Annotated in this window: 48 protein-coding genes, 1 tRNA gene and 4 pseudogenes (2 of these 53 cut by a window edge); 28 read left to right on the top strand and 25 right to left on the bottom strand. The window is 45.7% G+C overall.

Annotated features, from left to right (window positions below; translation table 11 throughout):
* Positions 1–366, top strand: the 3' portion of a protein-coding gene (gene hutH, locus EJO50_RS17020; RefSeq protein WP_125976170.1) for a histidine ammonia-lyase. It extends 1,170 nt beyond the left edge of the window; the window shows 366 of its 1,536 coding nt (coding positions 1,171–1,536); its start codon lies beyond the left edge, outside the window; its stop codon occupies positions 364–366.
* A 78-nt stretch (positions 367–444) separates the two neighbouring features.
* On the opposite strand, the gene EJO50_RS17015 is transcribed toward hutH, so the two are convergent.
* Both EJO50_RS17015 and EJO50_RS17010 read right to left on the bottom strand, forming a co-directional pair.
* Positions 445–1,044, bottom strand: a complete 600-nt coding sequence (locus EJO50_RS17015; RefSeq protein ID WP_125976168.1) for an OmpA family protein — start codon at positions 1,042–1,044, stop codon at positions 445–447.
* Positions 1,045–1,047: 3 nt separating this feature from the next.
* On the bottom strand, positions 1,048–1,485 hold the full coding sequence (locus EJO50_RS17010) for a FecR family protein (protein ID WP_125976166.1): 438 nt from the start codon (positions 1,483–1,485) through the stop codon (positions 1,048–1,050).
* A 265-nt stretch (positions 1,486–1,750) separates the two neighbouring features.
* Between EJO50_RS17010 and EJO50_RS17005 the strand changes: the two genes are divergently transcribed.
* The 4 genes from EJO50_RS17005 (at position 1,751) to EJO50_RS16990 (ending at position 7,595) form a co-directional block, all read left to right on the top strand.
* Positions 1,751–3,889, top strand: coding sequence for a CHASE2 domain-containing protein (locus EJO50_RS17005; protein ID WP_125976164.1), 2,139 nt, complete (start codon positions 1,751–1,753; stop codon positions 3,887–3,889).
* 8 nt (positions 3,890–3,897) lie between these two features.
* Positions 3,898–5,325: a hypothetical protein gene (locus EJO50_RS17000; RefSeq protein WP_125976162.1), complete on the top strand. Its 1,428-nt coding sequence runs from the start codon at positions 3,898–3,900 to the stop codon at positions 5,323–5,325.
* A 377-nt stretch (positions 5,326–5,702) separates the two neighbouring features.
* Positions 5,703–6,458: a metalloprotease LoiP gene (gene loiP, locus EJO50_RS16995; protein WP_125976159.1), complete on the top strand. Its 756-nt coding sequence runs from the start codon at positions 5,703–5,705 to the stop codon at positions 6,456–6,458.
* Between the two features lie 288 nt (positions 6,459–6,746).
* Positions 6,747–7,595, top strand: a complete 849-nt coding sequence (locus EJO50_RS16990) for a DUF4349 domain-containing protein (protein WP_125976157.1) — start codon at positions 6,747–6,749, stop codon at positions 7,593–7,595.
* A 214-nt stretch (positions 7,596–7,809) separates the two neighbouring features.
* On the opposite strand, the gene EJO50_RS16985 is transcribed toward EJO50_RS16990, so the two are convergent.
* Complete coding sequence (locus tag EJO50_RS16985; RefSeq protein WP_125976155.1) at positions 7,810–8,280, bottom strand: Lrp/AsnC family transcriptional regulator; 471 nt, start codon at positions 8,278–8,280, stop codon at positions 7,810–7,812.
* Between the two features lie 153 nt (positions 8,281–8,433).
* Here EJO50_RS16985 and glmS point away from each other — a divergent pair, with 153 nt between their 5' ends.
* The 5 genes and pseudogenes from glmS to EJO50_RS16965 form a co-directional block, all read left to right on the top strand.
* The gene (glmS, locus tag EJO50_RS16980; RefSeq protein WP_125976153.1) at positions 8,434–10,251 is read left to right on the top strand and encodes a glutamine--fructose-6-phosphate transaminase (isomerizing); all 1,818 of its coding nucleotides are present in this window, start codon (positions 8,434–8,436) and stop codon (positions 10,249–10,251) included.
* Positions 10,252–10,679: 428 nt separating this feature from the next.
* Positions 10,680–11,450 carry a hypothetical protein gene (locus tag EJO50_RS16975; RefSeq protein ID WP_206434417.1) on the top strand — a complete coding sequence of 257 codons (771 nt, stop codon included), beginning with the start codon at positions 10,680–10,682 and terminating at the stop codon, positions 11,448–11,450.
* Positions 11,451–11,558: 108 nt separating this feature from the next.
* Entirely contained in the window at positions 11,559–11,732 is a 174-nt protein-coding gene (locus tag EJO50_RS17220; protein WP_164521549.1) for a hypothetical protein, read from the top strand.
* Between the two features lie 115 nt (positions 11,733–11,847).
* Positions 11,848–13,401, top strand: a pseudogene (locus EJO50_RS16970) (IS3 family transposase).
* 81 nt (positions 13,402–13,482) lie between these two features.
* Positions 13,483–13,851: pseudogene (locus EJO50_RS16965) on the top strand (integrase core domain-containing protein); the annotation flags it as partial.
* Between the two features lie 224 nt (positions 13,852–14,075).
* Here EJO50_RS16965 and EJO50_RS16960 read toward each other — a convergent pair.
* From EJO50_RS16960 to EJO50_RS16940, 5 genes and pseudogenes are all read right to left on the bottom strand, one after another.
* Positions 14,076–15,500, bottom strand: coding sequence for a hypothetical protein (locus EJO50_RS16960; protein ID WP_125976151.1), 1,425 nt, complete (start codon positions 15,498–15,500; stop codon positions 14,076–14,078).
* Positions 15,501–15,516: 16 nt separating this feature from the next.
* Positions 15,517–20,517 (bottom strand): AAA domain-containing protein, encoded by a 5,001-nt coding sequence (locus EJO50_RS16955; RefSeq protein WP_125976149.1) that lies wholly within the window; start codon positions 20,515–20,517, stop codon positions 15,517–15,519.
* 305 nt (positions 20,518–20,822) lie between these two features.
* On the bottom strand, positions 20,823–22,256 hold the full coding sequence (locus tag EJO50_RS16950; RefSeq protein ID WP_125976147.1) for a TniQ family protein: 1,434 nt from the start codon (positions 22,254–22,256) through the stop codon (positions 20,823–20,825).
* 174 nt (positions 22,257–22,430) lie between these two features.
* Positions 22,431–23,517, bottom strand: a pseudogene (locus tag EJO50_RS16945) (IS3 family transposase).
* A gap of 310 nt (positions 23,518–23,827) precedes the next feature.
* Positions 23,828–24,925, bottom strand: coding sequence for a type I restriction endonuclease (locus EJO50_RS16940; RefSeq protein ID WP_125976145.1), 1,098 nt, complete (start codon positions 24,923–24,925; stop codon positions 23,828–23,830).
* 664 nt (positions 24,926–25,589) lie between these two features.
* Here EJO50_RS16940 and EJO50_RS16935 point away from each other — a divergent pair.
* Positions 25,590–25,871 carry a hypothetical protein gene (locus EJO50_RS16935; RefSeq protein ID WP_125976143.1) on the top strand — a complete coding sequence of 94 codons (282 nt, stop codon included), beginning with the start codon at positions 25,590–25,592 and terminating at the stop codon, positions 25,869–25,871.
* Between the two features lie 28 nt (positions 25,872–25,899).
* A complete protein-coding gene (locus EJO50_RS17215) occupies positions 25,900–26,076 on the top strand; it encodes a hypothetical protein (protein ID WP_164521548.1) in 177 nt (58 codons plus the stop codon).
* Positions 26,077–26,195: 119 nt separating this feature from the next.
* Here the strand turns inward: EJO50_RS17215 and EJO50_RS16930 are convergent, their stop codons facing one another.
* On the bottom strand, positions 26,196–26,387 hold the full coding sequence (locus EJO50_RS16930) for a hypothetical protein (RefSeq protein ID WP_125976141.1): 192 nt from the start codon (positions 26,385–26,387) through the stop codon (positions 26,196–26,198).
* 325 nt (positions 26,388–26,712) lie between these two features.
* Between EJO50_RS16930 and EJO50_RS16925 the strand changes: the two genes are divergently transcribed.
* From EJO50_RS16925 to EJO50_RS16900, 6 genes are all read left to right on the top strand, one after another.
* Positions 26,713–27,114 (top strand): disulfide bond formation protein B, encoded by a 402-nt coding sequence (locus EJO50_RS16925; protein ID WP_125976599.1) that lies wholly within the window; start codon positions 26,713–26,715, stop codon positions 27,112–27,114.
* Positions 27,111–27,755, top strand: a complete 645-nt coding sequence (locus EJO50_RS16920; RefSeq protein ID WP_125976139.1) for a DsbA family protein — start codon at positions 27,111–27,113, stop codon at positions 27,753–27,755. The genes EJO50_RS16925 and EJO50_RS16920 overlap by 4 nt, the downstream gene beginning before the upstream one ends.
* A 234-nt stretch (positions 27,756–27,989) precedes the next feature.
* Entirely contained in the window at positions 27,990–28,517 is a 528-nt protein-coding gene (locus tag EJO50_RS16915; protein ID WP_125976137.1) for a hypothetical protein, read from the top strand.
* Positions 28,518–28,703: 186 nt separating this feature from the next.
* Positions 28,704–29,618 carry a TraB/GumN family protein gene (locus EJO50_RS16910; RefSeq protein WP_125976135.1) on the top strand — a complete coding sequence of 305 codons (915 nt, stop codon included), beginning with the start codon at positions 28,704–28,706 and terminating at the stop codon, positions 29,616–29,618.
* Positions 29,619–29,848: 230 nt separating this feature from the next.
* Positions 29,849–30,886: an NADP(H)-dependent aldo-keto reductase gene (locus tag EJO50_RS16905; RefSeq protein ID WP_125976133.1), complete on the top strand. Its 1,038-nt coding sequence runs from the start codon at positions 29,849–29,851 to the stop codon at positions 30,884–30,886.
* A 204-nt stretch (positions 30,887–31,090) separates the two neighbouring features.
* Positions 31,091–32,218 carry a methyl-accepting chemotaxis protein gene (locus EJO50_RS16900; protein WP_125976131.1) on the top strand — a complete coding sequence of 376 codons (1,128 nt, stop codon included), beginning with the start codon at positions 31,091–31,093 and terminating at the stop codon, positions 32,216–32,218.
* Positions 32,219–32,292: 74 nt separating this feature from the next.
* Here the strand turns inward: EJO50_RS16900 and EJO50_RS16895 are convergent, their stop codons facing one another.
* Both EJO50_RS16895 and EJO50_RS16890 read right to left on the bottom strand, forming a co-directional pair.
* Positions 32,293–32,898: a peroxiredoxin gene (locus tag EJO50_RS16895; protein WP_125976129.1), complete on the bottom strand. Its 606-nt coding sequence runs from the start codon at positions 32,896–32,898 to the stop codon at positions 32,293–32,295.
* Between the two features lie 179 nt (positions 32,899–33,077).
* Positions 33,078–35,105 (bottom strand): methyl-accepting chemotaxis protein, encoded by a 2,028-nt coding sequence (locus EJO50_RS16890; RefSeq protein ID WP_125976127.1) that lies wholly within the window; start codon positions 35,103–35,105, stop codon positions 33,078–33,080.
* Between the two features lie 393 nt (positions 35,106–35,498).
* Between EJO50_RS16890 and EJO50_RS16885 the strand changes: the two genes are divergently transcribed.
* Positions 35,499–36,182: a class I SAM-dependent methyltransferase gene (locus EJO50_RS16885; protein ID WP_125976125.1), complete on the top strand. Its 684-nt coding sequence runs from the start codon at positions 35,499–35,501 to the stop codon at positions 36,180–36,182.
* Here the strand turns inward: EJO50_RS16885 and EJO50_RS16880 are convergent.
* Positions 36,147–36,770 carry a 3'-5' exonuclease gene (locus EJO50_RS16880; RefSeq protein WP_125976123.1) on the bottom strand — a complete coding sequence of 208 codons (624 nt, stop codon included), beginning with the start codon at positions 36,768–36,770 and terminating at the stop codon, positions 36,147–36,149. The genes EJO50_RS16885 and EJO50_RS16880 overlap by 36 nt on opposite strands.
* On the bottom strand, positions 36,767–38,560 hold the full coding sequence (locus EJO50_RS16875; protein WP_125976121.1) for a DUF294 nucleotidyltransferase-like domain-containing protein: 1,794 nt from the start codon (positions 38,558–38,560) through the stop codon (positions 36,767–36,769). Before EJO50_RS16875 ends, EJO50_RS16880 begins: the two co-directional genes overlap by 4 nt.
* 383 nt (positions 38,561–38,943) lie before the next feature.
* On the opposite strand from EJO50_RS16875, the gene EJO50_RS17825 reads away from it, so the two are divergent.
* The 5 genes and pseudogenes from EJO50_RS17825 to EJO50_RS17805 all read left to right on the top strand — a co-directional run bounded on the left by EJO50_RS17825 (position 38,944) and on the right by EJO50_RS17805 (position 40,030).
* Positions 38,944–39,210, top strand: coding sequence for a transposase (locus tag EJO50_RS17825; RefSeq protein ID WP_164521483.1), 267 nt, complete (start codon positions 38,944–38,946; stop codon positions 39,208–39,210).
* 32 nt (positions 39,211–39,242) lie between these two features.
* Positions 39,243–39,611 (top strand): hypothetical protein, encoded by a 369-nt coding sequence (locus EJO50_RS17820; RefSeq protein ID WP_373280521.1) that lies wholly within the window; start codon positions 39,243–39,245, stop codon positions 39,609–39,611.
* A 10-nt stretch (positions 39,612–39,621) separates the two neighbouring features.
* Positions 39,622–39,783, top strand: a pseudogene (locus EJO50_RS17815) (DDE-type integrase/transposase/recombinase); the annotation flags it as partial.
* A gap of 26 nt (positions 39,784–39,809) precedes the next feature.
* Positions 39,810–39,896 carry an integrase core domain-containing protein gene (locus EJO50_RS17810; RefSeq protein WP_373280537.1) on the top strand — a complete coding sequence of 29 codons (87 nt, stop codon included), beginning with the start codon at positions 39,810–39,812 and terminating at the stop codon, positions 39,894–39,896.
* Between the two features lie 20 nt (positions 39,897–39,916).
* On the top strand, positions 39,917–40,030 hold the full coding sequence (locus EJO50_RS17805; protein WP_373280536.1) for an integrase core domain-containing protein: 114 nt from the start codon (positions 39,917–39,919) through the stop codon (positions 40,028–40,030).
* Between the two features lie 312 nt (positions 40,031–40,342).
* Here the strand turns inward: EJO50_RS17805 and EJO50_RS17800 are convergent, their stop codons facing one another.
* Together EJO50_RS17800 and relB are read right to left on the bottom strand one after the other, a co-directional pair.
* A complete protein-coding gene (locus tag EJO50_RS17800) occupies positions 40,343–40,486 on the bottom strand; it encodes a type II toxin-antitoxin system RelE family toxin (RefSeq protein ID WP_206434543.1) in 144 nt (47 codons plus the stop codon).
* A 111-nt stretch (positions 40,487–40,597) separates the two neighbouring features.
* Entirely contained in the window at positions 40,598–40,822 is a 225-nt protein-coding gene (gene relB / locus EJO50_RS16860) for a type II toxin-antitoxin system RelB family antitoxin (RefSeq protein WP_125976119.1), read from the bottom strand.
* Between the two features lie 175 nt (positions 40,823–40,997).
* Here relB and EJO50_RS16855 point away from each other — a divergent pair, with 175 nt between their 5' ends.
* The gene (locus EJO50_RS16855) at positions 40,998–41,390 is read left to right on the top strand and encodes a phage portal family protein (RefSeq protein ID WP_206434416.1); all 393 of its coding nucleotides are present in this window, start codon (positions 40,998–41,000) and stop codon (positions 41,388–41,390) included.
* Between the two features lie 338 nt (positions 41,391–41,728).
* On the opposite strand, the gene EJO50_RS16850 is transcribed toward EJO50_RS16855, so the two are convergent.
* From EJO50_RS16850 to EJO50_RS16835, 4 genes are all read right to left on the bottom strand, one after another.
* The gene (locus EJO50_RS16850; protein WP_125976117.1) at positions 41,729–42,283 is read right to left on the bottom strand and encodes a hypothetical protein; all 555 of its coding nucleotides are present in this window, start codon (positions 42,281–42,283) and stop codon (positions 41,729–41,731) included.
* Positions 42,284–42,932: 649 nt separating this feature from the next.
* Positions 42,933–43,472 carry a hypothetical protein gene (locus EJO50_RS16845; protein WP_125976115.1) on the bottom strand — a complete coding sequence of 180 codons (540 nt, stop codon included), beginning with the start codon at positions 43,470–43,472 and terminating at the stop codon, positions 42,933–42,935.
* Between the two features lie 14 nt (positions 43,473–43,486).
* Entirely contained in the window at positions 43,487–44,179 is a 693-nt protein-coding gene (locus tag EJO50_RS16840) for a hypothetical protein (RefSeq protein WP_125976113.1), read from the bottom strand.
* A gap of 64 nt (positions 44,180–44,243) precedes the next feature.
* Entirely contained in the window at positions 44,244–47,015 is a 2,772-nt protein-coding gene (locus EJO50_RS16835; RefSeq protein WP_373280520.1) for a type VI secretion system Vgr family protein, read from the bottom strand.
* Positions 47,016–47,488: 473 nt separating this feature from the next.
* Here EJO50_RS16835 and EJO50_RS16830 point away from each other — a divergent pair, with 473 nt between their 5' ends.
* On the top strand, positions 47,489–47,827 hold the full coding sequence (locus EJO50_RS16830; RefSeq protein ID WP_206434542.1) for an ATP-binding protein: 339 nt from the start codon (positions 47,489–47,491) through the stop codon (positions 47,825–47,827).
* Positions 47,828–47,980: 153 nt separating this feature from the next.
* Here EJO50_RS16830 and EJO50_RS16825 read toward each other — a convergent pair.
* From EJO50_RS16825 to EJO50_RS16810, 4 genes are all read right to left on the bottom strand, one after another.
* Positions 47,981–48,073: transfer RNA gene (locus tag EJO50_RS16825), tRNA-Ser, on the bottom strand.
* Between the two features lie 409 nt (positions 48,074–48,482).
* A complete protein-coding gene (locus tag EJO50_RS16820) occupies positions 48,483–49,091 on the bottom strand; it encodes a hypothetical protein (protein WP_125976111.1) in 609 nt (202 codons plus the stop codon).
* Between the two features lie 129 nt (positions 49,092–49,220).
* On the bottom strand, positions 49,221–49,517 hold the full coding sequence (locus EJO50_RS16815; RefSeq protein WP_164521547.1) for a type II secretion system F family protein: 297 nt from the start codon (positions 49,515–49,517) through the stop codon (positions 49,221–49,223).
* Between the two features lie 175 nt (positions 49,518–49,692).
* Positions 49,693–51,384: a DUF262 domain-containing protein gene (locus EJO50_RS16810; protein ID WP_125976107.1), complete on the bottom strand. Its 1,692-nt coding sequence runs from the start codon at positions 51,382–51,384 to the stop codon at positions 49,693–49,695.
* 203 nt (positions 51,385–51,587) lie between these two features.
* On the opposite strand from EJO50_RS16810, the gene recC reads away from it, so the two are divergent.
* Positions 51,588–54,908 (top strand): exodeoxyribonuclease V subunit gamma, encoded by a 3,321-nt coding sequence (recC, locus tag EJO50_RS16805; RefSeq protein ID WP_125976105.1) that lies wholly within the window; start codon positions 51,588–51,590, stop codon positions 54,906–54,908.
* Positions 54,909–55,249: 341 nt separating this feature from the next.
* Here the strand turns inward: recC and EJO50_RS16800 are convergent, their stop codons facing one another.
* Entirely contained in the window at positions 55,250–55,786 is a 537-nt protein-coding gene (locus EJO50_RS16800) for a TIGR00645 family protein (protein ID WP_125976103.1), read from the bottom strand.
* Between the two features lie 203 nt (positions 55,787–55,989).
* The gene (locus EJO50_RS16795; RefSeq protein ID WP_125976595.1) at positions 55,990–56,721 is read right to left on the bottom strand and encodes a pseudouridine synthase; all 732 of its coding nucleotides are present in this window, start codon (positions 56,719–56,721) and stop codon (positions 55,990–55,992) included.
* Positions 56,722–57,044: 323 nt separating this feature from the next.
* On the opposite strand from EJO50_RS16795, the gene EJO50_RS16790 reads away from it, so the two are divergent.
* Positions 57,045–57,671 carry the 5' portion of an HD-GYP domain-containing protein gene (locus tag EJO50_RS16790; protein WP_125976100.1) on the top strand. Its footprint extends 480 nt past the window's final position, so only the first 627 of its 1,107 coding nucleotides appear in the window; its start codon is at positions 57,045–57,047; its stop codon lies off the right edge, out of view.

The raw sequence follows: 57,671 nt of genomic DNA, 5'->3' as shown, positions 1-57,671 counted from the left end.
GCTGCGCTGGCTTCTGAAAACAAATCGCTGGCTCATCCCGCATCAGTAGACAGCCTGCCGACATCCGCCAATCAGGAAGACCATGTTTCCATGGCCACTTTTGCGGCGCGCCGCCTGAAAGACATGAGCGAGAACACCGCAGGCATTCTGGCAGTAGAATTACTGGCCGCTTGCCAGGGGACTGATTTCAGAGCTCCTCACAAAGCGTCTAATAAGCTTGAAGCCGCCAAAGCACTGCTGCGCGCCGAGGTGACTTTTTACGATAAAGACCGCTACTTTGCGCCCGATATCGAAAAAGCCGCCGCCCTGATCAGCAGTGCGGCTTACAACACATTCAGCCTGCCGGGTTTATTGCCTTCGGTTTAAACCTCAAAAAAAGAGCCCGCTTTTATTTAAAGCGGGCTCTTTTTTCTCTGGTATTTCAAAATTCGATACCCAGCAATATCAACGGATCGAAACCTCAACCCGCCTGTTTTTCAGCTCCAGAGTTTCATCTGGCGTCATCACTAATAAATTACGCTTGCCACGTGATTCCACCGTCAGAGCTTGATATTGAAGCCCTTTTTGCTTTAACCACTTAGCCACCAGAGTCGCTCGTACCAGAGCAAGCTCCTCATTGATAACCACACTACCCAGAGCATCGGTATGCCCTATCACCAGGACATCGGCAGCAGGCCGTTTTTTAGCTTCAGCAATGATTTTTGGCAACAATATTTCAGATTCACTAGTAAGCGTAGTGTCAATCTTGAAATATAACAGGTAATGCTTGGGAGTTTTAGGCCGGGCCGCTATTGCATCACTAAAATCTTCCTTAATCTGTTTCATATCAACAGGTACCGGCGCTTCTGATCCGTCAAGCGCAGCGCCATAGCCGGCAACATTAATCAGCCGCTGCCCCTGTTTACCCTTGATATACACCGAGCCGGTATGGCCGTCCGGATTTTTAAGCAGTACAATGTAGGAGTTCGAGGCGCAGCCCTGCAGCAAAAACAGTGCAAGCAATATAATTGAGCCTAAAAGCCGCTTATGCCTGTTAACATGCATGCATTACTCCTCAACCTTTACAACAAACTGGGTACCACGCACACCGATAATGCCAGCAGGTGTTTTAATCGAAACTGCATCCGGCTGCATTTTAGCGATCGCTCCTGATACATAGTTCATTGTTCCCCTGGCCAGCATACTGACCAGACTCAGCTTACCCTGGGCTGGCACATACAGGAATTCATCTACGGTCAGCTGAGTGTCAGGACCAAAAGACATCATGGTTTCGTCTTTAAAAGTAAGCCCCATGCTGCTTTTTGCGCCGGTTTTTAATACACTACCCTGCATAATAGCGGTGCCAACTTCTGCTTTGACCACAAGACCACCTGTTGTAACCGAAGCGTCACCACTCACATTTTTAACGTAAGCCACAGGCGATGCGGCAGCGCATAAAGCAGAGGATAATAATAATCCACCAACGAAAGTGAATTTAAGCATCATTGATTCCTCCTTCTTTGATAAAAAAGCATTAAATACCATCAGCTTAATACGCGTCTATAAGCATTAAACCCCTCACCCCAACCCAGCAGACCACTACAACCGCCTAATGCGAATCGCCCCACACAGCCATGATCTAATTTCTACAAATAAAATTCAGCATAGCGACAGATAGGCAATTATCCAAATTACCAAGACACTATGGCTTTTATTATGTCAATCTACTAAAAATCAACAGTCCAGCGTAAGAAAAACGCATCAGACCATTATGAATAATCAATCACTCCTGCGCCTCAGTGTTCTTCTTCCGCTCGCCGCAGCTTTGATTGGCTTAGTCCTGCTTTTGGTTGACCCGGCACTGCTGCAATCACTGCGCAATAATATGTTTGATCAGTACCAGCGCTGGTCGCCGCGGGCTAATACTGATCATTCGGTGCGAATTATTGATATTGACGATGAAAGCCTTACCCGCTTGGGACAATGGCCATGGCCACGTAAACAGATGGCCGAGATAGTAGATAAATTACATGCGGCAGAAGCAGCAGCTATTGGCTTTGACGTGGTTTTCGCGGAGGCAGACCGCACCACACCACGCGCAATGCTTAACCTCTGGACGCTCGACAACGCTTTACGCAACGAGCTTGAAGCACTTCCCGATTATGATCAGCTGTTTGTACAAAGCATCCAAAAAGCCCCGGTGGTGCTTGGCTTTGCCGTACAGCGCGAATCACCTGATGGCGAAATACACCCGTCTACCCGGCCCTTTCGCTATGTCTATGCCGGCCCACCGCCTGATCGCTGGCTGCATAGCTTTCAAAGCGCCATTTTGGCACGGGCAGAATTCGAAAACGCAGCCAGCGGTAATGGTGCGCTTAATTTTGTGCCTGATAGTGACGGAGTAATTCGCCGCATTCCACTTCTGCTCCGTGTTGCCGGGGAGTCTGTCCCCTCTCTGGATGCAGAAGTCCTTCGCGTGACCCAGGGAGAGAAAAACTATATTTTAAAAACACGGGAAAATGGCCAGGGAATCAGTGAGATACGGATAGGGCGCTATCGAATACCGACAACCGAAAATGGCGAAGTCTGGATGCACTACGCCCCCCACAGCCCCGAGCGCTACTTACCCGCCTGGAAACTCCTGGCGGGGCAGATTCCCAAAGAACAGCTACAAGGCAAGATGATCCTAGTCGGCAGCTCGGCTCAGGGGCTGATGGATCTGCGTTTCAGCCCACTTGGCCGCATCCTGCCCGGCGTAGAAGCACATGCACAGCTTCTGGAGCAAATAAGCTCCGGCCATATTTTACAACGCCCGGCCTGGGCCAAACTAGCCGAAATCATGGCTACCCTGGCAGGCTGCCTGCTCATCGGCTTTATTGCGGTACGCACCTGGGCACTGTATGCGGCAGGCACCACCATTGCCCTGCTCCTGTTATTACAACTGGGAGGATGGTACGCGTTTTCCACATACACACTATTGATCAATACAGTTACGCCATCCCTGATGTTTGCCGCCACATTTATGAGCGGCAGCCTGCTGCATCACTGGATGAGCGAGCGGGAGCAGCGCTGGATCAAGCAGGCATTTTCACGCTATGTATCACCCAACCGGGTTAGCCACCTGATCGCACATCCTGATTCGATGGCCCTGGGTGGACGGCGGCAGGAATGCAGCTTTATTTTTACCGATCTGGCCGATTTCACCTCACTGATGGAAAGCATTGATCCTGCCCGTGCCGTGATCTTACTTAATGACTATCTGGATCAAATGATCGCTATTGCGTTTAAACACGAAGGCACACTGGACCGGATTGTAGGTGACGCTGTGGCTATTATGTTTTCTGCTCCCGTACCGCAAGCCGATCACCGCGCCCGTGCATTGAGCTGCGCCCTAGAAATGGATGAGTTTGCCAGCAATTACTCCAAAGAACTCAATGCCAAGGGCCTGCGTTTTGGTCTGACCCGCATTGGCATTCATTCGGGCGAGGTGATTGTGGGCAATTTTGGTGGCTCAACTATTTTCGACTACCGTGCGCTGGGCGACCCAGTCAACACTGCGGCGCGCTTAGAAAGCGTAAACAAGCGTCTGGGCACACATATCTGCCTGTCCGAAGCAACTTTATCAGGCTGCCCAAACGCTCAGACCCGCCCCATCGGGCATTTAATGCTTAAAGGAAAAAGCCTGCCATTACAGGTTTTTGAACCACTCACCCCGTCACGCCTGGCTAACTATGCCGAGCTTGAATCCTATTGCAATGCTTATCAGGCCATGTCACAACAATCGCCCGATGCAATCCTGCTGTTTAACGAGCTGGCTCTGAAGCACCCCAATGATCCCCTGGTCCAGCTCCATCAGCAGCGACTAAGCAGGGGAGAGCAAGGTAATTTAATTGTGATGACAGAAAAATAAAGGTCAAGATGAGTACTGCCAAAATCAACCGATTTATTCAAATTTTTAATGATGCTTTTACCCAGCTCGCCGCAGATATTCCTATGCCGCATATTGAACGGCTAGCGATTTTAGTCCACCGTGCAATGGAAAACAGAACACGTAAATATCACACGTCCATGCACCTATTTAAGCTATGCGAGAGCCTGGATGCCAGAGCACAGCTTGCTGCCCTGTTTCATGATCTGGTTTATTACCAGCTCGATGGCAGCTTCCCTCAGCAGACGCATTCCCTGCTCGGCAAAGTATGCCACCATGAAAATGGCGGATTTATCCTGCAGGAAATGAGTAATGATCCGCTCGCCACAATGTGTGCAGAAATTTTTAACTTCGAGCCCTATCAAGCCCTGCCTCTTTATGGCGGAATGAATGAGTTTTTAAGCGCCATCGTTGCAGTCAGATTATTAAAACCCTATCTGCCCATGAGCGATTTGATCGCCATTGCGGCCTGCATTGAAGCCACCATTCCTTTTCGGGATACAGAGAACAAGGATTACTGTCAGCTGGCAGAAAAAGTAAAACAGCAATATCAGAAACGCCTTGAAATGCAGGATGAAGCCGCAACGGATCAGTATGTAGCCAGAGTTATGCAGGACGCAATCAGCCTGAGCAATATGGATATAAGCAGCTTTGCAGAGCCAAACCCGAGTACGTTCTTATCTTCTACCTGGCTACTGATCGAAGAAGCCAACACACCATTGAATGAAGTTGGGGTGTATACCTTGCAAGACTACCGGATGGCTTTGCTCAGAATGGAAAAATTTCTGCACGGACTAAAAGCCACCGTTGTTTTTCACCAATACGATAATAATCCTGACGCCAAAGAGTATCAGCGCCTGACCGGGGCCGCACAAAATAATATTCTGTTTTCACGTGATTTTCTAGCCGCCAAGCTCACATCCATTGCCGTAATTGAAGCCATAGCGGTGGAAACAGGCGGTGATTGCCCGGTGTCGATGTTCCTGGGTGACATTCACAGCAACAATGGCAACAGACCAGTGCGCGCCGAGGATTTCCTGCCTGTGGCACCCGGTGCCGCCGATATCAGGCCGGAGCTGCTACAGGTTTTTGAACAGGGCCGTTCGGAAAAATCGGATTTGGATCTCAATGCCTCCCCCCTCACCGCCTTTCTTTACCGCAGCTTAGGCCATGAGGGCACATTACAGGCATGGAGACAGGCTCAGCGCTTTTTTTCCGGCGAGCTGTCCGCACTTGGTTTTCTCAAAAGCATTGACTCCAAGCTGATCACCGCCATGGTAAAAGCATGCATGCATATCGCTATTTCACGCCAAGAAGACCTGCAGTATCTACACAACGCTCTATCCTCATCTGCCCCCCTGGCTGCTACTATTGCACTGCAAGATATCAGCTCACAAAACAGCATAAAAACGGCCTGAAGTATCAACTCACATAAACTGGATTATTTGTAAGCAAAACCCTAATGCTCTTAATTTATTTACAAAAACACGCTTACAGGTATAAAAGAAGACATTAAACTATGCCGTCGGGATGCAATACAACACCTGACAAACCATTTTCTTTCGCCTTACAACGCCATATCTGCAGCGCAGTGTGCGTATACAGAAACCCAATACCCCGTACCATTGGTCACACTATGCGGTTATATGCAAGGCCGTACCTTAGCAAATCTCTGATCAAACCATTATCTCCGAACACGGGACCAACACCGGGCTTACGCACACGCAGAATAAGAGAATATCCAATAGATCAGAGCATTAGCTAATCAATCAAATTTAAACAAAGGAAGTATTGTATGAAATTACGCTCTATCGCCCTCACCAGCCTTTTTACCTGTTTATTAGCACCAGCTGCCTTTGCATTTGATCTTGGGGGCCTGCTCAAAGCGGGCGAGCAAGCATTTCAAGCCGCTACACTGTCGGATGCAGATGTCAAATCACTGGCCAATCAGGCCTGTGTACAAAGCGATTCGGAATCAAAAATTGCTCCCGCTAAAAATAAATACAACAAACGGATGGATGCCATTGCAAAAAGACTGGGTAGCGAAATCAATGGCCAGCCTGTTAACTACAAAGTGTATCTGACCAGCGAAGTCAATGCATGGGCCATGGCAAACGGCTGTATCCGCGTATACAGCGGCCTGATGGATCTGATGACAGACGATGAAGTTATCAGCGTATTAGGCCACGAAATGGGCCACGTAGCGCTGGGGCACTCCAAAAAAGCCATGCAAACTGCCTACGCTGTTGCTGCTGCCCGCACCGCAGCAGGCTCGTCTGGCAATGCTACCGTGGCCCAGCTCAATGGCTCTGATTTAGGTGCATTTACCGAAAGCCTGATCAATGCCCAATTCTCGCAATCGCAAGAATCGGATGCGGATAATTTCTCTTTTGATGTGCTAACTCAGAAAAAATTGAACCGTGAAGCATTAGCTAGTGCTTTTCAGAAACTGGAAAAACTGGGGGGCGGCGAGCACAGTATGCTGAGCTCGCACCCGGCATCTGCTGATCGTGCTAAAAACATTCAAAACCGTATTAGTAGCGGCAAATAAAAAGTGAAATAGTGAGGGCGTTTGTATTTTTTCAGGTGCAAACGCCCCTCACCTCAGGCTTTTCCCCACAAAAAAACCATTGCCCGCTGTTACTGATAAGTTGAAAATAAACCGACTGCTGTTTTATTTTCTGCCTGGCCAATATCTCTGGCGGCGCACTGCGAATCAGCCAGCCGAAGAACCCGCAAAAACTCATTGGGAAACTAAGCCTTGCAGATCAAACCACTATTCATATGCCTTGCGATTATCCTGCTCTGTGCTTGCGGAAAAAGAGAAGAAACAGGCGAAATGCCTGCAGCAAGCAGCAGCGCCGAGTCAGGTGCAGATTCTGCCCCGGCCAGCAAGCAGCTCAGCTCCAGTGCCAACACCTATAACGATGGCATCCGCCAGTTTATTCGCACTGCCGATGCCAAGTTTCAAGTAAAAGATGTATATAAATCTGCACTGACCATCGAAGATATCACCGCCCAGCTCGGTGGCTTTGTTGAAAAAAACACAATTAAATCAGAAATAGCCCAAATTCATTTCGAGCCCGCTGGCGACAATACAAAACTAAAACTTACTGAATACACGGTAAATGGCATATTAATTATTCGGGTACCCAGCGAAAAAACCCAGGATTTTCTACGCCAGATTGCCGGGCAAATTATTTTTTTAAATGAGCGCACATTTACCGCCCAAGATGCACAACTTGAATTACTTAAACAGAAACTAGATATTCGCCGCAGTCAGGAAACGCAAAGCCAAATGGGCAAAGCGGCCAAGGGTAGCGGCAATGCAGAAGAAAAAGCCATTGCAATTGATGCACAAGACAGCAGCAAACAAGCCAGAGACAACGCAATTATTCTGGAAAAAGAATTCGCCGATCAGGTGGCATTTAGCAGAATTACCCTGTCTCTGGATCAGGCCTCCCAGGTAAGTCAAACCGAAGTCAGCGATACAGAAGCAATATTCAAGCAAGCCCGCCCAAATTTTTTCTACCGCCTGGAAAAAGCAATTCAATCAGGCTGGTATTGGGGGCTGGACACCAGCATCGAGCTGATGAAAATCTGGCCTTTATGGCTAGTGATTGCAGCGCTTGTTTTATTGGTGCGCAGATTTAGAAAAACTAAAAAAACATCTGAAATAAATGAGTAAACACAGTTGTTTATTCTCAAAAAAAACTTAAATCAGCAAACACAGAAGATCGGCAAGCACAGAAGATCGGCAAGCACAGAAGATCGGCAAGCACGCAGAGAACATGGAGAAGGCCTGAAATAGCTTGGTTTTTCTCTGCGTTCCCCGTGTACGTAGTCTTTTTAACGCTATATCTGCAGATCTTTTTGCCTTTAAACGGAGTTATGCCGCTCCCTCACAAAGCCAGATACGTTTCAAACTTGCTTCTGAACATCGAAAAAAAGCTTCTTACATTACGGATATTGGCTTGGGTGGCAAACAGGCGGTGAGCCAGCTGGTGGTAGGCGTTCATATCTGCCACCTGAATAATCAGCACAAAATCCGGCCCCGGCGAGACGCGATAGCACTGCTGCACAGTTTTTTCTGCTGCGGCAAGCTGCTCAAACTCCTGCATCTTTTCTGATGTTTGTACATCCAGCGTAATTTCAACGATGGCCGTTAAGCCAGCGCCGACTTTTTCTGGCGCCAAAATCGCCACCTGCTTGGCAATCACCCCCGTATCTATTAAGCGCTTTACGCGGCGCAGGCAAGTGGGCGGCGAAGCATGTACCCTGGCAGCCAAATCCTGGTTACTTAATGAAGCATCTTGCTGTAATTGCTGCAAGATGCGCTTATCCAGCTCATCTAATACTGTTAGCATCGTCATAAAAATTCACAATATAACCAAAAATGAAATAAAAATTCATAAAAACGAATAAATACAAGTTTATTTCATAATACATTAAATTTTGAAAGATATATTCATAACAAACCCTTTAGCATGGTGATATTCCAATTTATCTTATCTCCCGAGGTTGCTATGTGCGGTATTGTCGGTGCAGTTGCCCAGCGTAATATCATCCCTATTTTGCTGGAAGGGCTTAAGCGGCTTGAATACCGTGGCTACGATTCCTGCGGAGTCGCCTTGCATGTGGATGGCAAGCTACAGCGCTCGCGCAGTACCTCCCGCGTGACCGAGCTGCAAGCGCAAATCGATCAGACCGGCTTAGCTGGCTTTACCGGCATTGCCCACACCCGCTGGGCTACCCACGGCGTGCCTTCATCGGCCAACGCTCACCCGCATTTCTCGCGCGAGCGGATTGCGCTGGTGCACAACGGCATTATCGAAAACCACGAAGAACTACGCGCCGAGCTAAGCGCCGCTGGCTATGCATTTGAAAGCCAGACCGATACCGAAGTGATTGCCCATCTGATCGATCATCTTTACCAGGGCGATTTATTTGAGGCGGTTCAGCAAGCGGTAAAACGCCTGAGCGGCGCTTTTGCTATCGCCGTATTCTGCCGCAACGAGCCGCACCGCGTGGTGGGCGCACGTTTAGGCTCACCCTTGATTGTGGGCGTGGGCAAAGGCGAAAACTTTATTGCCTCTGATGCCATGGCTTTAGCGGGCACCACGGACCAGATTATTTACCTGGAAGAAGGCGATGTGGTTGATCTGCAACTGCAAAAATGCTGGATTGTAGACAGCCAGGGTACATCGGTACAGCGCGAAATCCGCACCGTACACGCCCACAGCGGCGCAGCCGAGCTGGGCCCTTATCGCCATTACATGCAAAAAGAGATTTTCGAGCAGCCACGCGCCATTGCTGACACTTTAGAAAGCGTCAGCAATATCATGCCCGAGCTGTTTGGCGACAAAGCTTACGGCATATTTAAAGATATTGATTCAGTGCTGATACTGGCCTGCGGCACCAGCTACTACGCCGGGCTCACCGCCAAATACTGGATTGAATCCATCGCCAAAATTACGGTGAATGTAGAAATCGCCAGCGAATACCGCTACCGCGACAGCGTACCCAATCCCAAAAGCCTGGTTGTCACCATCAGCCAGAGTGGCGAAACCGCCGATACCCTGGCCGCGCTGAAACATGCCCGTGACCTTGGTATGCTCCATACGCTAACCGTATGCAATGTGGCCACCAGCGCTATGGTGCGTGAATGCGAGCTGGCCTATATCACCCATGCCGGGGTAGAAGTGGGCGTGGCCTCCACCAAAGCCTTTACCACCCAACTGGCAGCGCTGTTCCTGCTGGCACTCTCTTTAGCGCAAACCAAAGGCCGCCTCAATGACGAGCAGGAAGCAGAGCACATCAAAGCCCTGCGCCACCTGCCCGTTGCTATCAGCGCTGTGCTGGCGCTGGAGCCACAAATCATTGCCTGGGCCGAGCGGTTTGCCGCCAAAGAAAACGCTCTCTTCCTGGGCCGTGGCCTGCACTACCCGATCGCCATGGAAGGCGCATTAAAACTAAAAGAAATCTCCTATATCCATGCCGAAGCCTACCCCGCTGGCGAGCTAAAACACGGCCCGCTGGCTTTAGTCACCCAAGAAATGCCCGTCGTCACCGTGGCCCCTAACGACACCCTGATCGAAAAACTAAAATCCAATATGCAGGAAGTACGCGCCCGTGGCGGCGAACTGTACGTGTTTGCCGACGCCGATTCGCGCATTACCGCCAGCGAAGGTATCCACGTCATCCGCCTGCCAGAGCACTACGGCCTGCTCTCCCCCATCCTGCACACCATCCCCTTACAACTACTCGCCTACCACACAGCACTGGCACGGGGAACGGATGTAGATAAGCCTAGGAATTTGGCTAAGAGCGTTACGGTGGAGTGAGGGGGGATGGTTAGTTAATTTTTTTGATTGATTGATCTGATAGATCTAAACAAGAAGGCCGCTATGCAATTTGCTAGCGGCCTTCCTATAAATAGCACGTTTGCTTGGGCAGGTTTTATCTGCCTAACACATTTCTCGATATACAAAGTTGGGCAGATAGAGTATCTATCTCAAGCTTTAGGTACAACAATCGCCAATTAACTTAGTGATCAATGTAAGATTCAATATCATATTTACTTTTTGCTGATATCATGTTTGAGATTATTTAGCCAAAGTTAGGCTATGCAAATAAATAGGAAACCTTCGCTAAATAGCGATATTTTTTATCAATTTCACTATTTCCACATCTTTAAGGTATTTTTTCTGAGCGTGGCGTTTTTATGCTCCACAAAACAGTGGATTTTCTACTATTTTAGGGAGTCTACATCTTGTTAACTTCAATGAAGCAATTAGTAGCATTTATGAAAATAAAACAAATTTCGGTAGATAAACTATCGAACACAATGAGAATGTATGGTGAAACAAATTTCCACTTTGAGCGCCTTAAGTTAATTGATATAGAAGAAGCAACAAACAACTTAGATCGTGCTTTTGAAGCAAAGCTCGAAGCATTTCATAGTCTTTATGATTTAACCAAGCCCGACTTCAATTACTTCGATCATGCTGATACCGCATTGTTAATCCTAATTAGGAATGCAATTCACCATCGAGATCATGATTTATTCATTAGCTGGAATAAAGAAATGCTGATTAATGGTGGTCTTGAAAAGAAAAACGGCGCAGAGTTTTTACTGGTAAGTAACAGAGTGTGTAATAGACCGCCAGTAATGGAGTATTACTATAAACTAGAGGATATTTTATATAGAATTGATGAATCCCGAAGATCTCCATTTATAGAAAACAGAATGAAGCCTAACCAAAGAAAGGCTTTGCTTGAAAAATTAACGGTGCAACTTAAATTTAATGACATGATCAATTATTCGAAATATAAAAAATATCCAGAAAATCAGATTTATATCAACTTAATACCGATTTTTACGTCTGCAGTAGTAAAAGTTTTCACGGAATTAAAGTCAAAAGGTTTAGAGTTTACTGGCGATGATGCAAAGGCTTATGAAGAAGCTTTTACAAATGAGTTGAACGTAGATTATTCAGTTATAGATTACAAACCTTTGAGATTTTGGCTTGAAGCCCTGTAGGGCAATGGGATGGGCTCCTCCCTCCTAATACGTCATCGATGTGCCTGGCTGGAAGTGTCAACCAACAGTCGCACAACAAAAAGGAGTCCATCATGAAAATGATGCTCATTGGCATTGATCTTACCAAACACCCCTGTAGAGCAGGTTAGCTTTATCAACCCGCGCGAAACAATGCCGCCAGCCACAAACCACCCCTCGATTACCGCCCAGCTTGCCCTGCCTGAAATGCGGGTTACGCCTGCGGCTAAGCCGCCCTACGCTGGTAAATATTCTTTTTACTAAGCTTGGGTATATCTTTTTATCGACGAGCGAATGTGGCGGGTGCCCCCTGTGTCAGGATAGTTGAGATACTCCCTTTTCAGGGATTCCAACTTATCCAGGGGGCTGGTTACTGATCATGTCGCGGATTCCCAAGGCTCGTAAAGATGCCATTTTAAGCAAAATGCTTGCTCCTTACCCGGTCAGCATCCGGCAGTTGGCACTGCAAGAAAACCTCTCCGAAGCCACGTTGTACAATTGGCGAAATCAACTTCGCCAGGAAGGCAGCCCCGTGCCAGAACACCATCGCAGCAGTGAAAACTGGTCTGCTCAAACCCGCTTTGCCGCAGTCGTTGAAACCATTGCCATGTCAGAAATCGAGCTGAGTGAATATTGTCGTGCCAAGGGTTTATTCCCGGAGCAAGTTAAGCAGTGGCGCGATCTCTCCATTCAGGCGCAGGGCCTGGCTGAAATCAGCATGCCGGAACAGGCGCAGGAAAACAAAGCGCTGCGTAAGCAAAACAAACAGCTGGAGCGGGAAATTCTGCGTAAAGATAAGGCACTGGCGGAGGCGGCAGCGTTGCTGATTCTGCAAAAAAAGGTGCGCGCCCTTTGGGGCAAACCCGAGGAAGATTAACCTCACTGGAGCAACGAGAGCGGCTTACCGCGTGGATCAAACAGGCGTGCCATGCCGGTGCGAGCTTATATCGTGCCTGCGAAACCATCGGTATTTCGGTGTATCGCTGGCAAGCGGCGGGTAAGGTGACTGCGGATCAGCGACCCTTGGTTAAACGGAATGATCCGGTGAATAAACTCAGCGAAACGGAGCGCCAGGCGATTTTATCGGTGTGTAACAGCCCGCGTTTTAACAGCGTTCCACCCAGCCAGATCGTACCGATTCTGAGCGACGAAGGCCGCTATTTGGCTTCTGAATCAACGATGTACCGCGTACTGCGGCAAGCCAATCAGCTTCAGCACCGTGGCCGTGCCGCCAAGGTGGTGCGCAAAGCCAAACCGACCAGCTTCACCGCCACCGGCCCGAATCAAGTCTGGATGTGGGATATCACCTGGTTACCGGGACCGATAAAAGGCGAGTATTACAAGCTGTATATGATCGAAGACCTGTTCAGCCGCTATCCGGTGGGCTGGGAAGTGCACGCAGAAGAAACAGGAGAACAGGCCGCTGAAGCTGCTGCAACGCAGCGTGCTGGCCCAGCGCTGCAGTATGAACCCGCTGGTTTTACATTCAGACAATGGTGCGCCAATGAAAAGCTATACCCTGAAAGCCAAGCTGGAGACGCTGGGGATCGCCTCGTCCTTCAGCCGCCCCCGCGTCAGCAATGACAACCCCTATGCGGAATCATTGTTTCGCACGCTGAAATACTGGCCCGCCTGGCCGCATAAAGGCTTTGCCAGTCAGGATGAAGCAAGGCAATGGGTGAGGCGCTTTGTGGATTGGTACAGCCATACGCACCGGCACAGCGGCATTCAATTCGTCACGCCATCACAGCGGCATCAAGGGCAGGACAAAGCGCTGTTAGAAAAGCGCCATGCGGTTTACCAAACCGCCCGCTTGGCGCGGCCGGAACGGTGGCGCAATACGACCCGGAACTGGAGCTGGCAAAACGAAGTGCAACTGAACCCGGACCGGGCCATTGAGCCTAAAACAAGCGAGGAATTACAGGCAGCTTAAATCGTAAAAACATCTCAACTACTTTGACAATTGCCGTTACATGCCTGACCTCTACTTTTAAGTGAGCTTAAAAACGGGGGGATTACCCAAGCCCTTTGGGCGCGGCAACCAGAGCGTGAGGCGTTGATTCATCACAGCGACCGAGGTTCGCAATATGTTTCGATTCGCTATACCGAGCGATTGACTGAGGCTGGCATCGAGCCATCCGTTGGCACGACTGGTGATAGTTACGACAATGCATTAGCAGAGACGATTAACGGGCTCTACAAAACAGAAGTGATTCACCGTTTGGGACCTTGGAAAAGTCTAGAATCTGTGGAGCTAGCGACATTGGAATGGGTTTCGTGGTTCAATCAGCATCGTTTGCTGGGGTCGATTGGCCATATTCCACCTGCGGAAGCAGAAGCAAACTATTATCGTAATCAAAGCGAGCAGGCCGTGTTGGCTTGACTCAAACCAAACAGCCTCCGCGAAACCCGGTGTGATTCACCTTTACGTTAGTATCTGCAATGCATTTGTAAAAAGACATTGATGCCTCGAATATGAAAGTCTGTATATGGCCGACTACCGTCAGCTGACAGCTCATTGTTGACGCACAATGGAGCTGACGCAAAAGTAAGTTGTTTAATGTTGTTGCGCCTTAATCGGATTATGTTGGTTTATATATGTGTAAATCATAATTTGCCAAAACTGCCTAAGCTCTTTCTTTTATCTTCATCATAAAACTCAGACAAATATCCATTTAACGAATGTGCAACTGAACCAATAACGCCTTTATCCGTAGATATAAAGCCAATAGGCACAGGTACACGATAACTATCAGGTAAGCTCAAGTAATAAGTGACAGCCACAAGCCTATCTTCAAGCAACACAACCTCTACATCACCGTTTAGGTAACCCTCCACATATCCATGCAGGTTATTTTTAATATCCGCTAAATTATGTAGCCAATCATTCTTTTCTCTAGGGGTATATTCGCCTGATAGAGGTACCATGACTTTAAAATCGTACACTATTTTAGATCTCTTACCGCTTGTCTTACTTCCAGTCACAAGCTCAGTAAGACAAGAATTGATACGATCACTTTTACCCCAGAACGGGTTACTTGGGACTAACCACTTCATATCCACCACACCATCTTGGTGCTGTGCGATAATAGCTTTCTTCTCTTTTTCAAATAATTCATAAAATTTTGGCCAATTTTCAGGACTATATAAACCTCCAACAAATGGAATATACCTTCCTTTATTGGCATCCTCTCCGGCTTTTAACTGAATAAATTCATCAACTTTAAAAGCACTGGCACTGAATAGCTTTTGTGTATTCCTGTCTTTTAATGTTTCTATGGCACCTAGAATCTCTATATGGTTATTTCTTCTAGATTGAGCATTAATCTCAGATGCGATCAACTCCAAAGCTTCAGAAGATTCCTTAAGGCCCTCGATATCATTTGTGTCAACCGCTTTACCATCGACATCCATTTCAAATGCTAATTTGATGCGATAGGGCTCACTTCCAATTTGATTTAGCGACTCCACTTTATAAATATTTGGCTTACCACCTTCTTTATCTTTTACATGATCCATGTAGCCATCTTCAATTAGGTCTTGGAAGTGCCTTTGAAAGGCCTTAGAGACCAGTCGATCTCTGTTAGCCACTTTGCTACTGGCCACATCTAGTTTAAAACCCTGAGTCCATAATCTTCCTAGACGTTTATTTTGCGTAGAAACACAGGTTAAGGACGTTAATTCAAAGCCTAGCGTTGCGCCGGTAGAGCGCAACTCACTTACATTTAAAGTACTCCCTAACGTTTCAAAGTATCCTTCGCTTTTTTCAGTCAGGAAAACTTGATCGCGATCGTTGTACTTAAGCTCTTCTCTCTTTATTAAATCAGAGATTGCTTCTTTGGTTTCTCGCTCATTTAATCCAAAATAGCGAGCAATATGATTTGGCGAGATAGCCCCTAGCTGTGCTAGTCTAAGGATATACTCCCTTATAAAGGGCAGCCCCTGTTTGGTGGCATACGAAAACTTAATATTGTAACGATAGCTTGGCAATATAAAGTCAATTTCATTAAAGGTGATTTTCAGGTTGCTCATTTTACTTTTTCACCTCTTAGAAATTTTCCGCATTAATCAAACTGTAATTGCTTGGTTCTTTTAACCTTCTCTGCTCAATATAGTCAAATACTTTACCCAGCGGCAAATCTTGGTTTTTACCTTTCCACATTTCACTATTGCCCACTATTACCAGCCTATCCATCGCCCGTGAAAGACCTACATTAATACGATTTGGCGACCGTAAAAAACCTGGACTTTGGTGAGTGTCACTACGAGTGATCGATAAAATAACAATTCTATTCTCTTTACCTTGATAGCTATCAACAGTATCAATACGTATCAATGATTTAAACTGCTCACTCCAGGTCTGCTCTGCCACTTTCCGACGCAAACGTTTCTTTTGCTCGGCATACATACAAATAATACCAATTGGCAATTCGCCTTTATCTTTATTCATTTGTAAAGCTAAAGACTCAACTTGATCATCTTTCTGAGCAATTCCAGATAATAGCTTAATAATCACATTAACTTCCGTGGTATTGGCAATGCTGCTGCCTTTACCATCTTTATCATGATTAGCTCTTTTACCAAATGCAGCTGTATCTAACCAGGTTGTATAAGCTTTTATGCCATTAGGCAGAGACTGGTAAACATCTGGTATTTCCCTAAATCCTGTTACAAGTTCACCTTGATAAAAGCAATCAGATACCATGTTACCGATGGGCTCAACCATTCGATACTGGGTAAGTAATTTAGCACCGGCCAATTTGCCATAATGTGATTTAAAAGCTCTTTCAAAATCGGATTGTACTAATTCGTCTAGATCGACTTCATCTGAATATACGCCCAGTTTTTTTGCCAAGGCCTTTTTATGAGGTATGGTATATAACGGCGGTAGTTGGTGATGATCACCGACCAATAATATTCGCTTACCAGCTTGCATGGCGATGGCTAACTCACTAGAGATGGAACGGGCAGCTTCATCAATAATAACCCAGTCATATTGATTTTCTGCAATACCAATGTGGCGCTGGCCAATCCCCACACAAGTGCCCGTTACTAACTGCCTAGAACGTGCAAAGAACTCATCATAGTTAACACGCCCGCTCTCTAATACCTCAAGCATATCTCTTGAAATTTTACAAAGTACTTTTGCACGCATACTTTCTTTAGGTTGTATGGCATAAGCAGCCTCTAAAGCCGCCCATAATGTCGATGACATCCCAGCCAAATTATCCGCTTTAAGCTGAATTTCAAATTGATTCTGTATTCTATCCTTAAGATTTGAGAACAGTTCTTTAAATTGTTTTTTCAATCCTTCAATATCATCTTCATGAGTACCTTCTTTTTCAATAGACTTTTGAAACCCGATAAGCGTATCTATTTGCCTAATGATTAGCAGCTCTAACTCACACGCCTCACTCAAAAATGCCTTATCAAGACCTAACGACTGGCTTAAAGAAGAAACACGCTCTTTAGATTCGGCGACAAATAGAGCCCGACGCTCATCCACCAAAGCCTGCGAATAAACATCTTTTAACCCATCAGATACAGAACTTTCTTTATTGCTAAACCTCACAACGTCTAACGGGGTGTTTAATCGCAAGCAGTGTTTACGAATTCGTCCTGCTGCCGTATTAACAGCCTCATGTGATTGGCTCACTAACAGAATTCTTTCAGCCCCTTGTTTTTCAATTAAATAATGAACAAAAGCTGCAATAAATTCTGTTTTACCCGTGCCAGGAGGGCCTTGTAACAAAGATACCGGGCCAGTTCTAAGCAACTGCCGAAATGCCAACCTTTGTTGCTCATTTAAGCTTATCAAATTGCCTTTATCATCTTCACGGTCATAGCGTTTAAAGTCACTGTCTGTCACCGTAATTTCATATGAAATAGGGTCTCTATCAGAAGTGGGCTCAAAGTAATCAACCAAGTCAGGTATGGTTGACTCACTGGCCAGAATTTTTTCTAACGCACCTTTTCGTTTTTCATAAGACGCTTTATCTTGCTTGGTTCTGAAGAATAGCTCTTCCGACTCTTTAAGGTGCTTTGCAGAACTTCTTATTTTATGCAAACGTACTTCAGTTAGATCTGATTTTTTAAGGTTAACAACCCCCAATACCTTTTCATCGTCCCCCTTGCGTTGAACCGCTTCAATCACATCATTCCTATTAAATTTAGATAATGGGTCATGTTCAGATTCATGATTTAAGATAACTTCATCATCATGGTCAGGGACGGCTTCAGCCTCAGTAGCCAGCTCGATATATGGATATGATTCCGTTTCTGTTTTTAAAATGTTACGCCATAAATCACGGGTTGATATATCGACAGGCTTAATAATTGGATCATTCGTTGATGCTGTTTCAGACTCTGGGCTAGCTTCTACCTGAGAATTTTCTGCTACAAGTGATTCAAAAAGAGAAATGGCACGTCTAAACTCAGCTCGTTGACGTAAATCTCTGTTTAGGGCGTCAATATTTGGAGAATAATCACAATGAATTCTTAATCCATAAGGTAACTCTAATTTACTATTTTCCCTATATTTCGGACTAACATCTGCTCTAGAGGTGGGCTTCAACCCAAACTTTAATTCTTTCTCATATTTGTCATAAAAGAACCGAACACTACCGCCAATGCCATAAATGTCCACAATCAGATTATCGGTTTTTTGATTGCTTGATTGAATATCAACATACAACGAACCATTTTCTGGAAATATTTCTAATGTAGTAAAGATCTCATCATTTTTAGGCCTAAGGGTTACATTAATAAATTCAATATCCGAATCACTACCATTTAAGGCATCTTTAAAGCGCTCTAAGCTCTTAAATCCGTATTCAACATCATTCAGCTCAACCTGAATTACATCGCTTATATCCTGCATATCTGCGCTTGGCTTGCCCCACTCTAGGCCAAGCAACTCAGCACTCATTCGCATCACTGCAAAATTATCTCTTTCATATGCGGTACAGCCGTCAATATTGTCTGGGCTATAAGTGTGGTTTTTAACTTCACTCCCATCAAGGCAGAAATCGGGAATATCAATCAATGTAACGGTTTCAGATTCCACATTAACAATCACATTGTCAGGGTGAAGATCACCATGAGGGATATGCAATGTGTGCAGATGCTCAACCGCCTGAATCAATTTATGAACCAGAGGTAAGTTTTTCTCATCTGGTTCAATATCGCCCCAAGCAGGGCCTTCAATGTAGTCAGATACAATGAATAACTCAGAGCTCTTGGTGGCGAGGCCAAATTCGAAAATAGTCGGTAAATAAGGTGGCGCAATAGATTTAAGTTTTGCTACACGCTGTAAGAAGTGTAATAAGTCATAACCTAAACGAGCGCTGCAGTCTGTTACAGAAACATTCAGCCAAGCTTTAACCAAATTACCGTTAGAAAGATAAACTTCCTTCTCATCTGTTTCTTTTAAAAACTCACCATCATCTTCTGGGTATTGACGAGAAAGTTTGATAGATCGCTTGTAAGCATCAAACTCTGCCTCATCAAAATCCAAATTTATCTCTGTTTTGGGTTCGGCTTGCTTAAAAGCATCAAACATCTCTACAGCGTTATTGTAACCTTGACTCAACCCCTTCTTAATAACATTGGAATACCAATGGTTCTCGCTTTTAACCTCGTTATTAAAAACCGCTAAACCTTTAGGAGATATTTGCTTAGCATTGATAACATGCCATGCCATGACAGCCAGTGAATATACGTCTATTTGATAAGGGGTTGTCTTGTCATTGACCTGCATGCCATAGGGGGTACTGCCAGATACTGACAAAAGGTTCCTGAAATCCCCAACCGTACCTTGTGGCTGGTGATAGGCTGATATAAAGCTGGATATGGCCACATCTTTACTGGGTGACAGCCAAATACTGTGATTTCCTAAATCACGGTGGGCGACCTTGGTTTCATGCAAGCTAGCAAACTTACTAATAAGTAAAGTGACTAGCTTAATGCGATCCGCTTCAGCAAAACCGCCCACGAACTTACCGACAAACTCATTAAAACGAACATGGTTAGGTTTAAGTTCATATAGTTCTGAATACTGAGTTGATACTTGTTCTTTTTGGATAGCTACCAGTGAGTTCAAACAGTGATTATATAGATCAAGGTTATTGTTTTTTATATAGCTTAGAACTTCTCGCTCACGGGATATAATCTCATGCTGCCCATCTTGCGTTTTAGCCTTACTGCCTGCAACCTTGTTAAAATTCCACAAGCGCAAAAGCGCTGTATCTTTACTGGTGGTTTCAGATACGGCTTCGAATTCCTGATAAATTTCATCAGGATGAGTAAAAATTAATTCTTTAGATGTGTAGCCATTAACGCTTACTTGCTTAGGAGGCACGGTATTTCTATCAAACAGCTCATCAAAAATATGAAAGTCTTGATTCAAAACCTTGGAGTCCGGGTGCGGTTTAAATAGCTTATTAAAGGCATTTTCATTTTTAAGTTTTAAGAAGTCACTAAGCGACATTGTATGCTCAGCTTGATCTTCTTTTAAGCTACTAAAATCAGCATTACCAGTCATCAACACTAAAAAGTGAATAAAAGGTTTACGCCCCCCATTAATAAACTTTCCTTTGAACTTATCAAGCTTTCGATCAAGAAGGTATTTCTTATTCCGCGTCACTTCAACAGGGGATTTCCCCATGTCTTTATTGCCTAAAAACCACTTATTACCCTGGCAAGTTACCTTGGCGTGATTCCAGTCTTTAAGTTCAACAATAATCACATTGCAGTGAGTGACAATCACTAAATCAAATTCACCTTCTTTACCATTTTCAACCAAACGAAAGCCAGCATATCCCTTCCAAGGGAACATGCTATCTTTTACTGGTACTTTGTTTGGTGTGTTAGGTTTCAAACCACTTAACTGATCAGCAAGCGATTCACCTTTCATAGGTTTCTTTGATTCTAACTTTGCAGGTTGCACAGAGTCTTTTTTGACAGTCTTTTCTTCAAAGTGCTTTTCAATTTCTTCAATGGCTTCTACTTCGTGGGATAGAAGGCCGCCTTCCCATAGCTCAATTTTCATACACTTCTACTTTAATTTATTCTTTAATTTTCCATCTCGCTTTGTTAGCGAGACCCAAGGGGCTTAATTTGCTTTCTGCATACCCACTACGGGAACTATAAGAATGCACTTGTGTTTTAGAATCCAACGAATCACTACATCTCACCTAGCAACTAACGTGAAATATACACCTATTCAGGTGTATATTTAGTGGCGTGGTTCTAAAACAGCCGTTTTTGGGTAAGACAGTGAGTATTGCTTTAAGAAAAGAATGGTTCACACAGTTTTGTCAGTATTACCTAAATCAAACTAGGCTCCCCATATTTTTAATCCTTCAAGGGACGCTTTACACGCACCCATCTTAAATCAGCGGTTTCAGCTTCGCGAACAAATTCCATTAACTCCTGACGTGCTTTTTCGCAAAAATAGCGAGAAGATGGAATACCGACTTGGCGCATATGATTAATAACCGTTGTAATGTTAAGGTCTAGCGATTTGGCCATTTTTGAAAAATCCCCCTGATTAGCAAGAAATGCCACTTTCATTTCAGGTCGTATAGGCATAAGTAGTGATTTTGGTATTTCAGATAAACCTCGGCTGTCCTTTTCAAGCGCAAGCTCTTCTTTGGAGGGGTGTTTAGGTTTAACAAAAATATCAGCATCACGGACAATCTCAAAAATAACATGCCGTTCAGCTTCATTTAGCAATACTGCGGATGGAACACCAGCTTTCTTCATATGACGTGTCACCGTCGACATATCCTTTTCCAAAAATTTAGACATTGCGCTGAAGTTACCCTCGCACTGCAAGTATGCATTTTGCATGTCTGATCGCATTATTACTTTCTTAGGGAAAGACACTTTATGCTGATCAAGTGGCAATTCAAAAAACTTAGAAACAGCATAGTCTGCATCATCGTGGCACAAAGCCAACGTCAGGGCATGCGCCAACCCTGTGCAAACTTGACTGCCAATAACCCCATCCAAAGCAGAAAAAAGCACCCTTTCCTGTTTTTTGGCCAACTCAGGCCAATGTGTGGATAGCCAAAGACTTGGTAACTCTTGCTGCATCCGATCACTTATTCTTGTTGCACTACCGCGCAGCACAACCTTCAAACCCATTTGACGTGCTGAGGCGCTATGAAAAGCAGAAGCTACGTAGCGACACTGTCGTTGTTGATTGAGGAAACGGCTTGAAATTTTGGTATATCGCGAAATAACGGGATGACACTGAAGTTCAGCAAGTTCTTTTGAAACTGTTTCAGCAATTGCACTCCATCGCTGAGGGGGCTCGTCAAATGCATTTTGTTTGTGAATATACCTCAACGCGGTTCTGTGAATTGAACAGGTATCAACTCCTGGCAACTGATGAAATCTACGCCAATAGGAGAACCCTAGATCACGCTTATCACTTTTTACGCACTCATCGCAAAAATATGCGGCATCACGCTCATGCTTTAAAGCCGCACGTTGGCGACTTTTTGCAACTGACTCAAATTTTCGCGGCTCTTCTCGCTCAAAAGTTGTGACCCAATAGAAAGGTAGCATCGTATGCTTCTGCAAATACGCCTCGGATTCCATTCCTAGATGCGTCGTAATTAAGCGATCAACAGATGGAGGTTCCCAATCTTTTGCTCCACTTCGAAAACATTCATCCAATTCACGAATAAGCTGTAACGAAGAATTATAGCCATTAACTCGGCCCAATCGACCGAAGTGCCCACCCACAAATTCATCGGGTAGTGGTTGTACAAAAAACATGAAATTTACCGATACTGAAAAATTTAGAACGAAAGGATTAAAATGCGCGATTAACTGAAATCAGGGCGAAATCGTGGACATCACGACGCTCCCAGACCGAGGCTATAGCAACCTACATTAATTGTTGATTGCCACGGTAATCCCCCCGTTTTTAAGCTCACTTAAAAGTAGAGGCTAGGCATGTAATGCCAGTTTTTGTTTCGGGGTGATGCCGCCCAATCCCATATGCGGACGTTCGTTATTGTAAGTCCAAAGCCATTGCGTTGCAGTTTCTTGCACTTCGGCAAGGCTTTCAAAATCATCACAGGCCAGCCATTCATAACGTACAGTGCGATTATAGCGCTCAATATATGCATTTTGCTGTGGATTGCCAGGCTGAATATAAGCCAATTCAATCGATTGTTGCTCTGCCCAATTCTTTAGCAGATGGCTAATATATTCAGGGCCATTATCGGACCTGATTCGCTTAGGCTTGCCGCGCTATTCGATGATTTGATTCAAGCTGCGTATTACACGCTCTGCCGGCAAAGAGAAATCAACTTCAATGCCTAATCCTTCTCGATTAAAATCATCAATCACATTGAATAAGCGAATACTACGTCCATCGGCTAATTGATCATGCATAAAATCCATCGACCACGTTTCATTTTTTGCTGCCGGCACTGCTAATGGCGCTGGCGTTTCGCGTTCTAAGCGCTTTTTAGGTTTAATCCGCAGATTTAATTCTAAATCGCAGTAAATTCTGTAGACCCGTTTATGATTCCAGTGTTTTTTCTTGACGTTGCGCAAATGCAAAAAGCAGAGGCCAAAGCCCCAGTTACGATGCGTTTCCGTGAGCTGGACCAATGAATCAGCAATTTGAGCCTTTTCGGCATCCAACTTACGAATATAGCGATAGCAAGTTGTGCTAATCGCAAAACTAGCGCAAGCCGCACGAATGGACACGGATTTGGTTTCAACGGCCCAGTGAGCCATCTCGCGACGCTGAGATGTTTCAGAGGATTTCTGACATGGCTTCCTTAATGATATCCGCCTGCATCTGGGCTTCGATATACATCTTTTTAAGGCGCTTGTTTTCGTCCTCCAGCTCCTTCATTCTCGTCATCATGGAAACGTCCATGCCACCAAACTTAGCGCGCCACTTATAGAAAGAGGCCGAACTCATGCCGTGCTCGCGGCACAGATCGGGGACGGTCGAACCGGCTTCGGCTTGCTTTAAAATCGCCATAATCTGGCTATCAGAATAACGTGCTGCTTTCATGTAGAAGCTCCTCAAAGACTGCGAGAAAATTCTACTTAAAAATGAGCAGGTTTTGTGGGGGGATTACCATTAATAAAATAAATTTTTATAATTACATATATATTTTATTTTTTTAGACTAGCACCCTAATTAACTAATATCAGATACACAGTACATGATATTAAAATTGAAGACCCAAGTTTAGTAGGAGTTTTCAACTTATGACGCTATAAACTAGTTATGCAAAAAAACCATAAAACTACAGCCTTTAACATATGTAGCTAAAATTTATAGTATTCGAGCAATACAGCTATCAACCATTGAAATTTTTTTATTCTTTAATTACTTCACCAGTATAGATCATAAGCGTAGCTTTCAATTTATCAGAATAATTAAACAGATCATCTATAGAATTCAAAGCGAGTACTTCTTCCTCTTTTTTCTCATTAAAAAAGCCGACTCTAAGGTTCTGAAGATTATTAAATCGCAAACGACAAATAGGTTTTCTGTTATTGTCATCTAACAAAATGGCACAATAACTTTGAGCATCTCTCATTACAACTCTTTTAGACTGAACAAACTCTCTAAGCATTGCACGTACAGCATAAAAACCCTCAATTTCTTCAGGTGTTGTTATAATTAGTGGTTGTTCCTGTGGCTCCTTAATACCTTCAACTTTATTTCCTACCTGAGAAACAAGCGGGGCTAAAATATCAGGAGTCATCGCGACCTTTAGCCTTTCATTTATTTTTTCTCCAATCAACTGTTCAAAAGCCCGCTTTGTAATTTCCGTAAATTGATCCTTGGCTGCAGGAGTAAATCTTTTACTACCCAAACAGTCCACAGACAGAAGTCTAACAAAATCTTCTGGCGGACTAGAAATCCATTCGGAAAGTTTATGCTGAATTGCCCGAGTGTACTTTAAATCATTTGCTGTACTAAGAATAGTGTCTACATCAAATGTAGATTTTGCAAATTTTTTAAGTTCATCTATATCTCGTTCTTTAAAATCAAGAATATTAAACTCAAGGAATGGCTTTTCATCCATTTTATTAGATTGCTCTAAATCAGTAAAAAATTTGTATAATAAACCATTAGTTAAAACACCAAATCTTGCTTCTGTAACATGAAAATAACGAAAAAGTTGCGATGCATGACCAATATTAAGATCAGCACCCGATTTTTTACATTCAAAAATTAATATAGGCTTGCCCTCTTTTAAAATAGCATAATCAACCTTCTCTCCTTTTTTAGTTCCAACATCAGCAACAAGCTCAGGGGTTACTTCAAATGGATCAAATGGGTTATAACCTAAAATTTGAATAAATGGCATTACCATTGCATTTTTAGTTGCCTCTTCCGTCTGGATCATATCTTTTGTAGTATTGATACGAGTTGAAAGCAAGCGAAGCTGATCAATAAAATCCATAATTAACATCCTGTTTTTGAATAAAATTTCTAAATTTTAATTAAAATTCAAACTTTACAAGTACTCAAATAAATGCATTAAGCCATAAAATATTAGGCGCATTTAAAAAACTTAATATTTTTCAATCAATACAGCTATTTTACTAAAAAGTGCTTGCAACTTTTTATAGTTATTTTATTTTTAAATGTGTAAGTTTTTCCAAGAAACTTACATATTACCACCCAATAAATAACTTAATTAAACACCAACCTCAAATAAAATACGTTTTTATTTATTAATAAAGAAAAATCTTATTTAATACCAATATTTTATTTTAAATAATTATTCATTGGATTGTTACAGATATTGATTATTAGCATAAATACCTATAATATACACTCATACAGAATCCTATTTTTTGTATAATCGAATATATTACTATATTTTTCCATTTATTCTAGATCACATGGCGATCTATGTATTTGATAGTACACACACCCAAACAAACTCGGTAAGACAGATTTTGTCTACAAACTTGTGCTAAGAGATGCTACCAAGCACAAAATCAATCACCAACAAGCTTACTATACCTTAATATTTAGTTACGCCTGTCCCCAAGTAAGCCTACACTGGCAAATATTGTTTTTTACTAAGTTTGTTATGTATTTTTTATCAACAAGCAAATATGATGGCGATGACAAGCAAAACCATCGACCACAACACTCTTGCAAGGCTAATTGAAGCTGGAGCGGTACATAGAGCAAGCATCATCGAGCAGAAAGGCGACTGGGGCTCAGTAATTCAATACAACATGACCGAAAGAACTTTGGCGGCCAGGCGTGGCTCGGTGCGAATTTTCAAAAAACTTGAAACACTGGTTGGCTATCTCAAGGATATGGGGCCTGCCAAGTTTCAGATAGCCGCAACCCTATACGAGCCAGAAACACCTAAAAACAATCGAGGTTGAGCCTTCACTCAGTGATTCTGCGGTGCGAATGCAACAAGCCCACAAAGCCACCGCTCATGTCCAGAGGTTTAAGGCGCAAGTAGAGCTGGCCTCTGGTAAAACCGGCGCCCCAAATACACAAAGGGCATCCAATGAAGAAGCCACCGCCAGTTGGAGCAAGAAGCTTGGCACGCTGGCCGTACAGCTTAAAGAGAACGTACCTTGATCATCATTTGGCTTTCGCAAGCAATTAAAAACCGAGACACGCAGCAGGGAATATGGGAATTCATGATTCCTAGCATACCTTTTATTTTGATTTATCAGGTTTTACCCAAAGCCAAACCGTTAGAAACTCTCCGTATTTTGCATGGGCAGAACAACAGCTGAAATAAGCCATAGGAAACAGAAAAAACAGAAGGCTAACCACGTAACCATATTTGCCCTTCTTTTTTCCTCTAATAACGCCAGTCCTGCCTGATCAAGCATTGGCCAGCTTGCTAGTAAGAGCCGCTTTAAATAATAATCAAGCCAGCTCATGGAAATATCATTTTCAAACGGTAAGCACTAAGGATCGTGCATAGGTGTCAATATGTTGTAATTAAATGGATTAGCCCATGTAATCCAGCCTAGCTGCAAATTGATCAAAAAAGCGAGCTCAAATCAAACCAGCCACATCGCAAAGCTATCAGCCAAGCATGCATATCGATCAACAAATCTCATTAATTAAAAATCTACCTCTAAATTACCTTGAACCCTCAGCCAGCATTCTGGTCTACTTCCTTTTTAAGATGCTGCATGCAAGAGGTAAGTTTTGTCTTATCGCCCCTCCTCCTCCGCTTTCACAAGTGATGCGGCCTGCTGGATGCTTATTTTTACGGCCTGGCTGATCGCGGCCAGTGGCACACTTGGTGCCTTGTTTTTTAGTGACATAATGGGTATCGCTCCCTGCACCCTGTGCTGGTATCAGCGGATTTTTATGTTTCCACTGGCGATCTTCCTGCCACTGGCACTTTTTCCGCTCGACACTAAAGTAGTGCGCTACGCCTTGCCTTTGGCACTAATCGGGCTGGGATTTGCGGTTTTCCACTGGTTTTTGCAGCTGGGCCTGATTTCACCCTCCGCCAGCCCCTGCGCCCAGGGCTCATCGTGCTCGGAAGTCGAAGCCGAATGGTTTGGCTTTCTGACTATTCCACTTATGTCAGTCTGTGCCTTTGCACTCATCAGTATTTCTTTATTCGCAACCTCTATTCAGGGTAAAAAATGAAACAGAAAATCATCTTTATTGGCGCAGCACTGGTTTTACTCATGCTATTCATTATTGGAACTCTGGTATTTAAAGATAAGCAGCAATTGGCCACTCAGGCACATGTTCAGGTTAATCAGGATGCATTAATGCGTATGCATTCGCCTATTATTGGCGCACAAAACGCAAAAGTGACTATTGTGGAGTTTCTTGATCCCGCTTGCGAAGCCTGTGCAGCGTTTTATCCATTTGTAAAAGAGCTGATGGCCAAAAACCCGGAGCAAATCCGCCTCGTCATTCGCTATGCTCCATTGCATCAGGGTGCCGAGCAGGTAATTGCAGTATTGGAAGCCGCACGTAAACAGGGAAAATACTGGCCAGCACTTGAAACAGTGTTAGCCTCGCAAGATAAATGGACAAAAAATCATCAGGCCGATGCTAATCTCGTCCTGCCATTACTTGCCCCCCTTGGGCTGGATATGACGCAATTGCAGGCAGATATGCAATCAAGCAGTATTCAGATGCTGATTCAGCAGGAAATTGCTGACGCACAAGCGCTGGGCGTAACAAAAACACCCAGCTATTTTGTAAATGGCAAAGCGCTGCAAAGCTTTGGCTATCAGCAATTAAGTGATCTGGTTAATGAAGCGTTAAATCATTAAATTAAATATATTGCAGCATTAAAAATGCCCACTACCCAGGGGCTGTTAACATTTGATTCATGACCGCGCTGGGGTTTTCCTGCTCAGCGCAGTCGTGAATCAAGCATCAACAAAGCAAGGTGGCTTCATTCTGTCGCTTATTTAGGCCCACAACGGCCACCTGCCCCCCTCCTTCTAAAAACTGTAATACCCCACTGATACTCTCGTGCCCATATGACATTGGGAACGTTATCCATGATAATTTCAAGTGAGCTGCTTGATCGCATTTATATCAAAACAAACCAGGGGCAAAAAGAAATTGCAAAGCGCAGTGGCAGCTTATCCGCAAGACAGCGTCGCCTGCTGATCCTAATTGATGGCACAAAATCCAGCAGTGAATTAGCCGGACTACTGGCAGAATTTGAGCTTTCTGCCAAGCTGGATAAACTAGCCAGCCTTGGCCTTATTCAATTAAAAAACCAGGCTCTACCCGAAAAAATCAATACCAACATAAAACAAGCTCCAGCAGCTCCGCAATCAAGCCGAGCGCTCAATATCGATCCCCTTTTACTTGAGCAAGCAAAAAAACTAATGGCAGAAAGCGCCCAATGCTGCTTGGGTATTATGGCCAGATCATTAATTGAAGAAATAAAACAATGTAATACAAATAATTGCAAATTAACCATTGCCCGCTGGAATATGGCCTTGCGCCAATCCAATAAAGCACGCAGCCATGCCGATCAATATATGGATGCAGTAAAAACATTAATTGGGATTGGTTAACTTACAAAAAATAAACATAACTAAAATGCAGAAAACAGGCAATGCAAAGGTAAGCAATCCTTCCAAACCAATAGCTAGTTGTCATTTTTAGTTAAAGAAATCAAATAACTCCACGCTTAGCTAAAGCATCCGCCCCTGCTTGGCTTTATACTGGCGATCCAAACATAAAAATTGCTGGAGACTTGGATGCTTGCTCGATTTCGCCCTCTGATTATTGCCATCACCATCGCTTCAACCCTGCTTGCCCCCCTCTCCCACGCTGCCGTCAGCAAAGCGGTTTCAGCCAGCAATCAAGTAGAAACAAACAATAGCCTGCTGTGGAAAATCGAAAAAAAGGGCATGCCTGCTTCCTGGCTATACGGCACAGCCCATGTGGGAGACCCGCGCGTGACCCAGCTTAGCCCTAAAACCGAAGCGGCTTTTGCTAATGCAAAAAAAGTAATCACCGAAATTCGTCTCGATTTCGGCATGATGATGGAAATGGGCAAGCGCATGCTGACCCCGGAGCCATCACTGGCACAAATGATTGATGAAGATCATTACCAGAAACTTTTGCCAGCTTTAGAAGCACGCGGCTATCCGGAAGTCGCTACCGCAAAGCTCAAACCCTGGGCCGCCGCCATGCTGGTAATGACGCCGGTACGCCAGCCAGGGCAGATACCGCTTGATCTCTTATTTGCCAAAATGGCCATTGAAGGGCAAAAAGATTATTCCGGCCTGGAAACGCTGGATGAGCAGCTGAGTATTTTTGAAACGATTCCACAAAACAGGCAAATCGAGCTGCTTTATGCCGTACTGGATCAACAAGCCGAATTTGAAAAAAGCTACCAGAATATTCTGGATTTATACCTCAAACAAGATATCAGCGGCCTTGCCGAATATGCGGCGCAAGACGATTTTAAAATGGCCGATCAAGCCTGGCTCAGCCAGTGGCGCAATCAATTACTGGAAGCACGTAATCCACGCATGGCCGAACGCCTTAGCGACAAGCTAAAAGAAGGCAATGCCTTTATTGCCGTAGGCGCCCTGCATCTGCCCGGTAAAACCGGCCTGATCCAGAGCCTGCGCGAGCAAGGCTACCGCGTCAGCCCTGTGAAATAATCAGTTTTTAAGCACACATCTGAGCATATTGAGTTATCACAGGGCGAGTGAAACCCGCCATTTTGTAGCATGCCTACAAAATGGCGGGTTTCATCCCATATACGCCAATAAAATTGTTTTCATTGACAAACAATCCCTTAAGGTGTGCTCGAAGCCTGATGTGCAACGGCATTTAGTTACACACCAAGCGTAGCGCGCAGTGCCACAAATATTCAAAACAGAGACTCCCTATGAAATACCATCTTCTGCCCAAAACCGATTTAAATATCTCTACCCTCTGCCTTGGCACAATGACTTTTGGCGAACAAAACAGCGAAGCCGATGCACATGCACAGCTGGATTACGCAATCGGATCGGGTATCAACTTTATTGATACCGCTGAAATGTATCCGGTGCCGGGCAGCGCGACGACTCAGGGCTTAACCGAAAACTATGTAGGCAGCTGGCTAGCAAAGCAAAGCCGCGACAAAATTATTCTGGCCAGCAAGATTTCCGGCCCCAACCGGGGGATGGACTGGATACGTGGCGGGCCACAATTAAATCGAGAACAAATCCACGCAGCTTGCAATGAAAGCTTAAAGCGCCTGCAAACCGACTATATCGATCTTTACCAATTACACTGGCCTGCCCGCCATGTGCCAATGTTTGGGCAAAGCTATTACGACCCAAATCAGGAGCCAGTGCATACGCCCGGCTTTGCCGAGCAGCTTTCGGCACTCAATGAACTTGTTCAAGCCGGTAAAGTGCGCCATATCGGGCTATCCAATGAAACCCCCTGGGGCGTAATGGAAGCCTGCCACGTGGCAAAAACCCAATCGCTGCCACGTATTGCCACTATTCAGAATGTATTTAACTTAATTAATCGCCAGTTTGAAAACGGCCTGGTAGAAACCTGCCATCGCGAGGATGTGGGCCTGTTGGCTTATAGCCCACTGGCATTCGGGTTACTTTCTGGAAAATATTTGGATAACCCGCAAGCATCGGGCCGGATGACTCGCTTTAGCAATTTTGGCGCACGCTATTTAAAACCAGCGGTACCAGATGCCATAAAAGCCTATGTAAAACTTGCCCGCGATCATGGTTTATCACCTGCACAGATGGCGCTGGCTTGGGTGAGTAGCCGCTGGTATGTAGCCAGCAATATTATTGGTGCCACCACCATGGCCCAGCTCAAAGAAAACATTGCCAGCCTAACTATAGTGATTACGCCGGAATTAGACGCAGCGATTGAAGCAATTCATAAACAAAGCCCTAATCCAGCCAATTAAATACAACACTAATATAGTTAATTGCCATAGCCTCACCAATCGGGCCGATTGCCCCGCCTTTTGCAACAGGCCCGATTTAAAAAATAAACCGGCAATATATAAATCGCTGGACATATTTAGCTTTTATTAATTGATTTTAATCGAAACCACTCTATAAAGATAAGGGGCAACTGCTTTTAATCGGCGATTTCAGGGGATCATCTTATGTTCGGCTTTACTCAGAAAACAGAAACAAAAAATACAACAGATTCCCAACTTGATACGATGAAAGCAATTCTTGATCATGTAGATAATATGGTCCTGCTCTGTGATACCAGCCATGAAAACAATGTGTTTTATGTGAATCAAACCGCTAAAAATACTTTTGAAAAATACCGCCAGGAAATGATGCACGCTTTACGCGGAGCAGATCCGTCTGCAGCACAAGGGGGCTCTATCCATCGCTTTCACCAGAATCCGGAACGCATTCGCCGCATTTTGCAACAACTGGGCAGCGGTGCCAAAAATGCCACCCATGTTGCTGATATTCCCCTGGGCAGCATCACTTTGCGCACCAAGGCTTATCCCATCTGGGACACAGCTGACCCAAGTAAAGTTAAATGCTATCTGGCCTGCTGGGAAGATATCACCAGCAAAATAGAACACGAAGAATTACAGAATAAAGTAGCTAGCCAAGCCAATGAGCTGCATGAGCAGGTGTCCTATATTGCCTCCACCATGGAAGAAGTCAGTACCAGCATCGATGAAGTTGCGCATACCACCGCCGAGGCCAGCAACCGGGGTAATAGCGCTTTTGAAAGTGCCAAAGAAGGTCAAACTGTTGTAGAAGGGGCCGTTCGCGGCATGAGAGATGTAGCCGAGTTAGTTCATACCACGGCGGGAGTGATCAGCCAGCTCAATACTCAATCCGATAAAATTGGCGTCATTGTGGGCGTTATTAAAGATATTGCTGATCAAACCAACTTGCTGGCGCTCAATGCCGCCATTGAGGCCGCACGCGCGGGCGATACCGGCAGAGGCTTTGCTGTGGTCGCCGATGAAGTGCGTAAATTATCAGAGCGCACCGCCAAAGCGACAGCCGAGATTAGCGAGCTGATCCGCTCTATTCAGGTAGAGATCGAACACGCAGTCGGCACAATGAATTCGGGAGAAAAAGATGTCAGCGCTGGTGAAGAAAAAGCAATCAGTGCAGAAAAAGCCCTGGTCCGCATCGTTCAGGATGTAGGTGCGATGCGTAATTTAATCAGTGAAATTTCCAATGCTTCAGAGCAGCAAGCCAGCTCGGTCAGGGATGTAGCACAGCGCCTGGAAATCATGACCACAAAGCCGTAATCAATCACAAAAAAGCCCCCGCTGACCGAACTTCGCGTGGGCTTTTATCGTTTTAAATCAAAGCATTAAAACAATTACAGATCTTTAGCGTTTTTAGCCAGATAATCTGCAACACCGGCAGCATCTGCCTTCATGCCTGATTTGCCCTTGTTCCAGCCAGCCGGGCAAACTTCACCGTGCTCTTCAGTAAATTGCAGTGCGTCTACAACGCGCAGCATTTCGCTGATATCACGCCCCAGCGGCAGGTTATTAACCACCTGATGCTGAACAACACCGGATTTGTCGATCAGAAAAGAGCCGCGTAATGCAACGCCAGCACCAGCGAGCTCTACATCAAAAGCCTGGCAAATTTCATGCTTGATATCCGCCACCAGGGTATAACCAACCTGGCCAATACCGCCTTTTTCTACCGGAGTATTACGCCATGCAGCGTGAGTAAACTGGCTGTCGATCGACACACCGATAACTTCCACATTGCGGGCTTTGAACTCTGCAAGACGGTGATCAAATGCGATCAGCTCGGATGGGCAAACAAAAGTGAAATCGAGTGGATAGAAGAACACCACGGCGTACTTACCAGCGGTTGCTGCCTTAAAGTTGTAGCTATCTACGATCTCGCCATTACCGAGAACGGCTGCTGCGGTGAAATCTGGTGCGCTTTTACCAACGAGTACGGCCATGCTGATGCTCCTAATATTTTATAAAAATAAACCCCGCTGCATTCTAGAGCAAAAAATCAGAATCTGTCCAATCAACAAAGTGCATCTTCAGCATAACTTTTCTCAATGAAGTATTTATGATACATGCACCTGCAGCCTATTTATGCTCTTTTTATAAAGCGAGCGATGAACAGGGGTACTCAAACTTTAAACCGGTCTACCACTTTTTGTAAATCAGAAGAAAGATCACTTAAGTTTCTGGCGGCATCACGCACCTGTTGCAAGGCCTGGTTATTATCATGAACCATGGTATTGATCTGCTCGATATTGAGCGAGATCTCCCCGGTTGCTTTAGATTGCTGAGCTGTTGTTTTAGCGATGTAATGCACACTTTCGGACATTTTATTTGTGCCCGCCGTAATTTCCGCAATTTGATTAGCCGCTTCTCTGGATAACTGAACACCTTCTGTCACCTGCTGTAAAGCCAGCTCCATACCCTGTGCTGCCTGCATGGTTTCATCCTGAATCAGTGTGATCATTTTGCCGATATCCAAAGTGGCATTGCTAGTGTTCTCAGCAAGCTTTCTGACTTCATCAGCCACTACCGCAAAGCCTCGCCCCTGCTCGCCCGCTCTGGCCGCTTCAATGGCTGCATTTAAAGCAAGCAGATTGGTCTGATCTGCCACGCCGCGAATCACATTTATCACATTTGAAATCTCTGTGGAGCGAGCTCTTAAACCGTTCATTAGCACAGACTGCGCTTTCACTACCGCTTCAATTTTTGCGATTTCCCCGGATGTTGCCCGCACACCCAGCTCGGCTTCCCGTGCATTTTTTTCTGCTTCACCACTCATGTTTTCTGCCACATGAGCGTTTTCCGCAATCGAGCTAATTCCCACCGAAACAGCTTCAATGGCACTCGCCGTTTGCTCCGCAGCCTTTGCCTGGGTTGACGAGCCCTTGGCTACAGTATCGGTATGCACCGCAAGCTGGGCAATTTGAGCATTGAGCTCTTTTACCTGCAGCTTAACCATCTCTATCATTTTGGCTAAAGACGCTACAAATAAATTAAATGCCTGCGAAGTACGGCCTATTTCATCACCACTACTTACCTCCAGACGAGAGCTTAAATCAGCATCTCCTTCCGACAATTGCATCATGGCCAGATTTAATCGCAAAATCGGCCGGGTCAAATAACTCAATGTGGCTGATAAAATAATCGATAATATAAATAAACCCAGCCCGCCAATTAAAAGAGACATACGCAGCAATCGGTCAGAGCGTGCATAGAATTCTGCCACGGGCACATTAATCACCAAACTCCAGACGGTACCGGTTTTTCCCATTTGAACCGGCATAAGAAAACGGATAAATCCACCATTTTCGATATGCAAAGATTTACCATTCTGTATTTCAGCCAGGACACTTGCAGGTATGACATGGCTATCCACAGGCTTGGCCAAAAGCTCAGAATCAGGATGACTGCCATAAATACCGGCAGCACTAACCAGACTGATAAATCCACTTTCAAATACTTTGACATGGCTCAGTGTGGATTGCAGATCACCCATAGGAATATCACTGCCCGCCACCCCCAAAAACTGGCCCTGATGCTGAATAGGCAAGGCAAACGACATCATTAAGACTTTGGTATCACTATCAACATAAGGCTCAATTACCGATTGTTTACCGGACGCTTTAGGTGCCGTGTAATAAGCCCCGCCATAATAAGACTCTTCCCATTTACTGATTTCGGCCTCATCCATCCCCGGATCATAGGCATACTCGATCAACTCTACTTTATCGCCCTTACGCAAAGCCCATGGCGCATAGGCTCCTGAGGGATAGGCCGTTTTATCCTTGGTAAATTCAGCATCTTTACCATCAAATTTACCGTGCTCATAAATCAGCCATAAATCATAAATATCATCATTGTCTTTTAATGCTTGCAACAACAGGCTATTAATCTGGTTACGTTGCAATACGCCATGCTGCTTGCTGTTTTCCAGATCACTCACGAGGGTGTATAGCGGCCCCAGCGGTTTTTCCAGTACATTTTTTGCAAATTGCGCATAGTATTTCGCCATATTTTCTGCACTGACAAATGCTTCGGCGCTCATTTCCTGGCGCGTATTCCAGGCCAGCACAGACAACATCAATCCTAAAATGACAAGCAAAGAGCCCAGCACCGTTAGCATTATTTTTGCTCGAAAACCAAGCTTTTTCATGAATGTCACCTTTAATAAAAAAGGAAGAATTGATGTGTAAGGATAGCCCTATTTAAACCTGCCTGTGTAAGTATTTCCATATAAAGCGGGTTAAAAAGTGAAGAAAAAAACACAAAAAACCTCTTCCCAAACAAGCCTTTCTTCTCATATAACAACTAGCCAAAAAAAACAATGAATACAATATGATACGGACAATGCAAACATATCCAGCCACCGCATCTTGTCCCTAATACCCTTTTAGCAAGAAAACGCCCCTCTTCATAAAATGAGTGTTAGCATCAATGCCCTTCTAACTTCTGCCCCGCCGAATTCTAATCTTTCTTGCAAAGCCCTTCTAAGGAAGCGTTGCGTCGGTTCGAAAAGTATCCTACGCCGCATCTACACAAGGCTTTCATGCCCCATACTCCGCTTGGCTACCAGATCAAAACTCAGGAGGTCGCCGTTGCTGGCGGTCTGGATTTAAACATCCGCTCGCTGCTCGATATTCAACAATACTTTGATCCCCTGGGCGAAGCAGAAAATGCCGGTATCTCGCCCGCTTGCTGGCCGCTGTTCGGGCAAATATGGCCATCGGCACAAAAGCTGGCTGATTTAATGCAGGTTTATGTTTTAGGCGAACGGCGAATTTTAGAAATTGGCTGCGGGCTGGCACTGGCAAGCATGGTCGTGCACCGAAGAAATGGCAATATCACCGCCAGTGATTGTCACCCCCTGACCGAAACCTTTCTTAAAGCAAACTTGCAGCTCAATACCCTGCCCGGGCTGAAATACAGTACCGGCAACTGGGAGCGAACCAATACCGGGCTGGGCCAGTTTGATCTAATCATCGGCAGCGATGTGCTGTATGAGCGTAACCAACCCGTCGCACTCTCTGCTTTTATCAGCCGCCATTCCGCCGCCCATGCCGAAGTGCTGATTATTGATCCCAACCGGGGTAATCGAAGCGCCTTTAACCGGCAGATGGCAGGGCATGGATTTAGCCTACGTGAAACACTGATCAACACGCCCCTGCATGACGGCCGTGCTTATAAAGGCAGGCTATTAAGGTATGAGAGAGGGCTGGCAGCGCAGCTTTAAAAACACCATCGCAGCCAGAAGTGCATCGTTCAGCGGATCATGCCGGGGCAAATCCGGCAGATTCAGTGTTTGCAGAATATGGCTCAGACTTAAATCCACATCGGGGCGATGTGCTGTCACCATTTGATCATAAAACAGCGCCGAAACCTCAATCGCTGCATTGGGCAAAGCCACGCCCAGCAACGGTTTTAGCAGGCGGTTAAGCACCGCCAGGTCAAACTCCAAGTAATAGCCCACCAAAGGCCGTGGCCCGATAAAGTGCAGCAGCTCGGCCAGCGCTGTCTCTATTGCCATACCATTTTGCACATCCTGCGCACGCAGGCCATGTACTGCAATACTGGCCGGATCGATCTGCCCTGCGGGTTTCACCAGTAATTTAAGATGCTCTGAAACAATAATCCGCGCGCCTTTAATTCTGATCGCGGCAATGCTTAAGATCTCCGCCTGCTTTGGGTCGAGGCAGCTCATTTCACAATCAAGGCTTACATATTCATCAGTGCAAGGCTCATCCCATAGGTATGCAAACTGAGGATTTGCCAAAGCCAGGCTGCGCGATCTGCGCCAGCGATGCCAATAACTCCAGCTCACAACATACCCAGCTTAAAATGGTGGCTGATCAGCTGGCGAAATTGCCTGACGACCAAGAGTGTGTCTTTCAGTAGCTCACGCTCCAGCGTGGTTAAAGCAGCCGGATCAATCAGATGATCAACCGGCTTATCCATCGCCTGATTCACTAGCCCGGCTTTAAGTTGCAAGCCTTGTAAAAACGCAAGAGATTCAGCCAGATCAAGGCCAAAGCCCTCGCTTAGATGCCCCATCTCACTTAAGCGCTGGATACGCTGATAACTATTGCAATCGTCCACTCCATATTCCAGCCCAAGGCTGCGCAGGCCATGTACCACAGGAAAAATGCCACCTTTTTTGATATCGAGCGCGTGCTTATCCGGCCCGGAAGTCGCAATCAGCCTGGAAAACAGATTAATTGGCGGGGCAAATTGCTCCACCGGAAGCGCAAAACGGGATAAAAACGCGGCGTTATCGCCTAAATCCTGCTGCAAATAATGGCGCAGACCCTCAAACAAAGCCACCTGCCCGCAAACAGGTCGTGCATCCAGCCAGATCGCCATTTGCATGACGTTTTCACTGCTGGCACTGCTGCTCCAGATATTCATCTGCCGCTTATAGCCCGTCACACTTTGCCGCCATTGTGGATTAGAAACCATGACCAGACCGGGGCAGGGCGGATAGCCAAAGGTAATGAGCTGTTGATTAAATTGCTCACAGACGCGCTCTAAATCCGGGTGCTGATAGCCGTCTTCAATAATCAGCGCATTATCCTGATCGGTATTTAATATCTGCTCGCCACGCCCTTCCGAGCCTAAAACCAGCAGACACACATGCTGCAACATCTCCGGCGGGGCCAGTAGCGTAAACAACCTGCTGAATAAACGCTGACGAATCTCACCCACCAGCTCGGCCAGCAGAGTAATTTTCATGCCATTACTATGCAGTGTACGTATTAATTGCTGGGTGCTTTTGACCGCCGCCATAAGCTCATCAGGACAATTGGCACGGCCAATTTGCGCGGTAATGCCACGGGGATTATTTGTGTTATTAAAAAAGGCCGACATCAGCTCGACCTGCTCCAGCACGCCGCAAACCTCGTCACCCTCCAGCACAATCAGCCTTTGCACCGAATGACGCATCATCAGCAACATGGCATGGTGTAAATCGTCATCACATTTTACACAAATAAGCGGGCGCTTTAGATGGCGGTAAATCGCCTCACAATTTGCATCCAGCCCATCTACCACCACATTGCGTAAATCACTCTGAGTAAAAATCCCCATGCCCGAAGTTTCCCGTACCAGCACCGCACGGCTGTGCGCGCGTTTCATAAGCCGCGCCGCATCCATCACTGTGGCGCTTTCTGCCAGCCAGCAAGGCATATGCAATACCGCATCACCCACCCTTGGCTGCAGCTCTTGCACCGGGCGGCCCAGCGCTGCCAGTTTACGCGCCACATCAGCATAAAAAAATGCCGCAAACTGGCTATTACCATCGCTCACTTTCATCACGACATCACGGCGGATATACCAAAGCAGCGTGTCTTCATGCGCATGCAAAGTGCAGCAAGCCTTACCATTGAGTAGCGATTTACTATCGAGCACATCAAAACAGCCATAAAAACTAGCCTCGCCCGCCTCCCTGACCAGCCCTTTCATCACCACCAGTAAGGCATCCACCACCTCGCCCTCCTGCTGAATCACGGATCCCGCAGAGTAATAAGCCACATCCAGAGCGGCAGTGATGCGATCACACTCGGCCGTATTCAGGCTATTAAACGGCGCACGATTAAAATCAAAAGATGTCGTCATAAGTCCCCCAATCACTCGTTTTAGGTTTAATAGCGGGGTAAGGCAGGCAGATCAGCCTGTTTATTGATGAGAATCTGATATTACACAGTAAAACCCGGATCTTAAACCACAGAGAGCACGGAGCTTCACAAAGAAAAACCCATTTTAATTCAGTGAGTAGCCACATATACAAAGCATTTGGCAATTGCTGGCGGCGGGCGGCGGGCGGCGGGCGGCGGGCGGCGGCCAAATAGCATCGGCGAAAAAAAACCTTTATCAACAAGGGCTGTTTTTTCTGAAGCTTTCGAGCGGTATATTTAAGCACGCTCAAAACGGTAATCCCCCCGCCAAATAATCGTCGTTTTAAGTAGAATTTTCTCGTAATGAATTTGAGGAAGTTTTACATGAAATCATCCCGTTTTACCGATAGCCAAATCATTACCATCCTTAAGCAAGCCGAAGGCGGCAGTCCTGTCGCTGAGCTCTGTCGCGAACATAGCTTTAGCTCGGCTACTTTTTATAAATGGCGCGCGAAATTTGGAGGCATGGACGCCTCCATGATGGCGCGCCTTAAAGAGCTGGAAGACGAAAATCGTCGCCTCAAAAAAATGTATGCCGAAGAGCGCCTGAAGGCTGAAATCGTCCGGGAAGCGCTCGAAAAAAAGTGGTAACGCCATCTCGACGGCGCGAGATGGCACGGCGAGTGGTTAAAGAACAACGCGCAATCATAAAGGTGGCCTGCTTGGCGTTTGGCATCAGCCAAACTTGTTATCGCTATGTCAGCCAACAATCGAGCGTCAACCGGCAGATCGCCGATCAGTTGATTACGTTGACACAAAATCAGCGAAACTGGGGTTTTGGTTTGTGCTATTTGTATTTGCGGAATGTGAAAGGCCATCGCTGGAATCACAAGCGTGTATATCGGATTTACCGACAATTGGCGCTCAATCTGCGAATCAAACCGCATAAGCGCTTGATTCGCGCCAAGCCTGAGCCACTGGCCCCGTACCGGAGCATATCAACGAATGCTGGTCGATGGATTTTATGCATGACCAGCTGGCGGATGGCGTAGCTACCGTTTATTGAACGTCATTGACGACTTTAATCATGAGGGTTTGGCAATGGAAATTGATCTGTCCTTACCTGCAGAGCGTGTGGTCCGTGTGTTAGAGCAAATCATTGAATGGCAAGGTAAACCGAAAGCCATTCGTAGCGATAATAGCCCAGAGTACATCAGCGAACCTTACTCAATTGGGCGGCCAGGCGAGATATTCGGCTGGAGCACATCCAACCGGGTAACCCCCAACAGAATGCGTACGTTGAACGCTACAACCGTACTGTGGATATGACTGGCTAAATCAATACTTATTTGATTCAATCGCCGAAGTACAAGAGTTTGGCACGAGTTGGCTGTGGACTTACAATAATAAAAGACCGAATATGGCCTTGGGTGGCATTACGCTGAAACAAAAACTGGCACTTGCTGCTTAGCTCTACTTTTAACCCCGATTAAAAATGGGGGGATTACCACTTCAAAATGGCTACTTTATGTGGTGTGCTTAGTGTTGGTATTTTTGCTTGGGTTTACTATTGGTATAGATTACCTTCCTTCACGAAAACAATTAGAAAACTGTGCGGGGATATTTTCGCCAGTTGAGCCAATCGAGTTTAATCGCCCACCTAACTAGCCTTCACTTCTAATTCCAAAGCTGTGGTATGGCCGGAGAATTGAGCTATGCAGCGGCGTAAGTTACATGCATAAAAAAAACCCTTTATTTTAAAGGGGCTTGGTTTGATCTAAAGCTATTTGTACGCTTCTCGTCGATTACCTATTTTCACAACGAGGATGCGTAAGGCCCCATCTTCTATGCTGCTGATAAGTCGGTAATCACCCACACGGTACTTCCAGAACTCCCCTAATTGAGAGCCTTTAAGTGCTTCTCCAATACTGCGAGGATTGTCTAGTGTCGCTCTACTCGTTCAAATAGAAACTTTAGAATTCGACGTGCAATTTGTTGATCTAGTTTGCCAAGTTCCCGCACGGCAGCGGGGGCAAACTCAACCTTCCAAGCCATAGTTCATCATGACTTCTTCAAGGGGAATGGTTTTAGTCCGTCCTTCTTGAATATCTTTTAAGCGTTGTTCGGCTAGGTATAGATCTTCTAGATCATCCAAGTGCTGAAGAATTGCTTCTTTTGCATAAAAAGTTTTAGTTCTGCCTGTCGACTTGGCCAAGACGTCTAAGCGGTTTTCAATTTCAGCCGGTAAGCGAATTGCTAACATGGGCGGTCTCCTTAAAATACTGCTATACATGTATAGCATGCGCTTAAACTTCATTCAAGTATAAAACTTACCCTTCCACCTCACTTGCTTTTACTTCCAACTCCAAAGCCGTGGTGTAGCCACTATCGGTCAGGCTATGCGTGACGCGGCTAGCCATGCCGGTTTTATTCTGTACATGACGGACGCAGCCCAAAATGAAAGCTATATCGATGATTTGCGCACCGCACTACAAGGCAGTAAAGGCCCGGGCAATTTTAAAAATCTGATGGTGTACGCGCCTGGTGGCAAGAAAGACGGCATGCAGATCTTGCCCATCTCAGAAGTGGCGGCGAAGGATGACTTCTGGAATATCAAGAACGTAACCCGTGACGATCAGCTGAGCGCCCACCGTGTACCGGCGCAACTGATGGGGATTATTCCAAACAATACTGGCGGTTTAGGTGATGTAGAGAAGGCTGCCACGGTGTTTGCTTATAACGAGATTGAGCCCTTGCAGGAGCGCATGAAAGAGTTAAATGACTGGCTGGGGGTGGAGGTGATTCGCTTCAATCCTTACGTGTTGTCGTAAACAAACCCAAGTAAGAAGCAAGCCCGCAAGTGCGGGCTTTTTTACGCCTGGATTTTGAGGAAAATCTGCCACCAGCCCCCGGCGCGCGCCCTCGTGACCCCGCCACGCCCGGGCACTTAACCCATTACTTTTTATGCACTTGCATGATGAAGGCTCAAGCCCCGCCAAATATGGCCTTGAATAGTAAAAAATGCTTCTATAAAAGCTTGCACTATTTGCGGATTTCTTGCCGATTGTTGCACATAAAATAATCACCTCAAGATTGCCCCTATTTACCGCTATTTTTACGGTTTCACCTGAAAGTTACCCCCTGTTTTTGTGTTGTTTCAGACTCCTACTTAATACTGTTTCGCTAGTTCTGTTAGTTGGTGCTTGATCAAGGCTGATTTATTTTCAATTTCTCGAGCGGCGGCGTGAGCTTTGTCCAAGCCTGATATATTAGATGCTACGTTTTCCCCTAGTGCCGTTAAGCGAAGCACGTTCTTAAAGCTTCCCCAAAATATGTTCATCTGGCCGTAGATATGTTCGACATCTTTGCCTATTGATGTTTCATATAGGTCAGCGATGAGGCGCAATTCATCAACTTCTTGGCACACATTCAAGTATCGTTGGTCGTATTCAAGGTCTTTCATCTTTGCGCGCCAAATAATGTCGAGATTTGTAATGGAAAACTCTCGGCCAATAACGCTTAACTGTCGATGAGCCGTTGCGAGCCGGTCAAGTGCGAGCACCCTTTCGCTTTTGATTTCTTCACGTGCATGTCTTTCTGTTTCAAGGGAGTACTGAAACTGTTGATTTCTCCGTTGAGTACGCGACAGAGCAAACGAAGTCAGTGCGACACCAAATAATACTGATGAAGCGGTAATAATCTGGGTGAGGATGGATGTTTCCATGGATGTATTAGCTGCCTTATTTAATTATTTATTCTGCGGGGTTTTTGCAGGGCTGGGTGATTATCTGCTACGCGCTGGGGCAATAAATAACTGGGGTCAGAGCAAATGTTAGGGCCCGCTCCACGAATCCCGAGTGCCCAGTACAAGGTTGAGCCGATGATTGAGTTAGCCGCGATGATCGAAGCCAGATCTAGGCCTAGCCACTCACCATGTTCAAGTGAGAGGAGCAAAAGGCTTAATAAACCCACCACTAAGCCGGCCTTTAGGTACTGTGAGAACCGCCGCTTATTGCGGACATGTAAGCAAGTGAATCCAACAATGCTGAGAACAATCTGAGGCCACAGCCCAAGTATTGCGCCCACGAGTGCCCACTGTGTAGAAAATGGCCCTAGGTTAAGGCGTCCAAGCTCATGCTCAAGGTAAAACGTACCAACTAAAAGGACAGTGCAAAAACTAAAACTTGCTAGTGCCGCCAAAATTTGCCGCATGACCGGATCCTCCGTGCGGGACCAACGTTTGGTTAAGGGGCGGGCTTTAGCCCGTCCCCGTGAGTGCAAAAGCATGGGGGCAGGCCTTACATTTGACATAAGATAAAATTTACAGTGATTTGCAAAGCAGAAAATTAAATATCGCTTTGTCATTAAATAATTCACTTCCCGTAATAAAGGCGATAAGCCACAGTAAAATTGAAATCCAAATTATTAAATGCGGGATTATCTTGGAGTACCTCTATTTCTGCACGAAATAATCCAGAATTCTTGCGATCAATCGATGCTAAATAGTAATCATGGTGTGCAAAATAATCACCATAAGCAGTAATCCAACGTGTGCTAGTTCCCGTTGCAATTTCATCATCAGAAGAAGAAGCACTATAATAGCTCAAATGAATACCATCACTTGCTGCACCGCTCAACCGTGTCACTTTTATTTTTACAAGGGGAGTAATATCCCTAAATATATCAGTATCAACGTCTGTATTTTTTCCAACGAAAGACACTCCAAGCATCAATACATTCCTTTCGGAGCTATCCGAAGGGGTGGCCCAAAAATCAATAAAAGCTTTTTGACCTGCTTTATCAAATTTAATAGGCGTGGATAATGGAGGCTTCGGTTCGGGGCTAGGTGCACAACCACTTAGAGTGCTAAGAAAAACACTAAAAGCGAGTAGAATTATTTGCCTAATATTCATAAAAAATCCTTAATTTAAACATGCCTTTGCTGATTATTTTTATCATTATTTTCACTCAATAACTTTTGCAACATATTTCTATTTTTAGGTAGCGGGTTATTTTTTTCCTTATTGAGATTGCTTTTTTCAAACGGTGCTTTTATTGACTTTATAGCATCTACATTATCTATTGGTTTTAAATCACCCTCATGATCTAAACCTACAAAATCCATCATTTTGGCATAGGATAATGTCGACTTTAAGCCTGCATGACGTAAAGCATTCCAAACAAAATCCACACAATTATTTTTTGCATGTTCGTATTTTAGTGAGAAACCAAAAACAACGGGATCCTTTCCGAATTCCCTTAAAGCATCATATTGCCTTTTTGTTATTTCTAAAGTACGTGCGTAATATGGATTTACATAGTGAATCTCATCATCATCATGAACCGCACCTACCCCTATAATTTGGCCACTTATTATTGGGGCAAACCCAAAGCTTAGTGATTTAGATTCTGGTTTAAAATCGAATACACTGTAATACAAATGTCCTGGCAACGAGGTCCCCACTGGTTTTAATTTTTTATCAACTAAAGGTGTACCAGGTGCTGCTACATAAATAGTAACGATATAGCGTTGTACTTCTACTACTTTAATTTTATTATTGCCATCTGTCGTCAATGTTCGTTTTGCAACCAAGCTTAAATTGCTAGCGCTATCCTTCATTTTTACAATCTCCATATTTCTTATTTTTATTTAATATAAAATAGATGGTCATGCCAAAAATAGGCTAGTCCTTTAGATGAATCTCAATTTCTTCCGTTGAATCAGGGTTTTTAATTTCATGGGTATAGCCATCTGCATCACTGATCCCGTATTCCTTTTCTCCAAACCCTCGCTGAATCATATACTTTCTATTGGCTAGTGCTTCACCTGTAGCTTGATCTCTTAATAAAAATTTGTCATTGAATTTGGATGTAGGCATTTCATTAAATGTTTTCCCAAGGCTTGTGCCGCCGCTGATCTCATGGCTCGCGCCCTTAATACTCACTTTCCCCGGGCAATGGATTTCAATATTGCCACCTTTTAGCCGTATATAGCCGCCACCTGCGGTGAGGAGCACTTCATCCCCAGCGGCGATTTCTACTTTTTCTTTGCAGGCAGTGATTTTTACATTTTTGTCTGCGGTGATTTCAACGTCATCGCTTTGTGCTTGCATCTGTATTTTGCCCTTGGCTGCAATGAGCTTAAGTGCAACTTTGTCTTTTACCCCTGCTACAAACAGGCTGATATGCTGGCCCACGTTATGTATCCAGCGGCGGCCAGAGGTTTGGTTTGTGTCGCGCTGGGCAACAAGGTCTAAGTTTGTGCCTGCACTGATTGTCTGACTTTGTGGGCTGGTGATGGCGACGCCGTCCTCGCCATGCAGCAGGATGATTTTTTGCTGGCCTGCCTGACCTTGGGATTTGCTCTTGCCGTCTTTATCCGTGTTGCTGCCCGCTTCAAAACTTTTGCTGGCGTGCACGTGGTGGTAAAGGTGGCCGTGGCTGGCTTTGTCGCCGGGGCTGTTGTCGGGCTTAACGGTTTGATCACCATCACCGGTTTCAATCGTATCGGCAAGCTGATTCGTTGCTGTTTCACCCAGGCTTTGGGCCAACGCTAAAGCTGATTCCAGCTGGCTTTGGGCGGGGCTGTGGTCTAGCTGCTTGCCGCTGGCACCACTTTTGGCTTCGGTGCTGATCAGCAAGCCGCTGGCGCGAATGGCACCTTGTTTGTCGCTACGTAATTCAAAGCCTTCGCCGCGTGGCTCGCCTTTGCCATCGGTGCGTGGATGGATTAAGTAGCCAAGGTTAAGCTGGGTTTTGCCGTGCTCGCTCGATAATTTAGTGCGAACTTCGCCTTTGGTATCATCAAACAGCAGCTCGCCATACTGGCCACCTTCATGCTCTTTGGTTTTAATGCCGGATAGGGTTTTATTGGCAGGCAGAGCGCCAGCACCGCTAAACGCGGGTACTGGATGACTGCCGTTATAGGCAACACCCGTCACAATCGGGCGGTCGATGTCGCCTTCAATAAAATCGACCAGTACTTCCTGGCCGATACGGGGGATGAATTGGTGACCCCAGCTTGCGCCCGCTGATGGATAGGCAACACGAATCCAGCAAGAGGATTTATCGTCCAGATTAGCGCCAAATTCGGGGTGCTCGCTGGCGCGTTGCCAGTGTAGCTGCACCTTAATTCGCCCATATTCGTCGGTATGCACCTCAGATCCGGCGGGGCCAACTACGGTGGCTGTTTGTACGCCCAGGCTGGTAGGTTTGGTAAATTCTTGCCCGCCCAAATGGCTGAGCACCGGCTGGCCGCGTCTTTGGGCGGTAAAGTCCGCTTGATAAGGCGCGTTATCTTGGGCTGAAGCGGTAAGCAGGCTGGGTGCAACTAAGCTAAGTTGCTGGGTTAAATCTGCTGGCAAGTTATTGTTTGCTGTGAATTTAAGCTCGGTGATGGCAAATTCGCGCTGCTCGGGACTATCCCATTCGTGGGCCGGGTGATCTTCCAGACGGAACCATTGCCCGGCCTGTAGGCTGCGTAACGTGCCTGAGCCGGTAAATGATTTCTTTTGCGCATCCATTGCATCCTGGCGTAGCTTTGCATCTTGGTTAAGCTGGTCTAAGTCGCTGGCGTAGTAATGTGTTTGCGGGTCGTAGTATTCCAGAGTTGATTGGATTTGCTGCCCGCCTTCGCCCTGATCAATCGCGCTTTCATCCAGGCTATGGTGGGTGAGCGTAGCTTTGTAGTCGAAGCTGGCAAGAGAAACAGAGCTGCTGCCGATTTGCCGCTGGCTGCGCCATTGGGTCAGTGAATCGCTCTCTTCTGTTGCATCGGAGCGGTGAAAGCGGGCGATGGGCTCCAATGCTTCGGGGATAGAAAATACATCATCAAAAACCACGAGTTGCACTTGCGGGGAATCACCCGCCAAATGCTCAAATCGCCAAGCCAAACCACTTTCTTTCATTAAGCGGCATAACAAGGCGTAATCGTCTTCGCGGTACTGCAGGCAGTAAGAGCGCGGCGGGTAATCGCCCGATAGTTTGAAATCCAGCGTTTGCACTGAGGCAAACACGGGATTTTTGGCCTGATGTTCAGCCAGTACCTGTTTCACAATATCGACGACAGATAGATCCTGAAATACCCGGGAAGTGCGCCGATATCTAAGCAGGGCAAAAGGTGGCTCTACCGTCAGTGCGTACTTTGCAAAGCCCCCGTCAGATCCTAAAAGCTGTGCCTTGCTAATCACTCCGCAACGCTCAATTGCATCAGCATTGGCGTTTTCAATTGCCAATACCACCGGCAAGCCTAATAGCGATTTGAGTTCTAAAGCGCCATCGGGGGAGAGGCAGTCTATCTGATAGCAATAAGCTCGATTGATCCCCTCGCTGCCTGTTACACGCTGGGGTAATAGCTGTTCGCCCCATGCCGCACCATCGCCAAGCTGAAGAGAGATAAGGCGCTGATCTTGATTAAAGGCAGCGGCGAAAGAGGCAAGGAGATCAAAAGTCATCATAAACCAAGGGTTTAGAGGTGATTTTTGATATTACATGAAGCTTTATTTATGCTGTATTAGGTATTCAGTTGATAAGGAGCCATTTTTCTAATTAAAAAAGGGGTGAATTTGAGCAAAATCGGCCTAAATCAGGGCAAAATCAGGTTTTTATATTAGAAGGTATTTTACTTTTTTTAATTAAATCAATAGGTTACATGCATTTTAACTCGTGAATGGGGTACAATGAGTCGAAGATTTGAATCCTTTCATTCCGACCAATAAAATCAAAGGCTTAGCCTCGCCTATACGAGGATTTTTCTTTATGGTGTACCGGATTTTGTACGAAAGGGGTCAATCTGCTTCGCAGAATCGTAGGCAGTGCGCAGTTTGCACGACCAACTGAAGGCGGCTCGTTTCCGGATTCACCGTGATTTGCTGGGCTTTATAACCAGGCAGAAAGTCCATTGGCTGCTGCGCGAATTAAGTAGCTAGCCATCGGCGCATTTATAGAAAATGCACACAACCTGATTCTGGTTGGCGGCACCGGCACAGCAAAAACGCACCTCGCCGCAGCACCGGGTGTTGCTGCAATTCACAAGGAAAAACGGGTGAGAGGCTTCAATGCTGTGGATCTGGTGAATTTACTGGAGAAAGACAAGGCTTCGGGCAAAAGCGGTAATCTGGCGCGGCAGTTCCGCCAGATTGATCAAAAAGGTAATTCAGAAGACTCAAGCCTTTCAATCAAACTGACCTGGCATCGGTTTGGAGGGCACAAATTGAATCGCAGTAATCCCTTCGGTTCACACAAAATTCACTTCGTACCGTACCCATAAAAGTCAGAAGGTTCTAAAACAAAACGGCTTTGAGACCACTTTTTGGCCTGCCCCGGGAATGCCCCAGTCAAGAGCCCAAAGCAAAAAACCCCGCACGGGGCGGGGCTTCAGGCAACTTCCATTTGCTAGATAGCCATTTGGAAGTCAATGTACTGGCGGAGAGCAAGGGATTCGAACCCTCGATACAGGTTTTGCCCGTATGCTCCCTTAGCAGGGGAGTGCCTTCGACCACTCGGCCAACTCTCCATCAAGACTGGGGATCATACTCATTTACTTACAAGCATGTCAATAACAACTTTCAATGCAATGCTAAAAATCTATTTATCAGCTTAACCACTCTCATTTTTACTTACAAATCAGAAGGCGTCTGAGGTGTACCGCTTCCAACCACCATGCCATAAGCCATTCACAGCATCAGCAAACCACACATGATTCTTGGCAAGCACTTGGCGACTTTGCTGTGAAAATTAGCGGTAGTTTCACTTTTTATATTTATGTGACGCAGCAGCATTTCAAACAAACGACTGCTAGCCTCCCTCATTTATACAGAGCCAATCGCCCGGCCTTCCCCTAAGCGGATAGGCTTTGGCCGGACGACACCCTTACTGCATGAAGAAAATACGAACGTATTCACTATGGATCCATTTAATCATTTTTAAATAAAACGATCATCTAAGAATATTTTCACCTGCGATAATTTATTACTGATATCGAAATAAAACTCGGCATTAATCGAGCCAGTTTCATCTCCACATTGGCTTAATGCCCAGCTCTTTTTACTCGCGGCAGATAGCTTTGCTGCTTTACCACTTAAGAATAAATCCCTCTCAGTAAGGCTCATGACTTCTTTCTCGGATTTTATACCCAGCAAAGTCATTATTTCTGATTTTTTCTGATCAATATAAAATTCAGCTCCCAGTTTATATTTTGGGCCTGATAAAATCATTCGCTCAATTTGATTTACCCGTTTTTTTTCATCGACAATAGTAAAAATCAAATCTTGATATATTAAATCTTTAAGAAAATAAGAGCCCGCATTACCATCAGAATGATATTTATAACGCTTAACGTCTTCTGGCTGGCCCATTTTTTTAAATACTACATCACTTTTTTCCAGCAGACTCACACCATTAATGCTCATCTGGCCAGGCTTTAAACAAACTGTTTCTGCCTGAGTAACGCGGCTTGCAGACGCACTGACTGAGAGCAAAAACATTGAAACCAATAAAATATATTTTTTATTTGTGCGGGATAGTAAATACATTTATTACTCCTTTATCCTTATTTTTTAGCAGCCAAACACAGTTAACAAAAATAACTCAATCATATGGGTTTTTCAAAAAAATAGCCCTAGTCACAAACCTGCACCTGCTGCATTCCCCCCCACTTTCCGCTACCCTCTCCCCCTAAGCCCATTGAATAAGACTTTCCCGCTGCGTCTCTTCCACCTGCCGTACAGATAAACCAGCACAAACACCACGATGGGCAGCAGCAATTTGGAGCGCATCTGCCGGCTTAATCTGGCCTTCAGCGTATAGCGCTCTGCAAGGCGAAAGTAAGTCAGCGCCGGGCTGCCCGCGCTGAGCGCCGCATGCAGCAAATCTGCTTCCAGATCACTAAATAAGCCCGCCATCCTTCCCGCCGCCGCCACATCCTTGCCCCGCCCCAGCCACTTGCGCGCCTCATCCACCCGAGGCTGAGCGGATTTTGCCAGCCGTAGCTATAAAAAAGCCTGCGCCACCGGCAAGCCTGCTTTCTCCATCGTTGCCAGATGGGAGAATAAATCGGCACGGACGGCGTCAGTTAATGGAGGGAGTTTGGGTTTAGGCATGGGATCAATTTAGATAAAAGCAAGTCAAATAAGATTAAAATGGTAAATTATAAAGTGTATTAACTATTAAATTCTTTCTAGACTTTATTAAGGACTCATCCCAAAAATCAGCGGCCAAAACAATATCATCCAAAGGGTATTTTTCATCTAAAAGAATATTTTTCTTATCTAAAAAACATTTATCCCCAAGTTTACACTTATTAATATTTTCACTAATTAGCATTAAATTACCAATAGATCCTATAACATCATCAGATATGCCTGTTTTACTTAAAGACTGAGCCGCTATATGTTCGATTGTCAAACCATCAAAATCAATCAACAATCCAGAATATTCTTTTCCCATATATTTAGAAAGGCAATATCTTACTAAATTTTTATATCTTTTTTTCTTTGAGGTATAAACAATTTTTTCAAATGCAACTTGAGCCTCATTTAAATTGGGCATGCGATTTGAAAGATGTATTGCTAACGAATCAATAACCACTTTTGCTTCAGATTGTGTTTTAGCTGAAACTAGATCAATTGCATGTTTTGAGTACATCGTTGCAATAGACCCAGATGAACGTTGTTGGGTAATTGAGTTATAAAAGAAATGAAATTTTTCTATTTTACCAATAATGTAAGAAAAAACGGACCTATCAATTTTATTAAGATCATATGCCGCCAACAAAGATAAAATCATGCTATTTTGTTGCTTAACTCTAAAAGTAGACACAAGAGCAACTAAAGAATTTCTTATTGGTAACTCTTCCTTACTCCACTCTCTACCTTTAGGATTAACTGAATCCACATAGAATTGTGAATATCTATCCAATTCCAACAAAAAATCATTTGCATTATTATTTAGTAAATGTTTTTTTATTTCCGAAAAAAGTTTTTTATCTGTGGTATAGCCGTACTTAGAAATCCAGAAGTGCAAAAGAAACTCAGTAAAGTAATCATCATCGCCGTTTAAATCATCAATCCTATCGCTTATTAATTTCCAGCATGACTTAGCAGAATCAAACACACTATCCCCAGAGGCAGGTACCTTTCTTAACAACATGTTTTTTACTAAATCAGGTGTTGTAAGATCTTTACCGCGAGCATTTAATGTTTCGAATATTAAATATGCATCATCCTCGTTATCCAATTGAATAAAAACTAATTTAAGAGACAATACATTGTCTCTAATTTTTTTTAAAACATCACAAGAATTTGAAAAAAGATCTGATTGACTACCACTAACACACGAATAATCCCTTACTTTTTCACACAAAAACTCAAACGCTTTTTTTAAGTTTTGTTCTTCAACTCCAATTTGACAATTATATTTACTACCATCAAATTCTTGGATATAACTTTGTAAATAAGGATAAGAACTTTCCGCATTAACAATATATTTTTTTTCATTATCAATATTAGCTTTAGCTATAAAATTTTGCATTCCATGAGCAAGAGCCTCCTCCTTTATCTCAACAAAGGTGTTCCTAAGAGCAGCCAAAAGCAAAGTTATGGTTGTTAGGCGTTGTTGGCCATCAACAATACCAAAAAACCGTTTATCCTGTTTGTAAACAACCATCGATCCAATAAAATAATCTCCTTTTCTCTCTGATACTATATCATTCCAAAATTCAGAAACCTCATCAAGAGTCCAAGAATACGGTCTTTGAAACTTAGGAATTCTAAAGTAGCCGATAGAAAACACCTCTTGAATATCTTTATCATTTGCTTCAATTTTCATAAATTCCCCATAATTTTAAAAAAACCACATACAAACTAAAGAATACAATATTTACACATAAAACGCATAAAAATTAAACCATATAAAGTGGCGCAGATAATAATAAAATCAATTACGACTATCTATAGTTTTGATATACCTGCTGCATTCCCCCCCACTTTCCGCTACCCTCTCCCCCTAAGCCCATTGAATAAGACTTTCCCGTGCTGCATCTATTCCAATCCAACCGTATCGATGTTCTGCTGGCGGCGCTGGCGCATCAGTTAGAGACCTCCCCTTTGGCTTCCCCTTTCGAGCAGGAAAAAATTGTGGTGCAATCCAAGGGGATGGGGCGGTGGTTGAATTTTCGTTTGGCGGAAAAACAAGGCATGACGGCGCAGATGGGGTATCCGCTGCTGGCGTCTTTTTTCTGGGATTTGATGCAGCGCACGCTGGGCGGCAATTTACCGAAGAAATCGCCGTTTTCGCGGGAGATTATGGGCTGGCGGGTGCTGGCCTGGCTGGATTCGCAGCCCAATGCGCCGGTGCTGCTTAATTATCTGCGCGAAGGCGGGGATTTTAGGCGCTTTGAACTCGCCACGCGCATTGCCGATGTGTTCGATCAGTATCTGGTTTACCGCCCCGACTGGCTGCTGGCATGGGAAAAGAACCAGAGCTTAGGGCTGGGGGATGATGAAGCCTGGCAGGCGGCGCTGTGGCGCTACTTATCTAAAGATGAGCTGGATATTCGTATCGATGGCGGGCATCGCGGCGCACTGCTTGCGGCAACTCACAAGCGGCTGCTCGACCCGCGCCCGCTGGATTTGCCCAGCCGTGTTTCGCTCTTTGGCATATCCAGCCTGCCGCCGGTGTATATGGAGATTTTGCGCGCGTTATCGAAACGCTGCGAGGTGTTTATCCATGCGCTGAACCCTTGCGGCGAGCCTTGGGGCGAGATTCGGGATGCGGCGGAAATCGCCCGGCTTGCTGATGGTTTTGATCCTGAAGACTTGTATCTGGAAGTCGGCAATCTGCTGTTGGCGGTGTGGGGCAAGCAGGGGCGGGAGTTTTTTAATCAGCTGATTGCCGAGCCAGAAATACTTGAATATTTCACGCCTTTTCCTGGCAATCACGACACGATGTTGCAAACGCTGAAAAGCGATGTGCTGGAGCTGGTAGCCCGCAGCCCGGAAACCGCACAGCGCGTGGCGGCAGACGATAAATCCTTGCAAGTGCATATCTGCCATTCGGCCATGCGCGAAATTGAAGTGCTGCACGATCAGCTCTTGGCGCTGTTCGAGGCCAATGCCACGCTCACCCCCGCCGATATTGTGGTGTTGATGCCCGATATCGAACATTACATTCCCTATATTGAAGCCGTGTTTGGCCGCCATTTAAGCGCTGGCGCAAGCGAGATGAGTGCGCCCAATGTGCCCTTTGCCATTGCTGACCGCAGCCTGAAAGACGCAGCGCCCTTGGCACAAGCCTTACTGGAGCTGCTTACCCTGCCGCAATGCCGCTTTGCCAGCGACTGGATGATGGCGCTGCTGGATATTCCCGCCATTGCCCGTCGCTTTGAAATCCCCGCGTCCGAGCTGCCCACCATCCACCGCTGGATCAGCGAATTAGGTATTCACTGGGGCAGAGATGGCGAGCATAAGGCCGAGCTGGGTTTACCCAATACCTTTGAGCACACCTGGCGCTTTGGGCTGGATAGATTGCTGCTGAGCATTGCCCTGCCCGCTGGCGTGGCGGGCGCTGCAGCACCACTCTTTGCTGGCACATTGCCCGGCAGCGGCGTGGCCGGTAATCAGGCGCAGCTGGCTGCTGGCCTTGCGGCTTTTGCCGAAACATTGTTTGAGCAAGCTGCATCGCTATCGGGAGAGCACACGCCCGAAGTATGGCATGGCAAATTAATCGCCATGCTGGATGCGCTGTTTGCACCGGATGACGATGAAGCGCTAATTCTGGCTGAGCTGCGCGAGCAGATTATTGAATTTGCCGAGCAAAGCCGCGCCGCAAACTACGAGGCGCCAGTAGATTTATCTGTGCCACGCAGCTGGCTCAATGGCGCGCTGTCCGGCAAGATTCCAAGTGGTGGATTTTTAACCGGCGCGGTGACTTTTTGCGCCATGGTGCCGATGCGCTGCCTGCCCTTCAGAGTGATTGCCCTCCTGGGCTTTAATGACAGCGCTTTCCCGCGTGAGTCCCGCCCGCCTGGTTTTGATTTAATGGCACACAATCCGCAATATGGCGATCGATCCCGCCGTGCTGATGATCGCTATTTATTCCTGGAAACCCTGCTTTCGGCCAGTGATGTGCTGTATCTGAGCTATGTAGGCCGTGGTATTCAGGATAATGGCGTGATTCCGCCATCGGTGGTGGTGTCTGATTTACTCGACGCCGTGGGCCGCAGCTTTGTGCTGGACGACGCCCCGCCGCAACCGGCCCTTGGCAACGAGGCGCTGAAATGGCGGCGTATCGAGCGCGAGCGGCTGCTTAAGCATCTGATTACCGAACACCCGCTGCAACCCTTTAGTCCACGCTATTTTAAGGAAGAGCGACTACCCGCCTATTCCCCGCTCTGGTTTGCCGCCGCCACCGCCATAGGCCAGCCTCAGAGCTTGCCGCTCTCGGTATTAGCAGAAAGCCTGCCGCAGCCTGATGCAGAATTTAAAAACGTCGCTTTCAATGATTTGCTGGCTTTCTGGCGCAACCCTACTCGCTATTTACTCAGAAATCGTATCGGCATCCGGCTGGCTGATGAGGCGGTGGAATTTGAAAGCAATGAGCCATTCAGCCTGTCTTTTTCTGCTAAAAGCGAGCTAAACCAAGTGATCTGGCAATCTCTGGAGCAAGGCTGGAGCAAGGACGCCATCGCCACCGGCCGCGCTGCCGGCCTGCTGCCGCACGGTGGTTTTGGCGATATGAGCGCCGCCAAGCAATCCGCCACGCTGCGTAAACTCTATAAGGCCGCCGAGCCACTGCTCAGCAATGCGCCGCTGGCACCGCATACCTTTCTGTTTAATTTCGGCGATATGCAGCTCAATGGCGCGCTGCACCAGCTACGCCCCAACGGGCAAGTCGCCGTCTGGACAGACCACAGCTCGCCCATCGAGCTGATCGCCTGCTGGCTAAAACACCTCGCCCTCTGCCACGCTGCGCCTGAGGGCGTACTGCTTGAAACCCGCATCGTCAGCCAGCAAGGCCATTGGCGCTTTGGCGCAATTGAAAACGCAGGCCCAGAGCTGGAAAAATGGCTGAAATATTACTGGCAAGGCTTATCCTGCCGCCTGCCGTTTGCCACCCGCAGCAGCGCCAAATACGCCGAAGCACTCAGTGGTGATAATGGCTCGGTAGATACGGCAGAAAAAGCCGCAAGAGAAAGCTGGCACGGCAACAGCCAGCGCGGCTTTAGCGGAGAAGAATCAGAGCCATGGTACGAAATGGCCTGGCGCGGGCAAAACCTGCTAAGCGATGAAGGCTTTACAACAATGGCGGGTGAATTGTTGCTGGCGATGTATTTGCGGCGGGAAGAAATATAAACAAAACACTGATTAAAGAGAAAGAGATATTCTCTAGCCATTTGCAAACATCGAAGCAGCTTTAGATTGGCGCAAGCCCAATCCTATCAACCTAGAGAAAAAGCATGATGTTTTAGATATTTTTGTAGGAACGGCTTTAGCCGCGAAAGCACTGTGAATCAAAACTTCGCGGCTAAAGCCGCTCCTGCGATTACAGACGTTTTTGAATTTATAGGGCGGGTGCAAGCCGCTGTTTTCAGAGCATTTTATGCCAATGCTCATAAAAAAACCTCCTTGGTTTAAAAGGAGGTTTTTTTAATTCAAGAATCAACCGCTTAATCAAAACAATCTATCAATAATAATCAATGATGTTGCTGCGGTGCTACTGAATGCAATAGTTTATCGGTATAAGCCAGCGCCGCAGCTGAAATAAGGAAAGACAAATGGATAATCACCTGCCATTTCATGGTTGTTTCATTCATTTTGTCGGCGTTGATAAAGGTTTGCAAAAGATGAATCGATGAAATGCTGATAATTGCCATCGATAGTTTTACTTTCAGTACCGTAGCATTTACATGATCCAGCCATTCCGGCTGATCAGGATGAGTATGAATCCGCAAACGGGACACAAATGTCTCATAGCCGCCCACGGTCACCATCAAAAGTAAATTGGCAATCATCACCACATCGATCAGCCCCAATACAGAAAGCATAATCTGCGTTTCGGTCAGCGTCGTTAGATTGGTCATCATATTAAGGAGCGCAGCCAGAAATTTGTACGCGTAAACCCCTTGCACGATAATCAGACCAAGATAAATCGGCAATTGCAACCAACGGCTGCCAAAGATAATTTTGCCTAAAATATTGGTGTCGGAGCTGTTCGGATTGGAGTCTTGCATACACTTCTTAAATGAGATTGAAATTGAGCCCGAATTGTCTATGCACACAGGCGTGTTTGGCAAGTGCCACCTCATCCTGCAGTAAACTATTTTTAATCAAATCCCAAAAACGATCGCCCAACCCGGCTTTGACTAAAGACCGAAGTGCTGGCGACGCTCACCTGTTAAGCAGGCGCTGGCCGTTTTTTAATGAAGAACAAAAATTAAAACCGCTCATCCATACGCAAATAGCGCCACTGACCAACGGGCAAATCAGACAACGATATGCGGCCAATACGCAGGCGGCGGATAGCGACCACTCTAAGACCAACCAATTCGCACATGCGGCGAATCTGGCGGGGGCGATTTTCACGCAGAACAAAACGTAGCGAATCCTCGCTTTGCCAGCTGACTTTAGCCGGCTTTAAGCGCTCATCATCAAGGCTCAAACCATTATTAAGCTGTTTTAAGCCTTCGGTGCTCAGCATGCCCTCAACCTGTACCGAATATTCGCGCTCTACATCCACATCCGACATCAGCTTTTTTGCGATACGGCCATCCTGAGTCAGCACCAGCAAACCCGATGAATCCACATCCAGGCGGCCTGCCGGAGCAAGGTTATGCATATGCTTTTTAAGGAAATTGATACCGGTCCGATCGCCCATAAAGCGCGTCTCCGCTTTGATCAAGGTCCAGGCCGGACGCTCGCCCGGCTCTGCAGGGCCGGACACATAACCCACCGGCTTATTCATCAAAATAGTGACACGCTCAGCCTGAAATACAGTGGCCTGGCGCTCTAAAGTGATTTTTTGCTCGGGCACAACACGGCTGCCAAGGGTATTGACGACTACACCATCAACCTTTACCCAGCCCTGTTCAATAAATTCATCGGCCTCACGGCGCGAGCACATGCCCAGCTCGGTCATGCGTTTGGATAAACGGATAGATTCAGTCATGGTCGTAATACTTTTCATAAGAGCAATCTGCCATTGTACCCGCTACAGGCAAAAAAAACGCCACCGGGCCGGTGGCGTAAATACATACAGAGGAGAGAGATGAAACAACATCGAATTCAATTCAATGTACACATTAAGTTTCAGCAGCCACCATTTTAATTTCAAAGAATAATTGCGTCATTGCACAAATTACGTTACAGGCGGCGAATATTACCCAACAGGACCAGATCAAAACTGCCACTCCGCGTATTTAATCTAAAAATTAAATATCTTCTATAGCACACAAGACTTATGCTTAGGCAAATCCACCTGCAGGTGCACCCATGAATTACGACAGCATACTTACCCCCAAAATTTACGACATCAATACCTTCCAGGATTTTCGGGAGAGCCTTGCAGATCATGCGCCAAAGATCGAGCAAATCATTGCCGAGCTAAAACGTGATCCGGGCAGAATGATGCTTATCTCTGATTTATTTCGCGCTTTTCATAATATTAAAGGCGATGCCGGGCTATGCCGCGTTGAATTTGTAGTACCCCTAGTTCATGGGATAGAAACCCTGCTGGGCAGAATGCGCGCAGGTGAGCTGCTACTGACCGAAGTATTATCCGAAGTATTACTGCTAACCTTGGACAGACTTGAGCAAGCAGTTGAATCACTCAGCAATAATGCATCCACCAGCAGCTTGCATCTGCCTACCTTAGCACGTGGCCTGGATGGGCTTTCCACCTTGCAAGCTGAAGAGCTGGACCCTGCTTGCGCCCGGCTGATCGAAGCAGTAACCGGCTTCAAACATGCTGCCGTCGTTTTACCAGACCGCACCCGGGCCGAAATGGAGCGCTCAAATGAAGAGCGCAGCCAGGATTTGCGTTTTTTCCGCAATATGGCACTGCAATTGGAAATGCGCTCACCACTATTTCGTGGCCGCACTGCACGTAATCTGCAATTG

It is taken from the genome of Iodobacter ciconiae, assembly GCF_003952345.1.
GTDB lineage: Bacteria > Pseudomonadota > Gammaproteobacteria > Burkholderiales > Chitinibacteraceae > Iodobacter > Iodobacter ciconiae.
Note: the sequence above shows the minus strand (reverse complement) of the source record. Positions and strands in the feature narration are given on the sequence as shown.

Bases quoted from the DNA above. Each gene is read 5' to 3' on its own strand.
- EJO50_RS16925 (WP_125976599.1), top strand. From the start codon at position 26,713: ATGCTTATTTTTACGGCCTGGCTGATCGCGGCCAGTGGCACACTTGGT.
- EJO50_RS16885 (WP_125976125.1), top strand. From the start codon at position 35,499: ATGCCCCATACTCCGCTTGGCTACCAGATCAAAACTCAGGAGGTCGCC.
- EJO50_RS16855 (WP_206434416.1), top strand. From the start codon at position 40,998: ATGACGGACGCAGCCCAAAATGAAAGCTATATCGATGATTTGCGCACC.
- EJO50_RS16920 (WP_125976139.1), top strand. From the start codon at position 27,111: ATGAAACAGAAAATCATCTTTATTGGCGCAGCACTGGTTTTACTCATG.
- EJO50_RS16910 (WP_125976135.1), top strand. From the start codon at position 28,704: ATGCTTGCTCGATTTCGCCCTCTGATTATTGCCATCACCATCGCTTCA.
- EJO50_RS16895 (WP_125976129.1), bottom strand. From the start codon at position 32,898: ATGGCCGTACTCGTTGGTAAAAGCGCACCAGATTTCACCGCAGCAGCC.
- EJO50_RS16990 (WP_125976157.1), top strand. From the start codon at position 6,747: ATGCCTGCAGCAAGCAGCAGCGCCGAGTCAGGTGCAGATTCTGCCCCG.
- EJO50_RS16935 (WP_125976143.1), top strand. From the start codon at position 25,590: ATGATGGCGATGACAAGCAAAACCATCGACCACAACACTCTTGCAAGG.
- EJO50_RS16985 (WP_125976155.1), bottom strand. From the start codon at position 8,280: ATGACGATGCTAACAGTATTAGATGAGCTGGATAAGCGCATCTTGCAG.
- relB (WP_125976119.1), bottom strand. From the start codon at position 40,822: ATGTTAGCAATTCGCTTACCGGCTGAAATTGAAAACCGCTTAGACGTC.
- EJO50_RS17000 (WP_125976162.1), top strand. From the start codon at position 3,898: ATGAGTACTGCCAAAATCAACCGATTTATTCAAATTTTTAATGATGCT.
- EJO50_RS16950 (WP_125976147.1), bottom strand. From the start codon at position 22,256: ATGTTTTTTGTACAACCACTACCCGATGAATTTGTGGGTGGGCACTTC.
- EJO50_RS16960 (WP_125976151.1), bottom strand. From the start codon at position 15,500: ATGAGCAACCTGAAAATCACCTTTAATGAAATTGACTTTATATTGCCA.
- EJO50_RS16850 (WP_125976117.1), bottom strand. From the start codon at position 42,283: ATGGAAACATCCATCCTCACCCAGATTATTACCGCTTCATCAGTATTA.
- EJO50_RS16795 (WP_125976595.1), bottom strand. From the start codon at position 56,721: ATGACTGAATCTATCCGTTTATCCAAACGCATGACCGAGCTGGGCATG.
- EJO50_RS16890 (WP_125976127.1), bottom strand. From the start codon at position 35,105: ATGAAAAAGCTTGGTTTTCGAGCAAAAATAATGCTAACGGTGCTGGGC.
- EJO50_RS17015 (WP_125976168.1), bottom strand. From the start codon at position 1,044: ATGCATGTTAACAGGCATAAGCGGCTTTTAGGCTCAATTATATTGCTT.
- EJO50_RS17215 (WP_164521548.1), top strand. From the start codon at position 25,900: ATGCAACAAGCCCACAAAGCCACCGCTCATGTCCAGAGGTTTAAGGCG.
- EJO50_RS16845 (WP_125976115.1), bottom strand. From the start codon at position 43,472: ATGAATATTAGGCAAATAATTCTACTCGCTTTTAGTGTTTTTCTTAGC.
- loiP (WP_125976159.1), top strand. From the start codon at position 5,703: ATGAAATTACGCTCTATCGCCCTCACCAGCCTTTTTACCTGTTTATTA.
- EJO50_RS16905 (WP_125976133.1), top strand. From the start codon at position 29,849: ATGAAATACCATCTTCTGCCCAAAACCGATTTAAATATCTCTACCCTC.
- EJO50_RS16940 (WP_125976145.1), bottom strand. From the start codon at position 24,925: ATGGATTTTATTGATCAGCTTCGCTTGCTTTCAACTCGTATCAATACT.
- EJO50_RS16820 (WP_125976111.1), bottom strand. From the start codon at position 49,091: ATGTATTTACTATCCCGCACAAATAAAAAATATATTTTATTGGTTTCA.
- EJO50_RS16800 (WP_125976103.1), bottom strand. From the start codon at position 55,786: ATGCAAGACTCCAATCCGAACAGCTCCGACACCAATATTTTAGGCAAA.
- EJO50_RS16955 (WP_125976149.1), bottom strand. From the start codon at position 20,517: ATGAAAATTGAGCTATGGGAAGGCGGCCTTCTATCCCACGAAGTAGAA.
- EJO50_RS16810 (WP_125976107.1), bottom strand. From the start codon at position 51,384: ATGAAAATTGAAGCAAATGATAAAGATATTCAAGAGGTGTTTTCTATC.
- EJO50_RS16840 (WP_125976113.1), bottom strand. From the start codon at position 44,179: ATGAAGGATAGCGCTAGCAATTTAAGCTTGGTTGCAAAACGAACATTG.
- EJO50_RS17005 (WP_125976164.1), top strand. From the start codon at position 1,751: ATGAATAATCAATCACTCCTGCGCCTCAGTGTTCTTCTTCCGCTCGCC.
- EJO50_RS17825 (WP_164521483.1), top strand. From the start codon at position 38,944: ATGAAATCATCCCGTTTTACCGATAGCCAAATCATTACCATCCTTAAG.
- EJO50_RS16930 (WP_125976141.1), bottom strand. From the start codon at position 26,387: ATGAGCTGGCTTGATTATTATTTAAAGCGGCTCTTACTAGCAAGCTGG.
- EJO50_RS16900 (WP_125976131.1), top strand. From the start codon at position 31,091: ATGTTCGGCTTTACTCAGAAAACAGAAACAAAAAATACAACAGATTCC.
- EJO50_RS16915 (WP_125976137.1), top strand. From the start codon at position 27,990: ATGATAATTTCAAGTGAGCTGCTTGATCGCATTTATATCAAAACAAAC.
- EJO50_RS17010 (WP_125976166.1), bottom strand. From the start codon at position 1,485: ATGATGCTTAAATTCACTTTCGTTGGTGGATTATTATTATCCTCTGCT.
- EJO50_RS16835 (WP_373280520.1), bottom strand. From the start codon at position 47,015: ATGATGACTTTTGATCTCCTTGCCTCTTTCGCCGCTGCCTTTAATCAA.
- glmS (WP_125976153.1), top strand. From the start codon at position 8,434: ATGTGCGGTATTGTCGGTGCAGTTGCCCAGCGTAATATCATCCCTATT.
- EJO50_RS16875 (WP_125976121.1), bottom strand. From the start codon at position 38,560: ATGACGACATCTTTTGATTTTAATCGTGCGCCGTTTAATAGCCTGAAT.